This is a genomic window from Pseudomonas sp. MT92 (assembly GCF_058792515.1).
The window spans coordinates 179,337-236,144 of record NZ_JBXAFA010000007.1; the positions used below are offsets into that span (position 1 = coordinate 179,337).

General features: G+C 59.4%; 53 protein-coding genes and 1 pseudogene (1 of these 54 cut by a window edge). 13 read left to right on the forward strand and 41 right to left on the reverse strand.

The window, feature by feature from the left end:
• Window positions 1-99: 99 nt before the first annotated feature.
• Together AC1Q6D_RS15245 and AC1Q6D_RS15250 are read right to left on the reverse strand one after the other, a co-directional pair.
• Window positions 100-396: a BolA family protein gene (locus AC1Q6D_RS15245; protein ID WP_047527075.1), complete on the reverse strand. Its 297-nt coding sequence runs from the start codon at window positions 394-396 to the stop codon at window positions 100-102.
• A 12-nt stretch (window positions 397-408) separates the two neighbouring features.
• Window positions 409-933, reverse strand: a complete 525-nt coding sequence (locus AC1Q6D_RS15250; protein WP_103405727.1) for a DUF2059 domain-containing protein — start codon at window positions 931-933, stop codon at window positions 409-411.
• Window positions 934-1,126: 193 nt separating this feature from the next.
• On the opposite strand from AC1Q6D_RS15250, the gene AC1Q6D_RS15255 reads away from it, so the two are divergent.
• Window positions 1,127-2,521, forward strand: coding sequence for a class II fumarate hydratase (locus AC1Q6D_RS15255; protein ID WP_103405728.1), 1,395 nt, complete (start codon window positions 1,127-1,129; stop codon window positions 2,519-2,521).
• Between the two features lie 110 nt (window positions 2,522-2,631).
• On the opposite strand, the gene AC1Q6D_RS15260 is transcribed toward AC1Q6D_RS15255, so the two are convergent.
• The 3 genes from AC1Q6D_RS15260 to pap all read right to left on the reverse strand — a co-directional run bounded on the left by AC1Q6D_RS15260 (window position 2,632) and on the right by pap (window position 6,536).
• Window positions 2,632-3,591: a DMT family transporter gene (locus AC1Q6D_RS15260; RefSeq protein WP_103405729.1), complete on the reverse strand. Its 960-nt coding sequence runs from the start codon at window positions 3,589-3,591 to the stop codon at window positions 2,632-2,634.
• Window positions 3,592-3,725: 134 nt separating this feature from the next.
• Entirely contained in the window at window positions 3,726-4,910 is a 1,185-nt protein-coding gene (locus AC1Q6D_RS15265; protein ID WP_103405730.1) for a thiolase family protein, read from the reverse strand.
• 102 nt (window positions 4,911-5,012) lie between these two features.
• A complete protein-coding gene (pap, locus tag AC1Q6D_RS15270) occupies window positions 5,013-6,536 on the reverse strand; it encodes a polyphosphate:AMP phosphotransferase (RefSeq protein ID WP_103405731.1) in 1,524 nt (507 codons plus the stop codon).
• Between the two features lie 211 nt (window positions 6,537-6,747).
• On the opposite strand from pap, the gene mnmC reads away from it, so the two are divergent.
• From mnmC to AC1Q6D_RS15295, 5 genes are all read left to right on the forward strand, one after another.
• Entirely contained in the window at window positions 6,748-8,733 is a 1,986-nt protein-coding gene (gene mnmC, locus AC1Q6D_RS15275) for a bifunctional tRNA (5-methylaminomethyl-2-thiouridine)(34)-methyltransferase MnmC2/FAD-dependent 5-carboxymethylaminomethyl-2-thiouridine(34) oxidoreductase MnmC1 (RefSeq protein WP_103405732.1), read from the forward strand.
• A gap of 168 nt (window positions 8,734-8,901) precedes the next feature.
• On the forward strand, window positions 8,902-10,674 hold the full coding sequence (locus AC1Q6D_RS15280; protein ID WP_103405733.1) for an N-acetylglutaminylglutamine amidotransferase: 1,773 nt from the start codon (window positions 8,902-8,904) through the stop codon (window positions 10,672-10,674).
• 3 nt (window positions 10,675-10,677) lie between these two features.
• Entirely contained in the window at window positions 10,678-12,426 is a 1,749-nt protein-coding gene (ngg, locus tag AC1Q6D_RS15285) for an N-acetylglutaminylglutamine synthetase (protein ID WP_103405734.1), read from the forward strand.
• An 89-nt stretch (window positions 12,427-12,515) separates the two neighbouring features.
• Window positions 12,516-13,706: an osmoprotectant NAGGN system M42 family peptidase gene (locus AC1Q6D_RS15290; RefSeq protein ID WP_047527064.1), complete on the forward strand. Its 1,191-nt coding sequence runs from the start codon at window positions 12,516-12,518 to the stop codon at window positions 13,704-13,706.
• A gap of 180 nt (window positions 13,707-13,886) precedes the next feature.
• On the forward strand, window positions 13,887-14,114 hold the full coding sequence (locus tag AC1Q6D_RS15295; protein ID WP_003199186.1) for a YheU family protein: 228 nt from the start codon (window positions 13,887-13,889) through the stop codon (window positions 14,112-14,114).
• On the opposite strand, the gene csrA is transcribed toward AC1Q6D_RS15295, so the two are convergent.
• The 3 genes from csrA to AC1Q6D_RS15310 form a co-directional block, all read right to left on the reverse strand.
• Window positions 14,103-14,294 (reverse strand): carbon storage regulator CsrA, encoded by a 192-nt coding sequence (gene csrA / locus AC1Q6D_RS15300; protein WP_047527050.1) that lies wholly within the window; start codon window positions 14,292-14,294, stop codon window positions 14,103-14,105. The genes AC1Q6D_RS15295 and csrA overlap by 12 nt on opposite strands.
• Before the next feature lie 146 nt (window positions 14,295-14,440).
• The gene (locus AC1Q6D_RS15305; protein ID WP_047527048.1) at window positions 14,441-14,773 is read right to left on the reverse strand and encodes a YnfA family protein; all 333 of its coding nucleotides are present in this window, start codon (window positions 14,771-14,773) and stop codon (window positions 14,441-14,443) included.
• Window positions 14,774-14,837: 64 nt separating this feature from the next.
• Window positions 14,838-15,653, reverse strand: a complete 816-nt coding sequence (locus AC1Q6D_RS15310) for an SDR family oxidoreductase (protein ID WP_103405735.1) — start codon at window positions 15,651-15,653, stop codon at window positions 14,838-14,840.
• Between the two features lie 286 nt (window positions 15,654-15,939).
• Between AC1Q6D_RS15310 and AC1Q6D_RS15315 the strand changes: the two genes are divergently transcribed.
• Window positions 15,940-16,092 carry a DUF3309 family protein gene (locus AC1Q6D_RS15315; protein WP_032833547.1) on the forward strand — a complete coding sequence of 51 codons (153 nt, stop codon included), beginning with the start codon at window positions 15,940-15,942 and terminating at the stop codon, window positions 16,090-16,092.
• Window positions 16,093-16,240: 148 nt separating this feature from the next.
• On the opposite strand, the gene AC1Q6D_RS15320 is transcribed toward AC1Q6D_RS15315, so the two are convergent.
• The 10 genes from AC1Q6D_RS15320 to AC1Q6D_RS15365 all read right to left on the reverse strand — a co-directional run bounded on the left by AC1Q6D_RS15320 (window position 16,241) and on the right by AC1Q6D_RS15365 (window position 25,714).
• The gene (locus tag AC1Q6D_RS15320; protein ID WP_103405737.1) at window positions 16,241-18,334 is read right to left on the reverse strand and encodes an LTA synthase family protein; all 2,094 of its coding nucleotides are present in this window, start codon (window positions 18,332-18,334) and stop codon (window positions 16,241-16,243) included.
• Window positions 18,335-18,627: 293 nt separating this feature from the next.
• Window positions 18,628-19,233, reverse strand: a complete 606-nt coding sequence (locus AC1Q6D_RS15325; protein WP_103405738.1) for an START domain-containing protein — start codon at window positions 19,231-19,233, stop codon at window positions 18,628-18,630.
• A gap of 41 nt (window positions 19,234-19,274) precedes the next feature.
• A complete protein-coding gene (locus tag AC1Q6D_RS15330; RefSeq protein WP_103405739.1) occupies window positions 19,275-19,529 on the reverse strand; it encodes a YkgJ family cysteine cluster protein in 255 nt (84 codons plus the stop codon).
• Between the two features lie 164 nt (window positions 19,530-19,693).
• Window positions 19,694-20,161: a translation initiation factor 2 gene (locus AC1Q6D_RS15335; protein WP_103405740.1), complete on the reverse strand. Its 468-nt coding sequence runs from the start codon at window positions 20,159-20,161 to the stop codon at window positions 19,694-19,696.
• A gap of 99 nt (window positions 20,162-20,260) precedes the next feature.
• On the reverse strand, window positions 20,261-21,700 hold the full coding sequence (locus tag AC1Q6D_RS15340) for an aminotransferase-like domain-containing protein (RefSeq protein WP_047527036.1): 1,440 nt from the start codon (window positions 21,698-21,700) through the stop codon (window positions 20,261-20,263).
• Window positions 21,701-21,900: 200 nt separating this feature from the next.
• Complete coding sequence (locus tag AC1Q6D_RS15345; protein WP_103405741.1) at window positions 21,901-22,713, reverse strand: OmpA family protein; 813 nt, start codon at window positions 22,711-22,713, stop codon at window positions 21,901-21,903.
• Window positions 22,710-23,066: a DUF4398 domain-containing protein gene (locus tag AC1Q6D_RS15350; protein ID WP_047527033.1), complete on the reverse strand. Its 357-nt coding sequence runs from the start codon at window positions 23,064-23,066 to the stop codon at window positions 22,710-22,712. Before AC1Q6D_RS15350 ends, AC1Q6D_RS15345 begins: the two co-directional genes overlap by 4 nt.
• Window positions 23,067-23,075: 9 nt before the next feature.
• Complete coding sequence (locus AC1Q6D_RS15355) at window positions 23,076-23,912, reverse strand: substrate-binding periplasmic protein (RefSeq protein WP_103405742.1); 837 nt, start codon at window positions 23,910-23,912, stop codon at window positions 23,076-23,078.
• A 122-nt stretch (window positions 23,913-24,034) separates the two neighbouring features.
• Entirely contained in the window at window positions 24,035-24,964 is a 930-nt protein-coding gene (locus AC1Q6D_RS15360; protein WP_103405743.1) for an electron transfer flavoprotein subunit alpha/FixB family protein, read from the reverse strand.
• Window positions 24,965-25,714: an electron transfer flavoprotein subunit beta/FixA family protein gene (locus AC1Q6D_RS15365; RefSeq protein WP_007987229.1), complete on the reverse strand. Its 750-nt coding sequence runs from the start codon at window positions 25,712-25,714 to the stop codon at window positions 24,965-24,967.
• A 548-nt stretch (window positions 25,715-26,262) separates the two neighbouring features.
• On the opposite strand from AC1Q6D_RS15365, the gene AC1Q6D_RS15370 reads away from it, so the two are divergent.
• Window positions 26,263-27,927 carry an electron transfer flavoprotein-ubiquinone oxidoreductase gene (locus tag AC1Q6D_RS15370; protein ID WP_103405744.1) on the forward strand — a complete coding sequence of 555 codons (1,665 nt, stop codon included), beginning with the start codon at window positions 26,263-26,265 and terminating at the stop codon, window positions 27,925-27,927.
• A 114-nt stretch (window positions 27,928-28,041) separates the two neighbouring features.
• Here AC1Q6D_RS15370 and AC1Q6D_RS15375 read toward each other — a convergent pair whose 3' ends face one another.
• From AC1Q6D_RS15375 to AC1Q6D_RS15400, 6 genes are all read right to left on the reverse strand, one after another.
• A complete protein-coding gene (locus tag AC1Q6D_RS15375) occupies window positions 28,042-28,845 on the reverse strand; it encodes an IclR family transcriptional regulator (protein ID WP_103405745.1) in 804 nt (267 codons plus the stop codon).
• A gap of 60 nt (window positions 28,846-28,905) precedes the next feature.
• On the reverse strand, window positions 28,906-30,216 hold the full coding sequence (locus AC1Q6D_RS15380; RefSeq protein ID WP_103405746.1) for an MFS transporter: 1,311 nt from the start codon (window positions 30,214-30,216) through the stop codon (window positions 28,906-28,908).
• A gap of 164 nt (window positions 30,217-30,380) precedes the next feature.
• Window positions 30,381-31,529 carry a galactonate dehydratase gene (gene dgoD / locus AC1Q6D_RS15385; protein ID WP_047527021.1) on the reverse strand — a complete coding sequence of 383 codons (1,149 nt, stop codon included), beginning with the start codon at window positions 31,527-31,529 and terminating at the stop codon, window positions 30,381-30,383.
• Window positions 31,530-31,576: 47 nt separating this feature from the next.
• Window positions 31,577-32,197: a 2-dehydro-3-deoxy-6-phosphogalactonate aldolase gene (locus AC1Q6D_RS15390; protein WP_103405747.1), complete on the reverse strand. Its 621-nt coding sequence runs from the start codon at window positions 32,195-32,197 to the stop codon at window positions 31,577-31,579.
• Between the two features lie 20 nt (window positions 32,198-32,217).
• Window positions 32,218-33,210, reverse strand: a complete 993-nt coding sequence (locus AC1Q6D_RS15395; protein ID WP_103405748.1) for a 2-dehydro-3-deoxygalactonokinase — start codon at window positions 33,208-33,210, stop codon at window positions 32,218-32,220.
• A 259-nt stretch (window positions 33,211-33,469) separates the two neighbouring features.
• The gene (locus AC1Q6D_RS15400) at window positions 33,470-33,952 is read right to left on the reverse strand and encodes a GNAT family N-acetyltransferase (protein ID WP_056855912.1); all 483 of its coding nucleotides are present in this window, start codon (window positions 33,950-33,952) and stop codon (window positions 33,470-33,472) included.
• Window positions 33,953-34,161: 209 nt separating this feature from the next.
• Here AC1Q6D_RS15400 and AC1Q6D_RS15405 point away from each other — a divergent pair, with 209 nt between their 5' ends.
• The gene (locus AC1Q6D_RS15405) at window positions 34,162-35,367 is read left to right on the forward strand and encodes an MFS transporter (RefSeq protein WP_103405749.1); all 1,206 of its coding nucleotides are present in this window, start codon (window positions 34,162-34,164) and stop codon (window positions 35,365-35,367) included.
• 80 nt (window positions 35,368-35,447) lie between these two features.
• Window positions 35,448-35,771, forward strand: a complete 324-nt coding sequence (locus tag AC1Q6D_RS15410) for a hypothetical protein (protein WP_103405750.1) — start codon at window positions 35,448-35,450, stop codon at window positions 35,769-35,771.
• Between the two features lie 99 nt (window positions 35,772-35,870).
• On the opposite strand, the gene AC1Q6D_RS15415 is transcribed toward AC1Q6D_RS15410, so the two are convergent.
• The 17 genes and pseudogenes from AC1Q6D_RS15415 to AC1Q6D_RS15495 form a co-directional block, all read right to left on the reverse strand.
• Complete coding sequence (locus tag AC1Q6D_RS15415) at window positions 35,871-36,800, reverse strand: PfkB family carbohydrate kinase (protein ID WP_103405751.1); 930 nt, start codon at window positions 36,798-36,800, stop codon at window positions 35,871-35,873.
• Window positions 36,793-38,259 carry a purine-cytosine permease family protein gene (locus tag AC1Q6D_RS15420; protein ID WP_103405752.1) on the reverse strand — a complete coding sequence of 489 codons (1,467 nt, stop codon included), beginning with the start codon at window positions 38,257-38,259 and terminating at the stop codon, window positions 36,793-36,795. Before AC1Q6D_RS15420 ends, AC1Q6D_RS15415 begins: the two co-directional genes overlap by 8 nt.
• A 220-nt stretch (window positions 38,260-38,479) precedes the next feature.
• On the reverse strand, window positions 38,480-39,478 hold the full coding sequence (locus AC1Q6D_RS15425; protein WP_103405753.1) for an ADP-ribosylglycohydrolase family protein: 999 nt from the start codon (window positions 39,476-39,478) through the stop codon (window positions 38,480-38,482).
• Entirely contained in the window at window positions 39,475-40,188 is a 714-nt protein-coding gene (locus AC1Q6D_RS15430) for a GntR family transcriptional regulator (protein WP_103405754.1), read from the reverse strand. The genes AC1Q6D_RS15425 and AC1Q6D_RS15430 overlap by 4 nt, the downstream gene beginning before the upstream one ends.
• 197 nt (window positions 40,189-40,385) lie before the next feature.
• Window positions 40,386-41,354 (reverse strand): L-arabinose ABC transporter permease AraH, encoded by a 969-nt coding sequence (gene araH, locus AC1Q6D_RS15435; RefSeq protein ID WP_047538387.1) that lies wholly within the window; start codon window positions 41,352-41,354, stop codon window positions 40,386-40,388.
• A gap of 12 nt (window positions 41,355-41,366) precedes the next feature.
• Entirely contained in the window at window positions 41,367-42,926 is a 1,560-nt protein-coding gene (araG, locus tag AC1Q6D_RS15440) for an L-arabinose ABC transporter ATP-binding protein AraG (protein WP_103406435.1), read from the reverse strand.
• A gap of 64 nt (window positions 42,927-42,990) precedes the next feature.
• The gene (locus AC1Q6D_RS15445) at window positions 42,991-43,995 is read right to left on the reverse strand and encodes a substrate-binding domain-containing protein (protein ID WP_103406434.1); all 1,005 of its coding nucleotides are present in this window, start codon (window positions 43,993-43,995) and stop codon (window positions 42,991-42,993) included.
• Window positions 43,996-44,140: 145 nt separating this feature from the next.
• The gene (locus AC1Q6D_RS15450; protein ID WP_103406433.1) at window positions 44,141-44,959 is read right to left on the reverse strand and encodes an SDR family oxidoreductase; all 819 of its coding nucleotides are present in this window, start codon (window positions 44,957-44,959) and stop codon (window positions 44,141-44,143) included.
• 273 nt (window positions 44,960-45,232) lie between these two features.
• Window positions 45,233-46,108, reverse strand: a complete 876-nt coding sequence (locus AC1Q6D_RS15455; RefSeq protein ID WP_103406432.1) for an SMP-30/gluconolactonase/LRE family protein — start codon at window positions 46,106-46,108, stop codon at window positions 45,233-45,235.
• A gap of 68 nt (window positions 46,109-46,176) precedes the next feature.
• Window positions 46,177-46,893: a FadR/GntR family transcriptional regulator gene (locus tag AC1Q6D_RS15460; RefSeq protein WP_103406431.1), complete on the reverse strand. Its 717-nt coding sequence runs from the start codon at window positions 46,891-46,893 to the stop codon at window positions 46,177-46,179.
• 123 nt (window positions 46,894-47,016) lie between these two features.
• Entirely contained in the window at window positions 47,017-47,577 is a 561-nt protein-coding gene (locus AC1Q6D_RS15465) for a DUF1285 domain-containing protein (protein ID WP_103406430.1), read from the reverse strand.
• A gap of 16 nt (window positions 47,578-47,593) precedes the next feature.
• Window positions 47,594-48,202, reverse strand: coding sequence for a DUF4823 domain-containing protein (locus AC1Q6D_RS15470; RefSeq protein WP_103406429.1), 609 nt, complete (start codon window positions 48,200-48,202; stop codon window positions 47,594-47,596).
• A 172-nt stretch (window positions 48,203-48,374) separates the two neighbouring features.
• Window positions 48,375-49,343 carry a GTP 3',8-cyclase MoaA gene (locus AC1Q6D_RS15475; RefSeq protein ID WP_103406428.1) on the reverse strand — a complete coding sequence of 323 codons (969 nt, stop codon included), beginning with the start codon at window positions 49,341-49,343 and terminating at the stop codon, window positions 48,375-48,377.
• Between the two features lie 138 nt (window positions 49,344-49,481).
• On the reverse strand, window positions 49,482-50,120 hold the full coding sequence (locus tag AC1Q6D_RS15480) for a TetR/AcrR family transcriptional regulator (RefSeq protein WP_047526990.1): 639 nt from the start codon (window positions 50,118-50,120) through the stop codon (window positions 49,482-49,484).
• Between the two features lie 342 nt (window positions 50,121-50,462).
• On the reverse strand, window positions 50,463-51,248 hold the full coding sequence (locus AC1Q6D_RS15485; RefSeq protein ID WP_103406427.1) for a TatD family hydrolase: 786 nt from the start codon (window positions 51,246-51,248) through the stop codon (window positions 50,463-50,465).
• Window positions 51,249-51,410: 162 nt separating this feature from the next.
• Window positions 51,411-52,397, reverse strand: a complete 987-nt coding sequence (locus AC1Q6D_RS15490) for a DNA polymerase III subunit delta' (RefSeq protein WP_090467780.1) — start codon at window positions 52,395-52,397, stop codon at window positions 51,411-51,413.
• A pseudogene (locus AC1Q6D_RS15495) lies at window positions 52,390-52,728 on the reverse strand (dTMP kinase); the annotation flags it as partial. The pseudogene AC1Q6D_RS15495 and the gene AC1Q6D_RS15490, both read right to left, overlap by 8 nt.
• Before the next feature lie 113 nt (window positions 52,729-52,841).
• On the opposite strand from AC1Q6D_RS15495, the gene AC1Q6D_RS15500 reads away from it, so the two are divergent.
• From AC1Q6D_RS15500 to AC1Q6D_RS15510, 3 genes are all read left to right on the forward strand, one after another.
• Complete coding sequence (locus AC1Q6D_RS15500; RefSeq protein ID WP_103406441.1) at window positions 52,842-53,678, forward strand: deoxynucleotide monophosphate kinase family protein; 837 nt, start codon at window positions 52,842-52,844, stop codon at window positions 53,676-53,678.
• Window positions 53,679-53,827: 149 nt separating this feature from the next.
• Window positions 53,828-56,017: a hypothetical protein gene (locus AC1Q6D_RS15505; protein ID WP_492618475.1), complete on the forward strand. Its 2,190-nt coding sequence runs from the start codon at window positions 53,828-53,830 to the stop codon at window positions 56,015-56,017.
• Window positions 56,014-56,808, forward strand: the 5' portion of a protein-coding gene (locus AC1Q6D_RS15510) for a tyrosine-type recombinase/integrase (protein WP_256590392.1). Its footprint extends 1,377 nt past the window's final position; the window shows 795 of its 2,172 coding nt (coding positions 1-795); its start codon is at window positions 56,014-56,016; the stop codon falls past the right edge of the window. Before AC1Q6D_RS15505 ends, AC1Q6D_RS15510 begins: the two co-directional genes overlap by 4 nt.

Here is a 56,808-nt window from a genome sequence, read left to right on the forward strand (position 1 = left end):
AGGTGGGGGGGGGGGGGGGGGGGGGGGGGGGGGGGGGGGGGGGGGGGGGGGGGGGTCCCCCCCCCCCCCCCCCCCACAACAGCCCATCAGCCCATCACTTTAATGACTGCCACCTGCACAAGTCGGCGAAGCCGGAGCCGCGTCGATCTGTGCCCACTCTTCTGGCGTGTAGGTATGCAGCGCCAACGCATGGAACTCGCCCATCAACTCGCCCAGCGTGGCATAGACCTTCTGGTGACGCTTGACGCGATTGAGCCCGGCAAACTGCTCACTGACCACGACAGCCTTGTAATGGGTCTGCAACCCGCGGCTGTGCATATGGCTTTCATCCAGCACCTGCAGATGCTGGGGCTGCAGCAGGCCCAGCGTCGATTCGATGCGTTGTTGCATGGTCATACCAGACTCCGCTTAAGGCTTTTTCTTGGCTGGAGCGGTCGCGTCTTTCGGCGTCAGCTCGGCGGTCATGTCAGCCAGCAGCTTGTTGACCACCGGCACTGCGCTTTCCAGCTTGGCTTGAGTCATCTGGGCCGATTGCTGGGTCAGCTGCGGCATTTTTTCCAGGACTTTCTTGCCCAGTGGCGACTGGTAGAACGCTACCAGGTCCTTGAGTTCGGACTCGGTGAAGTTGCTGGTGTAGAGCTTGACCATGTCCGGCTTGAGCTTGTTCCAGCCGATGGCCTGGTCCAGGGCGGCGTTAGCCTTGGCCTGGTAGGTTTCGAGTACGGCTTTTTTCGATTCCGGGGCTTTGGTTTGCTCGAAGCGTTGAGCGAACATCTGCTGAACTTGCATGTACACCGGAGTGCCCAATTTGTCAGCGTGCGCCAGGGTCAGGAAGGCCTCGGCACTGGCGTTGTGGCTGGCGGTATCGGCAAAAACCTGGCCGCTGGCGCAAACCAGTGCAACCGCGGTACAGATGGCACGAAGACGAGTCATCGAGTTTCCTTTTCTAGCAGGCGAGGTAAAACCCCAAGGACGACCATTCTGCGCCTAAAAAAGTGTGTCACTCAACCCCCAAGCCTTGTCGCGCCTGATTTAGAGGGGTTCAATGGGCACAATCCAGACTGATGGAACCACGGCCGTCGATCACGGCCTAAACTGCGCAATCGAACTGACAGGAGTGTGACCGATGAGCCGTATCGAAACCGACAGCCTTGGCCAGGTTGAAGTCCCGGATGAAGCCTACTGGGGCGCTCAGACGCAACGCTCACTGGTTAACTTTGCCATTGGCACCGAACGCATGCCGCTGGCCGTGCTCCATGGCCTGGCGCTGATCAAGAAAGCGGCCGCCCGGGTCAACGACCGCAATGGCGATTTGCCCGCCAACATCGCCCGATTGATCGAACAAGCAGCCGATGAAGTGCTCGACGGCAGCCATGACGATCAGTTTCCCCTGGTGGTCTGGCAAACCGGTAGCGGTACCCAGAGCAACATGAACGTCAACGAAGTGATCGCCGGGCGCGCCAACGAGCTGGCCGGCAACCCGCGCGGCGGAAAGTCGCCTGTGCACCCCAACGATCACGTCAATCGCTCCCAGAGCTCCAACGACTGCTTCCCCACCGCCATGCACATTGCTGCGGCCCAGGCCGTGCAACATCATCTGCTGCCGGCGATCAACGAATTGTCGGGCGGCCTGGCCGAGCTGGCAGCGCGCCACATGAAGCTGGTCAAGACCGGCCGCACGCACATGATGGACGCGACGCCGATTACCTTCGGCCAGGAAATCTCGGCATTCATCGCGCAACTGGATTACGCCGAACGAGCGATCCGCAGCGCGCTGCCGGCGGTTTGCGAACTGGCCCAGGGCGGTACCGCGGTAGGTACCGGGTTGAATTCGCCCCACGGTTTCGGTGAGGCCATCGCAGCAGAGCTGGCCGCGCTTTCCGGCCTGCCGTTCGTCACCGCGCCCAACAAATTCGCCGCGCTGGCCGGCCACGAGCCGCTGACCACGCTGTCCGGCGCGTTGAAAACCCTCGCCGTGACGCTGATGAAAATCGCCAACGACTTGCGCCTGCTGGGTTCGGGGCCACGTGCCGGATTGGCCGAGGTAAAACTGCCGGCCAACGAACCGGGGAGCTCGATCATGCCCGGCAAGGTCAACCCGACCCAATGCGAAGCATTGTCGATGCTGGCCTGTCAGGTGCTGGGCAACGACGTCACCATCGGTTTCGCCGCGAGTCAGGGGCATTTGCAACTGAACGTGTTCAAACCGGTGATCATCCACAATTTGCTGCAATCGATCCGTCTGTTGGGCGACGGCTGCAGCAACTTCCAGCAGCATTGCATCGCCGGGCTGGAGCCGGATGCCGAGAAAATGGCGGAACACCTGGAACAGGGGTTGATGCTGGTGACCGCGCTGAACCCGCACATCGGCTACGACAAATCGGCGGAAATTGCCAAGAAAGCCTACGCGCAAGGGCTGACCCTGCGTGAGGCAGCCATTGAGCTGGGGTATCTGACCGATGAACAGTTCGACGCGTGGGTGCGGCCGGAGAACATGCTGGAGGCTGGCGCCAAGGGCTGAGCCTTATAGCGCCTGAGAGTCCGAAATCGCGGGCAAGCCCGCCCCCACATTGAACAGTGCACGCGGTCAAATGTGGGGGCAAGCTTGCCCGCGATGAACGATAACGCGAATCAGCTTGCTGCCATCCGCACTTTCCGTGCCTTGAGTCCCGCAATCAGAGAAGGCCCCAACGCCACCAACGCCGACCCCAGCACCACCAGCACCGCCCCGCCATAGCCCAGGCCATTGATCGTCTCGGCATGCACGTACTCGGGCCACCACAAGGCCGCCAGGGCCACGGCACCGAAGGTCACCAGAGGTGTAATCGCCAGGGTCGCACTGACCCGGGATGCTTCCCAATGGGCCAACGCTTCGGCAAAGGCGCCGTAGGCAATCAGAGTGTTCATGCAGCAGGCCAGCAGCAGCCAGCCTTGCAGTGGGTTCAATTGCAGCGCTTCGAGCGGATGCACCCACGGCGTCAGCAATAATCCGCAGAACAGGTAGATCACCATCATCACCTGCAACGAATTCCACACCGTGAGCAACTGCTTCTGCCCCAGCGCATAAAAGGTCCAGACCGTGGACGCCAGCAGCACCATCAGCACGCCGGCGGTGTAATCGGTCAAGGAGGTCAGCAGCTCACTCAAGCGTTGATTGAAAAACAGGGCGAACCCGACCAGCAGCACCAGCAAGCCAATCCCCTGCCCCAGGCTGAAGCGCTCCTTGAACACGAACACACTGGCGATCAGCAACATGATCGGCCCCATCTGCACAACCAGTTGCGCGGTGCCGGGGCTGAGCAGGTTCAGGCCCATCAAATACAACACGTAGTTGCCCACCAGACCGAGCACCGCCATCAACACCAGCCAGCCACCGCGCGGGCCGAGCGCTCGGCGACTGGGCAAACGCCGGGTCGCCGCCAGGTAGATGAACAGGCAGCCACCGGACACCATCAGGCGAAACCAGGTCACCGTGACCGGGTCCATCACCAGCAATACCTGCTTGAGCTTGATCGGCAGGATTCCCCACAGCAACGCGGTCAACAAGGCCAGGAACAGACCGTAAACCCAGCGACCTGATGAAATGTGCATGTGATCCCCAGCGCGAACGTTCAAGAACCCTCATTCTAGGCGCACCCTCGTGTGACACACAGGGACAGTTTGCGTCTGGCCGCTAATGAAACTGTGCAGGTCGCATCATGTATTTGACGGCCAGCCCAAGCTGTTTAACGCACGGCCTCGAACAATCCGGTAGCCCCCATTCCGCCGCCCACGCACATGGTGACAATGCCGTAACGCAGGTGACGTCGCTGCAACTCGCGAACGAGGTGACCCACCTGACGCGATCCGGTCATACCGAAGGGATGGCCGATGGAAATCGAGCCGCCATTGACGTTGTATTTGTCGTTATCGATTTCCAGGCGATCACGCGCGTACAGGCACTGCGAGGCGAACGCTTCATTGAGCTCCCACAGGTCGATGTCGGCGATCCGCAAGCCTTTTGCCTTGAGCAGCTTGGGCACCGAAAACACCGGGCCAATGCCCATTTCATCCGGCGCGCATCCGGCCACGGCAAAACCCCGGAAGAACGCTTTCGGCTTGAGCCCCAGTTCAAGGGCCTTTTCCAGGCTCATTACCAGCGTCATGGACGCTCCGTCGGACAACTGTGAAGAGTTGCCGGCCGTCACCGAGCCGTCCTCGGCAAACACCGGGTTCAGAGAAGCCAGACTTTGCAGCGAGGTGTCGGGTCGGTTGCAGTCATCACGATCTACCACCCCCTCAACGATCTGCACCTGCCCTGTGGCTTTGTCTTCAACGCGGTATTTCACCGCCATCGGCACGATTTCATCGTCGAACAGCCCGGCGACCTGGGCCTGAGCCGTACGTTGCTGGCTTTGCAGGGCATAAAGGTCCTGCTCTTCGCGGCTGACGCTGTAACGGCGAGCGACGATTTCCGCAGTCTGGCCCATCGGAAAATAGATACCCGGCACCTGCTCCTTGAGCAGCGGATTGATCAGGTTGTCCGTGTTGACGCTTTTCATGGTCAGGCTGATCGACTCGACGCCACCGGCCACGATGATATCGCTGCAGCCCGAAGCGATCTGGTTGGCGGCGATGGCGATCGCCTGCAAGCCCGACGAACAGAAGCGGTTGAGGGTCATGCCGGCGGTGCCGATACCCAGTTGCGACAGCACGGCGACATTGCGACCGATGTTGTAGCCCTGGGCACCTTCGTTGGAACCGGCGCCGACGATGCAGTCCTCGACGCTGGCCGGGTCGATACCCGTGCGTTTCAACAAGGCGTTGACACAGTGAGCCGCCATGTCGTCGGGACGGGTCATGTTGAATTTGCCGCGAAAGGATTTGGCCAGGCCAGTCCGCACGCTGTCGACGATCACCACTTCACGCATGGCATACCTCATTGTTGTTGTCGGTTGAGAGTGAGCCGAGCATAAGCTCACTCAATTACCGACCGCGACAATCATTCACCTCGCGTATGCGTAACCATCGGTTCATTTCTTGCCTTTCTGTGCCTTGCGTTCATGTCTGTCGGACTTTTCGAATGCTTGCTCCAGTGCCAGGTTGATGGTGCGCAAGACCTTCACTCGCGCCCAGCGCTTGTCATTGGCTTCCACCAGGGTCCAGGGCGAAATCTCGGTACTGGTGCGGTCGACCATGTCGCCGACGGCGCCGCGGTAGTCATCCCATTTATCGCGATTGCGCCAGTCATCCTCGGTGATCTTGAAGCGCTTGAAGGGGATATTCTCGCGCGCCTGGAAACGCTCCATTTGTGTTTGCTTATCGATGGCCAACCAGAACTTGACCACGATCACGCCGGCATCGGCGATCTGCTCTTCGAAATCGTTGATTTCGCTGTAGGCGCGCAACCAGTCGGCCGGGCTGCAGAAGCCTTCGATGCGCTCCACCAGCACCCGGCCATACCAGGAGCGGTCGAACACGGTGAACTTTCCCCGGGCCGGAAGATGCCGCCAGAAACGCCAGAGATACGGCTGTGCCCTCTCCTCTTCGGTCGGCGCGGCAATTGGCACGATGTCGTACTGGCGCGGATCGAGCGCCGCGGCAACCCGGCGGATCGCCCCGCCCTTGCCCGCCGCGTCATTGCCTTCGAACACCGCTACCAGTGCATGGCGCCGCATGCGCTTGTCACGCATCAGCCCGGAAAACCGCGCCTGTTCGGTGATCAATTGCTCTTCGTAATCTTCTTTTTCCAGGTGCAACGTCAGGTCAAGGCTATCGAGCAAGTTCACCTGATCGACACTGACGGGCAATGGCGCGGCACTGACTTTGGCGGGGTGGATCGTCGGCCGGCTCAGGGCGCCTTGCAGGCCTTCGAGCAAAATCCTGCCCACCGCCAGGCTGCGATAGCGCGGATCCATCCCGGCGATCACATGCCATGGCGCGTAATCACGGCTGGTGCGGCGCAGAACGCGCTCGCCATATTTCACAAACTTGTCGTAAGTCTGCGATTGCTGCCAGTCCAGTGGACTGATGCGCCAGCTGTGCAGCGGGTCATCGGCCAAGGCCTTGAGACGATCCTTCATTTGCTTCTTGGAGAGGTGGAACCAGAACTTGAAGATCAAGGCGCCTTCATCGCACAGCATCTTCTCCAGACGCTCGGCACCATTGATGCCTTGATCCAGTCGAGCGTTCTTGAACGCGCCATGCACCCGCCCCTGCAGCATCTGGCTGTACCAGTTGCCAAAGAAGACCCCCATGCGCCCCTTGGCCGGGAGCATCCGCCAGTATCGCCAGGCCGGTGGTCGCGCCAGTTCTTCGTCGGTTTGCTGATCGAAGGTGCGAACCTCGATCAGGCGCGGGTCCATCCATTCGTTGAGTAATTTGACCGTCTCGCCCTTGCCGGCGCCTTCAATACCGTTGATTAAAATGATCACCGGAAAACGCTTTTGCTGCTGCAACTCGAATTGCGCTTCGAGCAAGGCTTCACGCAGGGCCGGCACTTCAGTGTCATAGGTTTCTTTGTCGATCACGTGATCGATTTCAGCAGATTCGAACATGAATGGCTCCCTTCCAGATGTGATCAAGACTAGCGGATTGGACTAGAGGCCAACCGAGAATTTCCGCGCGATCCATTTTTGTGGTGAGGGGGCTTGCCCCTCGCCACAAAACAGCGATTTTCCCTGACAGCTGTAACGCGGCAATTGCCATGGATCAAGCACCCCGCCCACGATCGGCTAGAATGGCCGCCTTGCCGTTGCCGAGCCTGCCATGAAACCTGTAATGCCCCACGCCCAACTCGACTGGGACGACCAAGGTCGCCCGTATTCGCGAGTGTTCGACGATGTGTATTTCTCCGACAAGTCGGGGCTGGACGAAACCCGCTATGTGTTCATCGAACAGAACCGCCTGGCGGAACGCTTCGCCGCGTTGCCCCAGGGCGGTCGCCTGGTGATTGGCGAGACCGGTTTCGGCACCGGGCTGAATTTTTTGTGTGCCTGGCAGGTGTTCGAGCAACACGCGGCGACTGATGCCCGATTGCATTTTGTCAGTGTCGAAAAATACCCCTTGAGCCCGGCCGATCTGCAACGGGCCCTGGCACTGTGGCCAGAGCTCAAACCCCTTGCCGATCAATTGCTGGGGCAATACGTTGCGATCCATCAAGGGTTCCAGCGCCTGACACTGGCCAATGGCCGGGTGACCCTGACGCTGCTCATCGGCGATGCACTGGAGCAGTTGCCGCAACTGGACGCCCGGATCGACGCCTGGTTTCTCGATGGCTTTGCTCCGGCGAAAAACCCCGACATGTGGACCGCTGAACTGTTCGCCGAACTGGCACGCCTGGCTGCCCCGGGCTCGACCATCAGCACCTTCACCAGCACCGGTTGGGTCCGCCGCCTGCTCAATGCCGCCGGCTTTAAAATGAAACGCACACCCGGCATCGGCCACAAGTGGGAAATTCTGCGCGGCGAGTTCCTTGGCTGGCCCCACGAGGTTGCCGCTCCGGCGCCGGACAAGCCATGGTTTGCCCGACCTGCCGCGCTGACCGGTGAACGCCGCGCCCTGGTGATCGGTGCCGGGCTGGCCGGTTGCGCCAGTGCCGCCAGTCTCGCTGCACGGGGCTGGCAGGTGAGCGTGCTGGAGCGACACAAGGATGTCGCACAGGAGGCTTCGGGCAACCCGCAAGGTGTGCTTTACCTCAAGCTATCGGCCCATGGCACGACGCTGTCGCAAATGATCGTCAGTGGTTTCGGCTACACCCGGCGCCAGCTCGAACACTTGCAGAGAAACACCGACTGGGACGATTGCGGCGTGCTGCAACTGGCGTTCAACGCCAAGGAAGCCGAGCGTCAGTTACAACTGGCCGAGGCCTTTCCCGCGGACCTGCTGCACCTGCTGGATCAGCCCCAGGCCCAAGCCCTGGCCGGTATCGGTCTGGCGCAGGGCGGCCTGTACTACCCGGAAGGTGGCTGGGTCCATCCGCCGGCGCTGTGCCAATGGCAGATGACGCATCCGCAGATTCAATTGCTCGCGCATCACGATGCCCTGCAATTGCGCAGGGTCGATGGCGAGTGGCAGGCCTGGGACGGCGAGCAGTTGCTTGCCTGTGCACCGGTGGTGGTGCTGGCCGGCGCTGCCGAGATCCAGCGCTTCCCCCAAACCGCCGGATTGCCGCTCAAGCGCATTCGCGGACAAATCACTCGCCTGCTGCAAACCCCGCAAAGCCAGGCCCTGAACACGGTGGTCTGTGCCGAAGGCTATGTTGCCCCGGCGCGTCTGGGCGAACACACCCTGGGCGCCAGTTTCGATTTCAAGAGTGACGACCTGACGCCGACCACAGCCGAGCACTTGGGCAATCTGACCATGCTCGAAGAGATCTCCCACGATCTGGTCACGCGTCTGCAGATCGACAAACTGGACCCCGAAAGCCTCCAGGGTCGCGCCGCCTTTCGCTGCACCAGCCCCGACTATCTGCCGATCGTCGGCCCCCTGGCAGACAGCGATGCATTTACCCAGGCCTATGCCGCGCTGAGCAAGGACGCCCGACAGGTGCCGGACGTCGAATGCCCGTGGCTGGACGGCTTGTACATCAATAGCGGCCACGGCTCGCGCGGCTTGATCACCGCACCGCTGTCCGGGGAACTGCTGGCGGCCTGGCTGGATGATGAACCCCTGCCACTGCCCAGAAGCGTGGCTGAAGCCTGTCATCCCAATCGGTTTGCCTTGCGCCGCCTGATTCGCCGAACCAACGCCTGACGCAGCCCCTTGCGGTCGGATGACGTTCAGCCAAACGGCGGCCCATCCGGCCCTTATAACTTATCGGTCTAAAACTCCGGGGATTCAGCCGGGTCAGTTTTTGAGTACCCGCCATTCTGGCGCGGTAATCGAATGACCCTCCCCAACGGAAAAACCGGTAAGGAATTTATGTGCGGATTAGCTGGCGAGTTACGTTTTGACAATCAACCTGCAGACCTCGCAGCGGTTGAACGAATCACCCATCACCTGGCGCCTCGCGGCCCCGACGCCTGGGGTTTTCACAGTCAAGGGCCGATAGCCCTGGGCCATCGCCGCCTGAAAATCATGGACCTGTCGAACGGTTCGGCGCAGCCGATGATCGATCATCAACTGGGCCTGTCCCTGGCCTTCAACGGCGCGATCTACAACTTCCCCGAACTGCGTATCGAACTGGAAAGCCTCGGCTACGCCTTCTATTCCGGTGGCGACACCGAAGTGCTGCTCAAGGGTTTTCACGCCTGGGGCGAGGCATTGCTGCCCAAACTCAACGGCATGTTTGCCTTCGCCATTTGGGAGCGCGACTCCCGACGCCTGTTCATCGCCCGTGACCGGCTCGGGGTGAAACCGCTGTACCTGTCGCGCACCGGCCAGCGCCTGCGCTTTGCCTCGTCCCTGCCGGCGTTGCTCAAGGGCGGCGACATCAACCCGATCCTCGATCCGGTCGCGCTCAATCACTATCTGAACTTCCACGCCGTGGTACCGGCACCGCGAACCTTGCTGGCGGGCATCGAAAAACTGCCGCCGGCCACCTGGATGCGTGTCGAAGCCAATGGCAGCACCGAGCAGAAAACCTGGTGGACCCTGCCCTACGGCCCACACGCCGATGAGATGAATCTGACGCTCGAAGACTGGACCGACCGGGTGCTCGACAGCACGCGTGACGCCGTGGCGATCCGTCAGCGTGCGGCGGTAGACGTTGGCGTGTTGCTGTCCGGCGGTGTCGATTCGAGCCTGCTGGTCGGTCTGTTGCGTGAAGTCGGCGTGGAAAACCTGTCCACGTTCTCCATCGGTTTCCAGGACGCCGGCGGTGAGCGTGGCGACGAGTTCCAGTATTCGGATCTGATCGCCAAACACTACGGCACTCGCCACCATCAACTGCGTATCGACGAAAAAGAAATCATCGAGCAGTTGCCCGCCGCGTTCCGCGCCATGAGCGAACCGATGGTCAGTCATGACTGCATCGCCTTCTATCTGCTGTCACGGGAAGTGGCCAGGCACTGCAAAGTGGTGCAAAGCGGCCAGGGCGCCGACGAACTGTTCGCCGGCTATCACTGGTACCCGCGGGTGGACGGCGCACGCGACCCGTATGCCGCCTATCGCGAGGCGTTTTTCGATCGCAGCTACGACGAATACGCCGCCACTGTTCAGCCCAAATGGCTGACGGCCAACGACGCTGCAGGCGACTTCGTGAAGGAACATTTCGCACAGCCCGGTGCGGACGCAGCAGTGGACAAAGCCCTGCGCCTGGACAGCACGGTGATGCTGGTGGATGACCCGGTCAAACGCGTCGACAACATGACCATGGCCTGGGGCCTGGAAGCGCGAACGCCGTTTCTCGACTATCGCCTGGTGGAGTTGTCGGCCCGGGTGCCGGGTCAATACAAATTGCCGGATGGCGGCAAGCAAGTGTTGAAGGAAGCCGCGCGCCGGGTGATTCCGAGCGAGGTGATCGACCGCAAGAAAGGTTACTTCCCGGTACCGGGTCTCAAGCATTTGCAAGGCGACACGCTGAACTGGGTCCGCGAACTGCTGCTCGATCCCAGTCAGGATCGCGGTCTGTTCAAGCCCGCCATGCTCGACCGCCTGCTGACCGATCCGCAGGGGCAGTTGACCCCGCTGCGCGGTTCCAAGCTGTGGCAACTGGCGGCTTTGAACCTGTGGCTCAGCGAACAAGGAATCTGATCGATGAAACCTCACGCCACGGCCATCAACCAACGCTTGTTGCGCGGCCAGACACCCTCGTACGAACGCTTGCAGGCGCGCCTGGCCGAAGACGGCAGCCAGTTGGGGGCCGCGCCAATTGCCGTCCATTGCGGCTGGGGCCGGTTACTGATCGGCCACACCTTCGCCGATGCGGCCAGCCTTGCCCAAGAGTTACTCAACGAGCAGCCCGGCGAACGCGATATCGCCCTGTACGTCGCCGCGCCGCAACAAGTGCTGGGACTGGAACCGACCCAGTTATTTCTCGATCCCTCCGACACCTTGCGCCTGTGGTTCAGCGATTACCGTCAGGCCACCCGGGTATTTCGCGGCTTTCGCATCCGCCGCGCCCAAAGTGAAGCGGACTGGAACGCGATCAATCAGCTGTATCAGGCGCGGGGCATGCTGCCGATCGATGCCACGTTGCTGACGCCACGGGGCTCGGGCGGGCCGGTGTACTGGCTGGCCGAAGACGAGGACAGCGGCGCGGTGATTGGCAGCGTCATGGGGCTGAATCATCACAAGGCCTTCAATGATCCGGAAAACGGCAGCAGCCTCTGGTGCCTGGCGGTCGATCCGCATTGCTCGCGACCGGGGGTCGGCGAAGTGCTGGTACGGCACCTGATCGAACACTTCATGAGTCGCGGCCTGAGCTACCTCGACCTGTCGGTGCTGCACGACAATCGGCAGGCGAAGAACCTCTACGCCAAGCTCGGTTTTCGCAACCTCTCGACGTTCGCCATCAAGCGCAAGAACGGGATCAACCAGCCGTTGTTCCTCGGCCCGGGCCCCGAGGCGCCGTTCAATCCCTATGCGCGGATCATCGTCGAGGAAGCCCATCGGCGCGGCATTGATGTGCAAGTCGATGACGCCGATGCCGGGATGTTCACTCTCAGTCATGGCGGGCGCCGGGTGCGTTGTCGCGAGTCCCTCAGCGATCTGACCAGCGCCATCAGCATGAGCCTGTGCCAGGACAAAAGCCTGACCCACAAAACACTCAAGAACGCGGGCCTGAACCTGCCGGCGCAGCAACTGGCCGGCAATGCCGATGACAACCTGGCGTTTCTCGACGAGCACCATCGGGTGGTAGTCAAACCCCTGAACGGTGAACAGGGGCAAGGTGTGGCGGTGGATTTGCAGACCATTGAAGACGTCCAGCACGCCATCGAAGCCGCTCGCCGCTTCGACAGTCACGTGCTGCTGGAAAGCTTCCACGAAGGCCTTGATCTAAGGATTCTGGTAATCGGCTTTGAAGTGGTCGCCGCCGCGATTCGTCGACCGGCCGAAGTGGTTGGCGATGGCCAGCATTCCATCGGCGCGTTGATCGAAGCCCAGAGCCGACGCCGACAGGCCGCCACGGACGGTGAAAGCAAAATCCCGCTGGATGCGGAAACCCAACGCACCTTGCAGGCCGCCGGCTACGATTACAGCAGCATTCTGCCGGCGGGCGAGCACTTGTTCGTAAGGCGTACGGCGAATCTTCACACCGGCGGGATTCTCGAAGACGTCACCGCGATCCTGCACCCGACACTGGCGGATGCCGCCGTGCGTGCCGCGCGGGCGCTGGATATTCCCGTGGTCGGCCTCGACCTGATGGTGAGTGCCGCCGATCAACCGGAGTATGTCTTCATCGAAGCCAATGAGCGGGCCGGACTGGCCAACCATGAGCCACAGCCGACGGCTGAACGCTTTGTGGATCTGTTGTTTCCCCATAGTCAGCCGATCGTTTCCTAGCCACGTAGTGCCTGGGCGGCCGCCTTCGCTGGAAACAAAATTCCTCCTCATCGAAACCATCGATGTGCTCAACCCCATCAGGAGTTTCCATGACCATCAAATACCCGGAACCCGATCTGACCTACCTGCAAAAAGTCCTGCTGGAAATGCTCGCCATTCCCAGCCCTACCGGGTTCACCGACACCATCGTGCGCTATGTCGCCGAACGCCTTGAAGAGCTGGGCATTCCCTTCGAAATGACCCGCCGCGGCACCATTCGCGCCACGCTCAAGGGCAAGAAGAACAGCCCGGATCGCGCCGTTTCCGCGCACCTGGACACCATTGGCGCGGCCGTGCGCGCCGTCAAGGACAACGGCCGACTGACCCTGGCTCCTGTGGGATGCTGGTCGAGCCGGTTCGCCGAAGGCAGTCGCGTCAGCCTGTTTACCGACAACGGAGTAATCCGAGGCAGCGTATTGCCGTTGATGGCGTCGGGACATGCGTTCAACACGGCGGTGGATGAAATGCCGATCAGTTGGGATCACATCGAATTGCGCCTGGATGCCTACTGCACCACCCGCGCCGATTGCGATTCGCTGGGCATCAGTGTCGGCGATTTCGTCGCCTTCGACCCGCTGCCGGAGTTCACCGAAAGCGGCCACATCAGCGCTCGCCACCTCGACGACAAGGCCGGTGTGGCGGCGCTGCTGGCGGCGTTGAAAGCGATCGTCGACAGCGGTGAGGAATTGCTGATCGACTGTCATCCACTGTTCACCATCACCGAGGAAACCGGCAGCGGCGCGGCGGCGGCACTGCCTTGGGACGTCAGCGAGTTCGTCGGCATCGACATCGCGCCGGTCGCCCCCGGCCAGCACTCCAGCGAACATGCAGTGAGTGTGGCGATGCAGGATTCCGGCGGGCCGTATGACTATCACTTGTCACGGCATCTGCTGCGCCTGGCCAGTGACAACGAGTTGCCGGTACGCCGCGATCTGTTCCGTTACTACTTCAGCGATGCTCACTCGGCCGTGACCGCCGGCCATGACATCCGCACCGCCCTGCTCGCTTTCGGCTGCGACGCCACCCACGGCTACGAACGCACCCACATCGACAGCCTCGCGGCCCTCAGTCGCCTGCTCGGCGCCTATATCCTCAGCCCGCCGGTGTTCGCCAGCGATGCGCAACCGGCCAAGGGTTCGCTGGACCGCTTCAGTCACCAGATCGAACACGAAACGCAGATGGAAAGCGACACGCGAGTGCCGTCCGTGGATAGCCTCCTGGGCCAACGCAACAATAGCTAAGCCGGTATTCCGCTGACCGGTCTACCGTCATCGCCAGCAGGCTGGCTCCCGCTGGGTTCTGCACTTAACTGTGGGAGCCAGCCTGCTGACGATGGCGCCTGACCCGACAACGCAGGACCGAGGCTAGCCCCGGCCCGTGATTCGCCGTAGCATCGCGCCATTGATTTAACCGAGGTGCCTATGCTGATCCCCCACGACCAACTGGAAGTCGACACCCTGACCCGCCTGATCGAAGATTTCGTAACCCGTGACGGTACCGACAACGGTGATGACACCCCGCTTGAAACCCGTGTGCTGCGGGTGCGTCAGGCGTTGACCAAGGGGCAGGCATTGATTGTCTTCGACCCGGAAAGCGAGCAATGCCAGCTGATGCTCAAGCACGACGTACCCAAGCACCTATTCGACTGATTTTTTGGGCCGGGGCAGTTTGCGCTGGATGCGCTCGTAGATTTCGCATCGGTACACTTTGACGTTGCGCGGAGCCTCTACGCCGAAGCGCACTTCGCCGCCGTTGATGCCAACGACGCGTATCGAAATGCTGTCACCGATGGAAATCAACTCGCCTACAACACGGCTGAGTACAAGCATGGCCTTCGTCCTTCAGGGTTACCGGACCCTGAAGATGCCCGGCGCACTGCCGCCCTTCAAGGCAACAGCGGCAATCCAGATCGAACTTACAAGCACAGACCCACAGCACTGAAAGAAACGTCTGACAAATCGATCAGGCACTTCCTTCACGACGCGGTAAAGCGCGGACCGAACAGAATGACGCTGGCCCCGATCACACACAATGCCACGCCAATCCAGTCCGAACCGAGTGGACGAATCCGCTCGACCACCGCCAGCCAGCCAATCGATGCAATGATGTAAATGCCACCGTAGGCGGCATAGGCGCGACCGGCGTAGACCGCTTCGACACGGGTCAGCAACACCGCGAACAAGGTCAGGCTGAGCAGCGCCGGCACGATCCACCAAGCGCTTTTGCCCTGGCGCAACCACATCCAGAAGGCAAAACAGCCAGCGATTTCAAACAGCGCGGCGAGGAAAAACCACAGATAGTTGAGCATGCGAACGCCTCGCGAGGATGACCGATGGCGGCCACCCTAACGAGGCTGTTCCGTGCGGGCAAGTTCAACCTGCGGTTTGTTTGGCCTTGGCGCGCATCTTGTCGGCCATCAGGGTCATTTCGTTGTAGAGCAGTTGCGGGTTTTTCTGCTTGAGCGCCCAGGCCATGCGCCCTTGCTCGTGGGGCAGGATCATGAACTCGCCGGCGGCGACCTGCTGGTAGATGTAGTCAGCGATGTCTGCCGCGCTGATCGGCGAGCTTTCCAGCAGTTTGCCGACCTGGGCTTTCATGGCCGGGGTCGGGCCGCGGAACGAGTCCAGCAGATTGGTCTGGAAGAACGACGGGCAAACCACGTGCACGCCGACTTCCTGCTGGGCCAATTCAATCAGCAGACTTTCGGACAGCGCCACCACGCCAGCCTTGGCCACGTTGTAGTTGCTCATGGCCGGACCTTGCATCAACGCGGCCATCGACGCGATGTTGATGATTTTGCCCTTGCTTTGCTCCAGCAGCGGCAGGAAGGCCTTGCACCCCTTGACCACGCCCATCAGGTTGATCGCGATTTGCCAGTCCCAGTCTTCCAGGGACAGTTCACTGAAGAACCCACCGGACGCCACGCCGGCGTTGTTGACGATGACATCGATACCACCCAGTTTCACTTCGCAGGCCTGGGCGAAGGCGGTCAACTGGCTGTAATCGCGCACATCGCAGCGCTGGATGAAACCGTCGCCGCCGGCTTCGCGAACCAATTTCAGGGTTTCCAGCAGGCCCGGTTCGCTGACGTCCGACAAGGCCAGCTGCCAGCCTTCGCGCGCCCAGCGCAGTGCGATTTCGCGACCCAGGCCAGAGCCCGCACCAGTGATCATCATGCGATTTTGCATAGCAAACAGCCTTGTTGTCCGGGGGAAGATGCAGCGAGTGTAGCGAAGGATATTGCCCGACCCACGCTCCATCAGATTGCTGAATGCCCCGAGCAAACCGCAGGCGCGTCCCACCCAACTAAAACAATTAACCCCGAAACAGCGCATTGTTCGAAAAACATCGAAAAAACTTGGAATTTTATAGCGTGCGCGGCAGTCGGATTTTTTAAGCAGCTCGAATTAATTGCATTCCCGCTGACCGTTAACCATCAGGTCATTCCTGAATACATCCAACAAGGAAACAGTCATGGGCACAATTCTTATCGTCATTCTGATCTTGTTACTGATCGGTGGCTTGCCGGTCTTCCCGCACTCCAGAAGTTGGGGTTATGGCCCATCGGGCATCATCGGCGTCGTGCTGGTCGTGCTGTTGATCCTGCTCTTGCTCGGCAGAATATGAAGATCTGACCGGCAAAAAAATGTAGGAGCGAGCTTGCTCGCGGTGGACTTGATAACGACGCATTTATCCAGAAAATGCGCGTTATCGTTAACGTCCATCGCGAACAAGCTCGCTCCTACAAGTGCTTGTTTCTCTATTGCCGCTTTACTTAGTCCGGCTTGCCGTCAACCACACCGGCGGTGTTGTCGAGCAGGCTCTTGGTGGCCGTCTGCAGGAACGACTCAAGCTTCAGCTTCAATGCCGCTTCATCGGACGACTCCGGAATCAACTCACCTTTAGGGTTCGCGCCCAGCTCGTACCGGTAGAGTTTCGGCGACATTTCCTTCGGCAGTACCAACACGCGATCGGCGGTGAGCAAGGCGACGGTCTGATCGCTGCCTGATGGCTTGATCACGCCAAAACCCTTGTCGCCTTCCGGCAGGTTGAGCAGGTCGCGCCCCCAGCACTGATGGCGCACTTCACCACCCAGTCGACCCATGATGGTTGGCACTATGTCAATTTGAGTCCCGACGGTGTGGTCACGCTGGCCGAATTTTTCCTGAATGCCCGGTGCAATCATCAGCATCGGAACGTTGAAACGCCCCAGATCCATTTCGGTGATCTGCTGTTCGTTGCCAAAACCGTGGTCACCGACGATCACAAACAGGGTTTCGTTGAAGTACGGCTCCTTGCGTGCCTTCTCGAAGAACTGACCCAGCGCCCAGTCGGAGTAACGCATGGCGGTCAAGTGCTCATTCAGGTTGCCGCGATCGGTCACTCGCTCGACAGGCAATGGCGACGGCAAGGCGTAAGGTGTGTGGTTGGACAGGGTTTGCAGCAAGGCATAGAACGGTTTTTTATCCTTGCCATCACGAGCCTTCAGCTCTTCCAGGCCACGGTTGAACATGTCCTGGTCAGACACACCCCAGGTCGGGTCGGAGAACACCGGGTTAACGAAGTCGTTACGCCCGATGAAGTTGGTCATGCCCTGGTTGCTGAAGAAACCTGACTGGTTATCCCAGGCGAAGTCACCATTGTAGACATACACGTCATCGTAATGACGGGCACTGAGCAATTGCGGCAGGCCAGACAGTTTGTGACTGCCTTCCGGGGTTTGCATCAGGTATTCGAAACCCGGCAGGTTCGGGAAGCACGCCATGGTGGCGAACATACCCTGGTGGGTGTGGGTGCCGTTGGAGAAGAAACGGTCGAACAACAGACCCTCCTTCGACAGCTTGTCGAGGTATGGCGTGATGTTGCCCGGTGCACCCAATGCCCCCACCGAGTGGCCGGCCATGCTTTCCATCAGGATCACGACGACGTTCTTGATCGGCAGGGTCTTGTCTGCCGGAGGCGTATAATCGCGACGTACGGCAGCGGTATCGCCATCCACCAGTTTTTCGTCCTTCATCACCAGCATGTCACGCACGGTCTGCTGTGCCTCGGGTTGTGGCAATGTCGCTTTCCAAATGTTGCTGCGCTCGTCGGACATCCGGCTCTTGGCGGCGGCAATCAGTTGCAGGGTACCGTTAAGGCCCAACTGGTTGGCGAAGTTCGAGTCGGTGGTGTAGACGTCACCCCAACGCAGCGGTGGGCCTTGACGCAAGGTGCCACGGGCGGCGACCACGCAGATCAGCAGGCAGACCACGAACACGGCGAAGCGCGTGTACCACGGGGCAACCTGACGCGTACCAATGCTGCCGCCGCTGAAGGGGCCACGAGGACGGGTCGCACGATCAGCGCCCTTGAATGCCAGGCTGAGGATCCAGGTGCCTACGGCCCAGGCCAGCAGGTAGCGAACGACCGGAAAACCGTACCAGAGCATGCTCATCACGGTTTTCGGATCTTCTTTTACATACTGGAAAACCAGGCCGTTGAGGCGCTGGTGGAACTCACGGTAGAAATCCATCTCCATGAGGCCCAGGAACAGCGCAATGCTCGAAGCAACCGTCAACCAGAAGCGGAACAGCCCGCGCGCCGCCATGGTACGGACGCTAAACAATGCGAGCAGCAACGGAACGCTGAGGTAAACCACCAGGCGCAAATCGAAACGCAGGCCGTTGGCGAATGCTTCGAGAAATGTCGAGGCGGGTGTGGAGAGGATCATCTCGCGGTTGTAGACCAGCAGCGCGACGCGCAGTGCGGAAAACATCACCATCATGACCAAAGCACACAGCAGTGTATAAGCCAGATGCGATTTGACGGTCGGTTGCAGCAGGCGATTTGAAGCTCGCTGCTGATTCAGGGCGTCCGGGATTGCCATGTCGTATTAGGACCCATTGGAAGTTGAAGTTTCAAAAATACAGCTGCGCCCTGCCCTCTGCTGGCCAGATCCTGGCCCGGGGTTTGCGCGATGCGCAAATGTTGCACGATCAACCGCAGCATTGCCATTGATAAGTGTTCGTCGATGCAGACGCGCGCGAATTGTCTTGGAGGCGTTGTGAAAATTTCGTGCAACGCATATCTGGAAACAAAATAAAGCCCTGCCCTGCAAATACGGCAACGCCCCGAACCGATCGGGGCGTTGCTCAAGCCTTGCTCAACAGCGCAATGCGATTACTTCTCGGCGCGTGCCTTGAGGTTTTTCAAGGTATTGAACGGCGCATCGACCACAAACTTGTTGGCCACCATCGACGGGACACTGCCACCTGGCTCGGTGTGCACCTGGTAGGTCACTTCGATCTGATCGCCCTTGGGGACGAACTTCCAGAATCCATCGACCTTGGCGACCCGGACAAAGCCTTTTTCTTCAGGCAGGTATTTCGGCACACCTTCGAGCTTGCGGGTCAGGCTGCCATCGGCACCTTCGATAATGGTGACGTGCATCACCGAATCACGCGGGGTGACTGGCCAAGGCGTATTGAACTGGGTGTAGGTCCAGAGCTGATTGCCTTCCTGCTTGAGCAACTTCTGGGTCTTGCATTCGTGAATCCAGGCGCAGGCGCCGGGGACGTCATCCTGTAGTGCGCGCAGTTTGGCCATGGTGGTCTTCATCAGGGTGACGCCCTGGTAGGCCTTGTAGTCGGAACCTGGCACTTCACTCAGGGATACCTTGATGCCGTCTTCGTTCTTGGCAACTTTCCAGTCTTCGGCCTGAGCGACCGAGGTGGCCAATACAGCCGTCAAACCACACAGCAGAGCAATACGATGCAGCGAACCCATAGTCTTATTCCTTATTGTTGAAGTTCCGTTCGTTGTACACATCACGCAGCCGTCATTTGCTCCCACCAGCCGATCAGCCTGATCGCGTCTTCACGGCTATTGCCGCACACCTCGATATCAGCCTCGAACGCCGAACAGACTGACGGGCGCTCTGGCTGGCCGAAAATAGTGCACAGGTTTTCGGCAGACAATTGCAGGCATCGTTCCCCCGCGGCTTTGCCGTTGGGCATACCGGGGATGGGCGAGCTGATGGATGGGGCAATGCAACAGGCGCCACAGCCTTCACGGCATTTCATGACGACAAGCTCCTCGCGACGGGCAATGTGTTAAAGGACGTGGCACAGAGTAACCGCTAAAACAGTTGTTTTAAATTGGCGAACCACGGGTTTTTGTCTGCAATCGGGCGTGACCGGGCAGTCTCCGACAAAGCGTCTGGTTGGCGGGTCATGAGCGGGAAGAATTAATGCTTGAATTCGAATTCCAGCGCCGCGCCTTCAACTTCACGACGCTCTTCATTACGCCGCTGCAGCTGCATTTCGTTGCTGATCAACCTTCCGTTGAGCTGGAACTGGCTGCTTTTGTCACCGAACATTTGCGGCAGTACCGGGTCTCGCCTCGGTAATGGCACGGTGCCCACCGGCTTCAGCTCCTCGACCATGCCCTTGGGCAAACTCAAATCCAGGTCAGCTGAAGGCAGCGGGATTTTCGCCACCTCGCTGGCCGGTTTCGACTTGGCCGCAATCGGAGGACGCTTTTTGACCGGCGCGGCTTTCTTTTTGACCGGGGCGGTTTTCGTGGCTGGAGCGGTTTTTTTCGAGGTTGTGCTTGCTGCCGGTTTTTCCTGAACAGAAGCGGCCATCACGGAGAGCGGCTGAGCGCTCAATAACAGGCAAATCATCAGCCAGGTGGCGGGAAAAATCGGTTTCATGGACCCAACGGCGCAACTGCGCTAACGACAGAGGGGCCATATGCTCGCTTGTTGCAATCAACATGACAAGCGCGGACAGGCATTACCTGCCCGCCTCCATCACAGACCGCCGGCCATTTCCTGGCAGAGCTGGGTGGCGAGCATGCCAAGGGTCATCAAGGCACGTTCGGCTTCACGATTCCAGGGGATGCCGCAGTTCAAGCGAATGCAATGATTGAATTGCTCGGTATTACTGAAAATCAGCCCCGGCGCGATGCTGATGCCCTGCTGCAGCGCCCGCACATGCAATTCCTGGGTATTGACCCGACCCGGCAGGCTCACCCACAAAATGAAACCGCCGGTTGGCCGCGTCATCTGGGTGCCTTCGGGGAAATACTGCTGCACGGCCAGCTGGAAGGCGCTGAGGTTCTTGCGGTATTCCTGACGGATGTAACGCAAATGACGGTCGTATCCACCGTTTTCCAAGTAGGCCGCAATACCCATTTGCGTGACGCTGCAGGCGGAATGGGTGCTGAACGTCTGCAAACGCTGGATTTCCTGCTGGTACTTGCCAGCAATCATCCAGCCGATCCGTACACCCGGCGACAGGGTCTTGGAGAAACTCGAACAATAGATCACCCGGTCCAGGCGGTCATAGGCCTTGAGCGCTTTGGTGCGCCCCTGCTCGAACATCAACTCGCCGTAAATATCGTCCTCGACAATCTGGATATCGAAGTCAGATGCCAGGCGCAGCAGTTGTTTCTGCCGCTCCTCGGGCATGGTGCCACCCAGCGGGTTGCTTAAACGAGTGGTCAGCACCAAGGCCTTGATCGACCACTGGTTGGCCGCCAACTGCAAGGCTTCGAGGCTCATGCCGGTGGATGGGTCGCTGGGAATTTCGATGACCTTGAGGCCCAGCAGATCAGCCAATTGCAGCAAACCATAATAGGTCGGCGACTCGGCTGCGATCAGGTCACCCGGTCGGGTCAGCACTCGCAGGGACATTTGCAAGGCATCGACACAGCCGTGGGTGATCACCACTTCCGACGGATCGACCACCACGCCCGCATCACGCATGCGAATCGCCACTTGCCGGCGCAACGGTTCAAAACCCGGGCTGAACATATAGCTGAACGCACGCGGACTGTGAAAACGGGTGACTTTGGCCAGTTGCTGATGCAGTGCCCGCACCGGCAAATAATCGACGCTCGGTACTGCGGCGCCCAACGGAAAGACGCCTTCGCGGCGGGATTCGACCAGCACCTGTTGGATGATGCTGCTGCGAGTGACCAGCCCAGGACGCTCAACCCTGGCGATATCCGGTGTCGGTGCGGTCAGGGCCGGGGTCTGGTGCACGTAGTAGCCCGATTGCGGCCGGGCACGGATCAGCCCCTGATCCTCGAGGTTGGCATAGGCCTGTAGCACGGTCGCATGGCTGACATTGAGCTGCGAGCTCATCTTGCGCACCGAAGGCACACGCTCGCCGGGTTGATAGACACCACGACGGATATCTTCGGCCAGTTGCTGAGCAATACGTTGGTAGAGCAGGAGATTGGTCATGACGCAGCACTCGATTTCACGGGCATTTTATTCTTGTGTGAAACAATACCGGAACAGTTTAGAAGTGTACGGGGACAGTTGCCACAATAGTCGACAGTACAGTGCAGTGTCAGCAAGAACTGTACTGTTCTGAGCACAATTTGGCAGGCGAAAAAAAACCCGGCGCTGACTGGCAGGCCGGGTTTCCAGTGACGCAACCCTTAGCGGGCGGCGCCCATCTGGCCTTTTTCATCGGAGAACACAATTTCCACCCGACGGTTCTGGGCACGACCCCGCTCGGAAGCGTTAGCGTCCACAGGGTATTCATCACCGTAGCCTTCAACCTGAATACGTTTGTCGTCGATCCCAAGATCCGTCAAAACGTCCGCCACCGATTGCGCACGGTCGCGGGACAGCTTGAGGTTTTCCTGTTTGCCGCCGGTGCTGTCGGTGTAGCCTTCGATCCGCACCACACGCTTGGGATTGAGCTGCAGGAACTGGACGACTTTCAGCACGACGCGGTTCGCCGAGTTTTTCAATTCTGCTTCGCCGGTGTCGAACAGCACGTCGCCCAGGGTCATGACCAAACCTCGGTCGGTCTGGGTGGTGGCCGTCGCAACAATCTGCTCTTCGATCCATTTGCCCTGCTGCTGCACGCTGAGCAGTTTGGATTCACGCAAGGCCAGTTGCAGGCGCTGCCGCTCCAGTTCGAGCTTTGCCGCGCGCTCTTCGTTAAGCACCTGATCGGTGTGTTCCCGAGCGATCTCGCTGTAACGCTGGCTCAGATAAGCGTAATGCACCACGTCCGACCCGCTGCCCCAGTAGCTGGACAAACGATCGGCGCGCGCCAGGGACTCACCGGCGCGGATCACGTCCTTGGGTGCGATACGCAGCACGTTGGAATCTTCCTTGACCTTCTGGAAGTTGGCGCCCGCCTCCTGCAATGCCGCTTCGCTGTGCTGGCCGGCGCAGCCATAAAGGCTCGCGCAACCCGCCAGGATCAGACCACCGAGGGCCTTGATTTTGAGGCTCATTGGGAGTCCCCCACTTGCTTGCGCAGACGGGCGATGCGGGTATTGAGCACGCTCAACTGCTCCTCGCTCTTGAGGGTCAGGACCCGGGCCTCAGCCAGACGCGCGTCCAGCTCGGCCTGTTCGGCCCGCATGCGTGCGTTTCTGAAGGATTGGTCGGCCATGTTGCCCTTGGCCCGGTTGAACTTGTCTTCGGCCAGTTTCATTTCAGGCACTTCGTCGGCGGTGGCGCCAACAGCCTTGGCTTGTTCGAGTGCCTGTGCAGTCAGGCGCATTTGTTCATTCGGCGCAGGATCGGCTGCACAACCCGCCAGAGCCAGAACGGCCAGGGCAGCGAAAAGAGGTCGAATACTCACTAAAAATCCCTACTGTTTTGGGCTACTGACAGGTGGGGTCTGCCGTTGAGAAAGCTGAGCATTCCAACGCTCGATATTGCGCAACAGCACGGCCTCCGTCAGTCCGGACGCGGGCAATTCTGTCATCTTTTTGGCCAACTGTCCGCGCAACCACGGATCGTTGCAGGCGGAGTCATGGGAAATGGCCAGAAACAATCCCGGCTTGTCTACCGGTTGCACGCGAGCCACCAGATCATTGGACATGCCCAATGTCTGCGCCATCGCCACGCCCGAGTAGCGTCCGGCCAGGACATACTCCACCTCGCCCAACAGCAGTTTCTGGAAGGCCTGGGTCAGGTTGGACGTACGCGTAAGGGTCAATTGCTGCTCGGCGAAAGTGGCGAATGCCGGGGTCAGTCGGGACTTTTCCGACAAGGCGCCAGTATGCCCCGGCAGGTCCTGCACCTTGCTATAGACCAGTGACGAATCCTTGCGGGTCCAGACCAGATAATCGTTTTCCAGCAACGGCGGGTGAATGTAATCCAGGGTTTCCAGTTCGCTGACCGTCAACGAGGCATCAGCCAGCATGTCCATGCGCCCACTGCGCACTTCGTCCAGGGCCTGGGAGCGTTTTCCGGCGTACAACAGTTCAACCTTGATCCCTAACTGCCCCGCCACTTGCTGCAGTAAATCGGCACTGGCGCCGATCAGATGCCTGGGATCCTGCGGGTCTTGCCACAGGAAAGGTGGCGCATCCGGACTGCCGGTCACCACCAGGCGATCGCACTTGCCGGCTGCAGTGGACAGCGCTGGAAATATGGTCAACCCAAGAAGTAATGACCAGCCGTATAGGCGACGCAAATCCATGGCGAACCACTCCCGTTGAGACCGTTTATAACCTGTAGGCGCGAGCCGGCTCGCTCCTACAGAAAAAAAGCAAAAAAAAGCCCGACCAGAAGGCCGGGCTCTTTATAAGTGAAGCAGCCGGATTAGACCAGCTTCTCCAGCTCAGGGATGGCTTCGAACAAGTCCGCCACCAGGCCGTAATCGGCCACCTGGAAGATCGGCGCTTCTTCATCCTTGTTGATCGCAACGATCACTTTGGAGTCTTTCATGCCGGCCAGGTGCTGGATCGCGCCGGAGATACCGACGGCAATGTACAGCTGTGGAGCAACGATCTTGCCGGTCTGACCGACCTGCATGTCGTTGGGTACGAAACCTGCGTCGACCGCGGCGCGGGAAGCACCGACGGCAGCGCCCAGCTTGTCGGCCAGGGCGTACAGGTGTTTGAAGTTGTCACCGTTCTGCATGCCGCGGCCGCCGGAAACGACGATCTTGGCAGCGGTCAGTTCCGGACGATCGGACTTGGCCAGTTCTTCGCCGACGAAGCTGGAGATGCCAGCGTCGTGGGCAGCAGCAACGGCTTCAACGGCAGCCGAACCACCTTCAGCGGCAACCGGGTCGAAACCGGTGGCACGCACGGTGATCACCTTCACTGACGCGTTCGACTGAACGGTAGCGATGGCGTTACCGGCATAGATCGGACGCTTGAAGGTGTCAGCGCTTTCGACCGAGATGATCTCGGAAATCTGGTCAACGTCCAGCGCAGCGGCGACGCGCGGCAGGATGTTTTTGCCGTTGGAAGTGGCGGCAGCCAGGATGTGGCTGTAACCCTTGCCCAGCTCGGCAACCAGAGGCGCAACGTTTTCCGGCAACTGGTGAGCGTAGGCAGCGTTGTCGGCCACCAGCACTTTGGCCACGCCAGCGACTTTCGCGGCGGCTTCAGCCACGGCGCCAGCGCCCTGGCCTGCAACCAGCACGTGGATGTCGCCGCCGATTTTGGCAGCGGCAGCCACGGTGTTCAGCGTGGCCGGGGCCAGCACTTTGTTGTCGTGTTCAGCAATAACCAAGATAGTCATTTAGATTACCTTCGCTTCGTTTTTCAGTTTCTCGACCAGTTCAGCCACCGACTTGACCTTGATACCCGCGCTACGTGCAGCAGGCGCTTCGACTTTCACGGTCTTGTTGGTGGAGGCGGTGGAAACGCCCAAAGCGTCCGGAGTCAGCACTTCGAGAGGCTTCTTCTTGGCTTTCATGATGTTTGGCAGGGACGCGTAGCGCGGCTCGTTCAAACGCAGGTCGGTGGTGACGATGGCCGGCAGTTTCAGGGAAACGGTCTGCGCGCCGCCATCGATTTCGCGGGTCACGGCGACGCTGTCGCCGCTGATTTCGACTTTCGAAGCGAACGTGCCCTGACCGTAACCGCTCAATGCGGCAAGCATCTGGCCAGTCTGGTTGTTGTCGCTGTCGATGGCTTGTTTGCCAAGGATCACCAGCTGAGGCTGTTCCTTGTCGACAACAGCCTTCAGCAGTTTGGCAACGGCCAGGGAAGTCAGATCTTCGGCGGATTCGACGAGGATGGCGCGGTCAGCACCCAGAGCCAGCGCAGTGCGCAGTTGCTCTTGAGCGGTGGACGGGCCGACGGAGACGACGACGATTTCAGTCGCGACGCCTTTCTCTTTCAGGCGTACCGCTTCTTCCACTGCGATTTCGCAGAACGGGTTCATCGACATCTTGACGTTGGCAAGATCGACGCCGGAATTGTCCGCCTTGACGCGGACCTTGACGTTGTAATCCACAACGCGTTTGACAGCTACAAGAACCTTCATGGATTCCTCGTTACTCTCCGGTGAAAAGGAAGTCGCCTAGGCGAACCTGGCGGTTGATGCTCATCGGGCGCAAGGGCACCTCTAAAAACGCCGGCAAACGTGTCAAGTGACCATCGCTCATGATGTTGATGACCGTTCGTCAGTCGTGACTCACGAGTCATTCATTATCACGGCGTGTAAACTGCGCGCCAAACCTGCGCGGCTCATCACTTTCCAGTGCCATCGCCCTGTCTTTAGAGGTGCTCTTGAAACCAACAGTCAGCCTACGGCGAGCGCAAAACCGCCCGTATCTTGACCGGAACACCTATTCCGGTCAATACGGCAAAATAGCCGTTCATAAGCCGCGTGACTTTGATTTCTCTGGCTTTGAGCCAATTCAAACAAACGTTTGTATTGGACGCTGAGAGTGGTGTAGATATAATGCGCCACCCAAAGAGAAAGGTGGTTACTCGATTGTCCTCTCCCGGCGTTGCGCAGGGATTCAGGGATGCGACACCCAACCTCCCAATTAGAAAAAAAACTGTTGAGCCTTGAGTAGGAGATAACCTGTGGAACGCGAATACATGGAATTCGACGTCGTCATCGTCGGTGCCGGCCCCGCTGGTCTTTCCGCTGCCTGCCGATTGAAGCAGAAGGCCGCCGAAGCCGGTAAGGAAATCAGCGTCTGCGTGGTCGAAAAAGGCTCCGAGGTCGGTGCTCACATCTTGTCTGGTGCCGTGTTCGAACCACGGGCCCTGAACGAATTGTTCCCGGACTGGAAAGCACTCGGCGCGCCGCTGAACACGCCGGTCACCCGCGATGACATCTTCGTACTGAAAAACGCCGAAAGCGCGCAGAAAGTCCCTGACTTCTTTGTGCCCAAGACCATGCACAACGAAGGCAACTACATCATCTCCCTGGGCAACCTGTGCCGCTGGCTGGCCCAGCAGGCCGAGAACCTGGGCGTGGAAATCTACCCGGGCTTCGCCGCCCAGGAAGCCCTGTTCGACGAGAACGGCGTGGTTCGCGGGATCATCACGGGCGATCTGGGCGTTGACCGCGAAGGTCACCCGAAGGAAGGCCTGTACACCCCAGGCATGGAACTGCGTGGCAAGTACACGCTGTTCGCCGAAGGTTGCCGCGGCCACATCGGCAAGCAGCTGATCAAACGTTTCAACCTCGACAGCGATGCAGACGCCCAGCACTACGGCATCGGTCTGAAAGAAATCTGGGAAGTCGACCCGGCCAAGCATCAGCCAGGCCTGGTGGTCCACACCGCCGGTTGGCCGATGGACATCATGGGCACCGAGAACACCGGTGGCTCGTTCCTCTATCACCTGGAAAACAACCAGGTGGTGGTCGGCCTGATCGTCGACCTGTCCTACAGCAACACTTACCTGTCGCCGTTCGACGAGTTCCAGCGCCTCAAGCATCACCCGGTGCTCAAGCAATACCTGGAAGGCGGCAAGCGCATCAGCTACGGCGCGCGCGCCATTTGCAAGGGCGGCCTGAATTCGCTGCCGAAAATGGTCTTCAAGGGCGGCGCGCTGATCGGTTGCGACCTCGGCACCCTGAACTTCGCCAAGATCAAAGGCAGCCACACCGCGATGAAGTCCGGCATGCTGGCCGCCGAATCCGTGGCCGACGCGCTGTTCGCTGATCTGGACGGCACTGCAGAACTGACCAGTTACGTCGATGCGTTCAAGAAGAGCTGGCTCTACGACGAACTGTTCGCCAGCCGCAACTTCGGCCCGGCGATCCACAAGTTCGGCGCTATCGTCGGTGGCGGTTTCAACTGGCTCGACCAGAACATCTTCGGCGGCAAACTGCCGTTCACCCTGCACGACACCAAGCCGGACTACGCGTGCCTCAAGCTTGCGGCCGACTGCAAGAAGATCGACTACCCGAAACCGGACGGCAAGATCAGCTTCGACAAACTCAGCTCGGTGTTCATCTCCGGTACCAACCATGAAGAAGAACAGCCGTGCCACCTGAAGCTGACCGATCCGAGCATCCCGATCAACAAGAACCTGCCGCTGTACGATGAGCCAGCCCAGCGTTACTGCCCGGCCGGCGTGTACGAAGTGATTACCAAGGAAGATGGCGAGAAGCGCTTCCAGATCAACGCCCAGAACTGCGTTCACTGCAAGACTTGCGACATCAAGGACCCTTCGCAGAACATCACCTGGGTGACGCCGGAAGGCGCTGGCGGCCCGACTTACCCGAACATGTAAGCCGAACGCCTGAACAACGAGGCTCCCGAATGGGGGCCTTTTTGTTGCCTGCGATTTTACTGACGGCACAAAAAACCACTGTGGGAGCGAGCTCGCTCCCACAGTGGTTTGCATTCAAACCTTGAGACCCAGCTCCGCCGACAACCGCGCCGTGACCCCTTTGATCAGGGGAATCAACTCGGCCATTTTTTCCAGCGGCATATACGGCACGGTACTGGCGATGCTGATGCCGGCGACGATGCGCTTGCTGGCATCACGAATCGGTGCCGCCACGCAACGGATCGACGGTTCGTTGTCCTCCAGGTCGAACGCATAACCTCCGGCCACATACTCGATCATGCGCTGCTGAAATTGCTCCCAGGACTGCTCCGGGTGCTGCGGCCAGAACTGATTTTTCCCACCCGCTGGCAGGCTGACTTCGTACAACCGTTGCCACTCTTGCGGGGTGTCGTCGAGCATCAGCGCCTTACCGATGCCGGTACGCGCCAACGGCATGCGATGACCGACCCGCGAGCGCATTTCCGGGCCGTTGCGTCCCGGATTCTTGTGCAGGTACAGCACTTCGTCGCCTTCTCGGATCGCCAGGTGAATGGTGTCACCGGTCAACGCCGACAACTCATCCAGATACGGCCCGGCCAGGGTGACCAACGGCAGTTCTTCGCGCGCCTGAAACCCCAATTCGATCAGCTTCGGCCCCAGCAGGTAACCGACTTGCGGCACCACCCGCAGATAACGTTCGTCGACCAGGCAACTGGCCAGTCGATGAGTGGTGCTGCGCGTGGTTCCGATCAACCGGGCGATCTCCTTGAGATCACGGGCGCCACTGGCCACGGCCTGAACCACACCCAAACCTCGAAGCAGTGTCTGGGTGCCGGTCGGCGCGGCGTCCTTGGCGATTTTTGGGGCGTCTTCCTGCATATCCAGCCTTTACCGTTGAGCGAGTGAACGGGCGGCATTATGGTCGCCCTCCTGCTGCGACTACAACTTGATACGCTCGACCTTGCCCACCAGCAAAATGTAGGAAAGTGCACCCAGCAATGCCAGAACCGAGATGTAGGTGATCGCCGGGGCAAAGGACTCACCGCTGGCAAGGAAACCGATGACGATTGGCGTGGCAATGGCCGACAAGTTGCCGATGAAGTTGAACACGCCACCGGTCAGTCCCAGCAAACGTGCCGGTGCCAGCGTGGAAACCAGCGACCAGGTGATCGAAGCCAGACCATTGCCGAAGAACGCCAGGGCGAGGAAGGCAATCACCAGCGGCGTCGACTCGACGAAGTTGGCGCCGATGATCGAAGTGGAAATCAGCAGGCCACTGATGATCGGCAATTTGCGAGCGAAACCGACCGTGTACCCGCGCCGGATCAGGAAATCCGAAAAGAATCCGGAACACAGCACACCGACGAACGCCGCGAGAAACGGCAGCGATGCCAGCAAGCCGGATTTGATGAAGTCCATCCCACGGTATTTCACCAGGTAGGTCGGGAACCACGTCAGGAAAAACCACAGCGTCGAGTTGAGGCAAAACTGGCCGAGGTAGATGCCCCAGAGTTTGCGCTTGCTCAGGACGATCCCCAGGTCGGCCCAGCTGAATTTGGCCTTCACCTTCGCTTGCTCGGCCTGGATGTCCACCAGCCCTCCGCCTTCGCGGATCAAGTCGATTTCGGCCTCGTTGGCGCCTTTGAAGTCACGCGGTTCGCGATACACCGCGTACCAGATCACGGCCCAGAGAATGCCTACCGCGCCGGTGGTGACAAACACCATGTGCCAGCCGAATTCGTGCTGAAGCCAGGCCAGTAACGGCGTCAGGAATGCCAGGCCGACAAACTGCCCAGAAGTATAGAAACCGATGGCCGTGGCGCGCTCGCGTTCCGGGAACCACGTCGTCACCACGCGGCTGTTGATCGGATAGGCCGGCGCTTCCAGGGCACCGACGGCCATGCGCAAGACGAACAACGCGATGAAGCTGCCGGCGAAGCCAAGCATCACCGTGGCAATCGACCATAGCAGCAAGGCAGCGGTGTAGAGAATGCGTGGCGGAACACGGTCCACCAGCCAGCCACCGGGGATCTGCATGGCGGCGTAGGTCCAGCCGAAGGCCGAGAAAATCAGGCCGACGTGAATCGGGTCGATGCCCAGTTCGCTGGTCAGCGCCGGGGCTGCGATCGACAGGTTGCTGCGGTCCAGGTAATTGATCACTACCGTGATGAACAGCAGGACCATGATGAAAAAACGCTTGCGGCTGGGCGTCACCAACGTCGCCTGCCCGGTAAGGGTTTGCGGTTGCATGAGGAGTGCCTCTTCTTATGTTTATTGAGGACGATTGGAAAATTTGCACTGTCTCTGTGGGGGCGGGCTTGTCCGCGATGGCGGCGGCACATCCGGCATTGATGTGACCGACAGGACGCTATCGCGGGCAAGCCCGCTCCCACAGGCTATGTGTCAGGAGAAACTCACCACTCGGCAAAACTGCCATCGGCATGGCGCCAGATCGGGTTGCGCCAACGGTGCCCGATGGCTGCGCGTTCGATCACGTACTCCTCGTTGATCTCGATACCCAGGCCCGGGCCGTTGGGGATTTTCACGAAGCCTTTGTCGTAGTCGAACACCCGCGGATCCTTGACGTAATCCAGCAGGTCGTTGCTCTCGTTGTAATGGATGCCCAGGCTCTGTTCCTGAATGAACGCGTTGTAGCAGGCCGCGTCCAGTTGCAGGCAAGCGGCCAGCGCAATCGGGCCCAGCGGACAATGCAGCGCCAGCGCCACGTCGTAGGCTTCGGCCATGTTGGCGATCTTGCGGGTTTCGGTGATGCCACCGGCGTGGGACGCATCAGGCTGAATGATGTCGACGTAGCCTTCGCTGAGCACGCGTTTGAAATCCCAACGGGAAAATAACCGTTCGCCCAGGGCAATCGGCGTGCTGGTCAGAGGCGCCAGCTCCTTCAGCGCTTCATAGTTTTCACTGAGCACTGGCTCTTCGATGAACATCAGTTTGTAGGGGTCGAGCTCTTTCATGAGCACCTTGGCCATGGGCTTGTGCACCCGGCCATGGAAGTCGACGCCTATGCCGACGTTCGGGCCCACCGCGTCACGCACGGCAGCGACATTGGCCAGGGCCAGGTCGACTTTCTCGAAGGTGTCGAGGAACTGCAGCTCTTCGGTGCCGTTCATTTTCACCGCGGTGAAACCGCGCCCCACCGCTTCTTTCGCTGCCCGCGCGGTATCCGCCGGACGGTCGCCGCCGATCCACGAATAGACACGAATCTTGTCGCGCACCTGGCCGCCCAGCAGATCACTGACCGACACACCCAACGCCTTGCCCTTGATGTCCCACAACGCCTGGTCGATGCCGGCCAGTGCGCTCATGTGGATCGCGCCGCCACGGTAGAAGCCGCCGCGATAGAGCACGGTCCAGATGTCTTCGATGTTGCGTGGGTCTTTGCCGATCAGGTAGTCGGACAATTCCTCGACGGCGGCCGCCACGGTGTGGGCACGGCCTTCGACCACGGGCTCGCCCCAACCGGTGACGCCCTCGTCGGTTTCGACCTTGAGGAAGCACCAGCGCGGCGGAACGATGAAGGTGGTCAGTTTGGTGATTTTCATCTTCTTGTCTCTCTTGTTCAGATGCAGCGCACGCAGCGCCAAAAGTCTTAGCGAAGGGATTTCCAGGCAGCGACGTAGGCCTTGGCATTGGCCGCCACTTGCCCAGGGGTCATGCCTGGCTTGAACAACCCGGAGCCGAGGCCGAAGCCTTTGACACCGGCATCGATGAACACCTGCATGTTGTCCGGGGTGATGCCACCGACCGGTGCCAGAATCGTTCCTGCCGGCAACACCGCGAGCCATGCCTTGACGACCGCCGGCCCCATCTGTTCGGCCGGAAACATCTTCAGGATGTCCGCCCCTTCGGCCAGTGCCGCAAAGGCTTCGGTCGGCGTGGCGACACCCGGTGACAGGTACAGCCCCGCAGCCTTCGCGGCGCGCAATACCTTGGGATCGCTGTGGGGCATCACGATCACCTGACCGCCCGCCGCTTTCACTTGCTCGACCTGTTCCGGTGTCAGCACCGTGCCGGCACCGATCAGGCAATCAGCGGGCAAGGTGCTGCGCAGGATACGGATGCTTTCGTACGGCTCCGGGGAGTTGAGCGGCACCTCGATGACGCGAAATCCGGCTGTGTACAGGACTTCGCCGACGGCCGCCGCTTCTTGCGGACGCAAGCCGCGCAGGATCGCGATCAGACCGTTTTGCGCCAGTGCTTGTTTGAGCATGTTCAGAGCTCCAGTCAGGTTTAACGGGATGGGTTGGGCGTGATCAGTCCGGCGGCCAGCGCCAGTTGCCACAGCCCGCGTTCGGTGGCCTGTTCGACCAGCGCCACCCGGGCAAAGCCGTAAGCGTCCAGGGCCCGGCTGTAACGCGTACAGAGTTGGGCGTTGCCGATGAGGATGATCGATGGCAGGTGCACACTGTTGCGCCGATGTCGCAGGACGCTGGCGAGGGCCGACAGTTCATGGCCGATCAACAGGCCGGACAGGTAGTCCGGTTGTGCGGTGGCGCTCAGCGCCCCCGTCAGCCCGAGGCTGCGAGCGCTGAACATGGTCGAGAGCACACCGGTTTCACCGTCCGCCGACAATGCCACCTGCACGCCGCGATCAAACGCTTCGTCATCGAACGACCCGCCGCGTTGCTGGGTACGCCCCAGAATGCTGTGTTCGCTGAGCACGGCGAAGACTTCGCCGGTCATGAACGTGTCGAAATGGACGATGCAGCCGTCGGCCACTTCCACCCATTTCGAATGACTGCCCGGCAGGCCGATCAACAGATCGGCGCCCGCCTCGTTCGACAGGGTTTGCAGCACGCCGAGCACTTGGGTTTCTTCGCCGCGCATCACGTTGGGCAAGCGCGAGCGCTGGATCACACCCGGCACGATGTGCACGTCGACACCACGAAGACTGCGTACGGTTTGCAAGGCGGTGCCGAGGGTGGCGACGTTTGCCGGCGTATCGCGGTAGGCCGCTTCACACCAGCCCTGGGCGCTGCCGACCATGCCACAGGCAATCACCGGCAGGCCGGGCTGTTCGTCAAGCCAGTCGCCGCATGCCTGGTCAAAGGCCAATTCAAAACCGTCGGTGCATTCCCGGCCGGCAATGACGCGCGGCGCCTTGGGCAGCTGCATGATCCCCGACGACAGCGAACGCTGTTCGAGCACTTGGCCACCTTCGGCCAGTTTGTAAGCACGTAATGAGGTTGTCCCCCAATCGAGCGCGATCAATTGCGCCAGCATCGCTTCACCTGTTTTGGTTTTTGGCAGTGAGTGAGCTGGACTATAAACCCTGATGGCGCAAAATCTCAATATATAAATATCAATCCCACATATTGAGATTAGACAAAAAAAGATCGCAGCTTCGCAAGCTCCTCGGAATGCATTCCCCTGTAGGAGCTAGCTGGCTAGCGATGGTCGTCAACGATAACGCGTGAAGCCTGACACCCTGCAGTGCTTCCCATTTCTTCGCGAGCAGGCTCGCTCCTACAGGGTTGGGCGCTTAATTACCTTCGGCGAACTCGCGAAGCACTTTGCCGTCCATGCGGTAGCGAACCCACTCCTCCTGTGGCTGCGCGCCCAGGGATTTGTAGAAATCGATGGCTGGGGTGTTCCACTCCAGAACGCTCCATTCGAAGCGCCCGCAATCGTTGGCACAGGCTATTTTCGCCAAATGCCGCAGCAGGGTTTTGCCGGCACCGCCCCCCCGCTGCTCCGGGGTGATGTAGAGGTCTTCGAGGTACAGGCAGTTGCTGCCCAGCCATGTGGAATAGCTGAAAAAGAACACCGCGAAACCGATCGGCAACCCGTCGCGCAGGCAAATCAGACCATGGGCGGTCGCACCTTCGCTGAACAAGCTGCGCTCGATGTCGGCGACGCTGGCAATGACTTCGTGGCGGGCACGTTCGTAGTCGGCCAATTCCGTGATAAACGCGAGGATTTGTGGCGCGTCACTGGGGGTTGCCGGGCGGATTTCGATCGTCATGGACGCGCCTTGTCAAAAGTTGAAAACGCCATACTAAGGCGGCACGCGATTTGTGGCGAGGGAGCTTGCTCCCCCGCCACAGAACACCGTCGCCACAGGTTGTTACTCCGGCTACGGCTAACCCTTGCATCGCGAACCTCGCACCCAAGATAGACGCCTTGCGTGATAGATAGATGACCTGCCAATTTATCGGGTGAAGGAACCACGTCATGTCTACCGCAACACCGCCTGTCTCCAGCAAGTTGTTCGGCCTGTTTTGCCTGGCCAGCTACCTGCTGTCGCTGTCTTACGGTTCGACCTTTTTGCTGTCGCTGTTGATCGGCTCTCGCGGTGGCAATGAGCAGGATGCCGGCAGCGTGATTTCGGCAGCGATGCTCAGCACTTTCGCCGCCGTAATCGTCTCCGGTCACTTGTCCGACTGGCTCGGCGCGGCCCGTTCGGTGGCGCTGTTCGGCCTGTTGCTGGTCGCCGCCAGCCTTGGTTTTGCCCTGACGCCAGGCTTCGGCCATCTGCTGCTGATTTTCGGGTTGTTGCTGGGGTTGGGTTGGGGCGTGTTCTACACCCTCGGGCCGATCATCGTCGCCAGCCTGGTGACGCCGGCGCAGCGAGCCAAGTATTTCGCCCTCCTGTCGGGCAGCATGATGACCGGCATCGGCAGCGGTCCGTTGCTCGGTCGCGCCGCGAGCGCCCTCGGCTATCCGGTAACGGCGGCGTTTTACCTGTCGGCGCTGGCGAGTCTCGTGGGGGTACTGCTGTTCTGGCGTCTGGACCGACACCTGAAAACGGCCGCGGCGCAATCGACCGTCGTATCGCGGATTTCCTGGCACGCCGCGGCCCGGGTGCTGTCGTCCAGAGCGGTGTTCCCGATCATCATGGTCGGCCTCGGTGGCTGCGTGTTCGGCGGATTGTCGAGCTTTCAAACCAGCTACGCGGCGCAGCGCTCGCTCGACTATTCGTTGTTCTTTCTCGGCTTCATGAGCGCGGCGATCAGCGGCCGCCTGCTGGTCGCCGGATTCGTGGTCAAGCGCGATCCACTGCGAGCGTCATGCCTGCTTTCGGGACTGATGCTGGCCTCGATCCTGATGTTCGGGTTCGTGGTCGACAACGGCTTCAACTACGTGCTCGCCGCCGTGGTGCTCGGGGTCGGTTACGGCCTGACCTATTCAGTGATCAACGGCCTGGCCGCCAATGAGACGCCGAGCGGCACCACCGCGCAATCCTTGTTGCTGTTCAGCCTGTCGTACTTCATCGGCGTATTCGGCTTTCCATTGCTGGCCGGGAACATCATCGTCGAACACGGCATGGCCACGCTGCTGCTCACCGTAATGGCGGTTGCATCGCTCAATTGGTTGATTACCGTTGGGCGCCTGCTCTGGCGTCGACTGAGCATGGCCAAGGCGTTGCAGCGCGCCTGAGCCGTCCGTCGCCCATCAGGCACCCATCGAGATCCGGGGCGGACTAATCAGGTAGGACTCTATTTATTGGAGACAACACCATGAGCCTGTCCCGGTTGACCGCCCTCGCCCTTGCTGCGCTGCTGTCCTCTAGCGCCTTCGCCGGGACCACCGGCCCCACCAACCCTGTGGAGAAACCCAAGGCCCCGGCCATCCAGAGCGCCCCTGGCATCAACACCGACGGTGCGGGAATCGACAACCGTTTGCCGCCTTCCACGGGGACCGATCCACGCACCCAGGGCAACGACCCCGGGCGCCAGCGCGGATTCGACTTGCCGGACACCGAAACACCCGATAGCACCGGCGGCGGCCTGGGCTCAAGCACCAGCGGTAACTCGGGCAAAGCCGGCGGAATCAGCCAATAGCGGCCACCCCTGAAAGCAGGATCGCTGTCCAGCTTTCGGGGTGCAGATCAGCTATCGCGAATCGCCTTCAGGAGCCGGCTTGCCAACGATGGCGGCAGATCAACGGCTAGAGCCAACGCCCATCAACGCATCCACTTCAGCCGCCCCTGGCGAAGTCGCAGGCCCCCAGCGTGTCACCGCCAAAGCCGCCGCCGCATTCGCCCGCCGTGCTGCATCAAACGCCGACAATCCCTGGGCCAGCCCCGCCACGAACACCCCGGCATGGGCATCGCCCGCGCCATTGCTGTCCACCGCGTCGACCTTGAAGCCCGGCACATGCCGACGCTCAGAACCCTGGCTGATCCAGCAGCCTTGCGGCCCATCGCGCACGACCATCAACACCGTGGCCGGTAGATGCGCCGCCAGGCGCGTCAGCGCGTCGGAGATGTCCGACGCCCCCGTGAACCTCAGCGCCTCGGCCGCATTGCTGGTCCATACGTCGATGCGTGGCAACAACGCCTGCATCAGCGGCGCATCCGGCGAATCCACCAACGGCCCCGGATCGAATACCACCTTGATTGCGCTCGGCAACGCCAGCACCCAGTCCACCAGCGCCTGGGCCTTGCCGACGTGCAGCAGGCTGTAGCCACTGACGTAGACATAGTCCGCCGCCTCGACCGACACGCTTGCCAGGTCTTCGGCCGTCAGTTCGCCTTCCGCACCGATGTAGGAGACAAAACTGCGCTCGGCCGAAGCGTCGGTGATAGCGACACACAATCCGGTATCGCGCTCGGCGCGCTGAGCGATGCCGATCTGGATGCCCTCCTTGTTCATCGCCTCGCGCGCCAGGTCACCGAAGCGCCCGGTGCCATGCCGGCCCAGGTAGACCACCGGCAATCCGTTGCGACGGGCGGCGGCCATCACATTGAAGCCGCCACCCGCTTCGAAACGGGCCGATTGCGCCAGCACGTCGCCACCTGCTTGCGGCAATTTATCCACGGCCATGACCAGATCAATGATGACTTGGCCGGTGTGCAACAACTTAGGCATGGGCATTCTCGATCAATGTGGCGCGACGATCCTTCGCCCCGCCGAGTACCCGATAAATCCCACCAGCGACCACGAAGGTCACGATCCAGCCGAGGCCGTTATGGCCCAGCCACGAATCGGACAGAAAGCCTTTGAACCAGACGTTTTCCGCGGTAGTGCCAATGGTGGTGAAACTGAAACCGAGCACAATGGCGATGGCCCAGGCACCGAAGGCTCGCCATTCGACGCCGCCGCGATACCAGTAGGCGCTGCTCGGGCTGACATCCAGCAAGTCCTTGGGGCTGTAGTAGTGACGATGGATCAGGTCGACCACGAAAATCCCGACCCACGCGGTGATCGGCACTGCCAACAGGGAAATGAAGGTGATGAACGGACCATAGAAACTGTCGGCGATCAGCATGAAGTAGATCGAACCGGCGAAGATCGCGACGATGTCGACCACCACGGCATAGACGCGCTTGACCTTCAAACCGAGGGTCAGCGTGGTCAGGCCGGCGGAATACACCGAGAGGTTATTCGACAGCAGCAGCCCGCCGAATGCGGTGACCAGGTACGGCACGGCCATCCAGGTCGGCAGCATGTCGCGGATCGCGATGATCGGATCGGTAGCCTGGGCCAGGTCGTTATTGCCGACCGACAGCAGGCCGCCGAGGGTAATCAACAGCACCAGCGGAATGCCCGCGCCGAAGGCCGCCGACGCCACCAGGCGCACAGCCTTGACGCTGCGGTGCTGGTAGCGCGACATGTCGGCCCCTGCATTGGCCCAACCGATCCCGGTGCCCGCCGCCATGGTGCCGACGCCGATGATCATGGCGCTCAGTGGCGCAGGCGTGGCGTTGAATACCGCGCTCCAGTCGATGGTGGCGCAGAGGAAACCGCCCACCAGAATGTTCAGCGCGCCGAACACGTAGGTCGCCCACTTCTGGATTACCAGCAGCGTGGCGTGGCCGAGGCCGGACACTGACAGGGTCAGCAACACGAAAATCGCGATGAACAGCAGCGTCAACAGCGGTGCGCTTTTCGCTTCCACCGGCGAGCCGAACAGAATCGAACACAATGACAACAGGACGAACGCGGCGGTGGTGGTGTTGACCGTTTCCCAACCCAGGCGCGACATCAGTGAGACCAGGGTCGGGCCGATGTTGCCGCGTACGCCGAAGATCGCGCGCGACAGGGTCAGGCTCGGTGCCCGGCCTCGACGACCGGCGATGGAAATGATCCCGACCACCGCGAAGGAGCCGGCGGCTCCGAGGATCGCAACGATGATCGCCTGCCAGATCGCCAGGCCGCGAAACGCTACGAGGGTCGCGCCCAAAGGCAGGCCGAGGATGGAAATGTTGGCGGCGAACCAGACCCAGAACAGCTGCAAGGGATGACCGTTGCACTCGGCTTCCGGCACCGGTTCGATACCACGGGTTTCCAGTTGTCCGGCATTTTGCCCGGCGGTTGATGAACTCATGAGAAATGCTCCTGCTGCCTTTGTTGTGGTTGTGGGCAATACGGAAGTCGACACAACGTCTCGGCGTTCCTGGCCGTGCTCGTGCGATCCATTGCGGGTGATCAAATCCAATGTGCGGCGCGACTGTCGCGAGCAGGCTCGCTCCCACAGGGTCACTGCGATCCTGAAGTTACACGCTGTACCTGTGGGAGCGGGCTTGCCCGCGATGGCGTCAGCGCAATCAACGCAAAGCCAATAGCCCCTGCACCAGTGGCTTCAGCTCCAGATCATTGACAGCCTTGACCGTGTCGATCAACGCGACAGGCCACGTCTCAAGGCCCAGGTTTGCCCCGAGCATCGCGCCGAGAATCGCTGCGATGGTGTCGGTGTCGCCCCCCAGGCTGGCGGCCATGCACAGCGCTTCGAAGGCATTCATCTCGCCGATGGCCACTTGCTGCGCCAGGGCAAACGCTACCACCACCGATTCCTGTGATGCCACCGAAGTGCCAATCACGTCGTACAGCAGGTCGGCCAACAACGCCTTGTCGCTGTCGATGCTGATGCTGCGCGCCCAACTGATGCGCGAGGCAATGCGTCCGCCGGCAACCCAATGGCCATGGCTTTCCGCTTGCTGGGCGACTTGCTGGCCAAGGTTCAGCGCTTCCCCCAAATCCATGCCGTTGATCCCGGCCGAAACCACCGCCGCCACCGCCGCCGCGCTCGAAATACCCAGCGTGGTGTTGTGGGTCACCTGGCAGGCCTGGACCACGGCATCGATAAAACGCGCGGGATCTGCGACGTCGGCCGCGATACCGACCGGGGTGATGCGCATCGCCGCACCGTTGGTGGTGCCGTAACGCCCCGCCTCTTCCGGCGAATGACCGGCCAGGATCATTTCAATTGCACGTTTGGTCGATGGCCCGAGCAAATCCTGGGAGCCCCTGGCCTGCATTTGGGCTTCCCATTCGATCAAGCGCCGGGCGAGCAACGCCGGTTCGATCCAGCCCTTGCCGTCGATCAGCAACTGGCCGACCAGGATCGCCTGTTCGGTGTCGTCAGTGATCGAGCCCCTGGGCATGTTGGGGGCAATCGGTTGCAAGGGGCCGGCGTCTTGCAGGTCGGTGATTTCGCCGAAGCGCGCCTTGATTTCGGGGCGGCTCAGGGATTGGGTCGGCATGCCCAGCGCATCACCCAGGGCCAAGCCATAGAATGCGCCAAGCGCACGGTTGAGCGCCGTCATTGCGCCGTTCCAAACTGCAGGTGAAGACGAAAGTGCACAGGGTCGAGCAAGCTTTCCACCTGTTCCATGAAACGGTTTTGCCGGTCGTACGTGGTGCGCAAGGCTTTCAGGAATACCGTACCGACCGGGCGACCCAGCAGTTCGGCGTCTTCGGCGTTCAGCGGTTCGGCACCGATCCATTGATCGCCGCGTTCACCGATATAGCCATAGGCCGCCAGGGTGATGGTCAGGGAATTATCGATCAGACCGACACGCGGCAGGCTTTCCAGACCTCCGGTGGCGGGCATCAAGGAGCGTTCGAGGGAGACCAGCGTGCCGTCGTTGGAACGGCGGCGTCGGTCGAGCGTAATGAACTGGTCGATGCCGAAGCGCGACAGCAGGTCAGGACGGGTCACCGCCTCCAACCGCAGCACTTCGGTGTTGACCAGCGCGCCGCTGTCGGCCAGGGCCTGGGCCCAGCCGTTGCGCTGGTCGAGCACCACACCGTCGAAGGTGACGATGGAGCCGACCCCGCTTTGCGTCGCAATGTAGTTGCGCCGTTTCAACTCGGCCAGGGCTTCACGCAAAGTACCTCGGCTGACTTTGAATTCTTGAGCCAACTGATGCTCGCCCGGCAGATGAAAGCCGTCCTCCATGAGGCCGCTTTCAATGCGCCGGATGAGTTCGTCGACCACCCGTTGTTTCTTGTCGAATCGTACCTGTCTAATCATGTACAAATTGATACCCGAAACGGGTTGGGGCGGGCAAGGGATATTTAAGGGAGGTGACAGAAGGATGCGATCGTTCGCGAGAGCGGGAGTGAGTCAGTCATGCAGCCATCGCGGGCAAGCCACGCTCCCACAGATTACGCAAAAACCTGTGGGAGCCTGGCTTGCCCGCGATGGCGCTCGTGGGAGCAGCGAAAATCTCAGCGCTGTTTCAAACGGTCAATCACCACCGCCAACAGCAGGATCGAACCCCGAATCACATACTGGTAAAACGTATCGATGTTCTTTAGGTTCATCGCATTCTCGATGATCGCCAGAATCAACACCCCGGCAATCACGTGCCGGATCATGCCGATCCCGCCACTCAACGAAACCCCGCCCAGCACGCATGCCGAGATCACCGTCAGCTCGAAGCCCTGGCCGATCATCGGCTGACCCGAGGTCATGCGCGAAGCCAGAATCACACCGGCCAACGCGCCGATCAGGCCATGCACGGCGAAGATAATGATCTTGGTCCGGTCAACGTTGACCCCGGCCAGCAGCGCCGCTTCCTGGTTACCGCCGATGGCCATGGTGTTGCGGCCATAGGTGGTGTAGTTGAGCAACCAACCGAAGAACAGGAAGCAGACGATGGTAATCAGAATCGGCACTGGTACACCGAACAGTTGGCCATTGCCGAACACGAAGAAGGACTCCTGGGACACGCCCACCGCTTTGCCGTTGGCGAAGATGTAGGCCAGGCCGCGCACGATCTGCATGGTGGCCAGCGTCGTGATCAACGCATTGACCCGCAGCTTGGCGATCACGATCCCGTTGATCAGCCCGACGATCAGCCCCATGACCAATGCCGCACAGACACCGAGAAACACGCTGTTGGTGTCGCGCATCACTACGGCCGCGACTACCCCGGCACAGGCGATCACCGAGCCCACCGACAAGTCGAAATGCCCGGACGCCAGGCAATACAACATGGTGCAGGCGGCAATCCCGGTGGTCGAAATCGCCAGGCCCAGGCCACGCATGTTCAGCGGCGAAAGGAAATTGTCGATCAGCAAGGTGCAGAGCACGAAGATCCCCACCGCCGCCAGCAGCATCACCCAGTCATCAAGAAAGCGTCGCAGGTCCAGAGGCTTGCGCACGGTCGGCAGGGTTTCGTTTTGGGTTGTCATCATAGTCACCTCTCAGTTCGCCACGCCGTCAGCGCGTTGGCGCGGCAAAGCCAGTTGCAGCAAGTTGGATTCGTTGGCCTGTTCGCGGCTCAGTTCGCCGCGCATGGCGCCTTCGCACAGCACCAGGATGCGGTCGGAAATGCCCATCACTTCCATCAGGTCGCTGGACACCACGATCACCGAAATACCGTCGGCGGCCAGGTTATGGATGATCTGGTAGATCTCGGCCTTGGCGCCGATGTCGATACCGCGAGTGGGCTCGTCGAGCAGCAACACTTTCATTGGCATCGACAACCAGCGACCGAGAATGGCCTTCTGCTGGTTGCCGCCGGATAGAAACTTGATCTGTTGTCCGGCATGCGGCGTTTTTACTTTCAGTGCCTTGATCTGCTTGTCGGCGTTGCCCTTTTCCCACAGCCCGCGCAACAGGCAGCCAAACGTGGAATGGGCGCCGCGCGCACTGATGTTGATGTTTTCGGCAACGCTGGAGAGCGGCATGATGCCCTCCTTCTTGCGATCCTCCGGGCACAGCAGAATCCCGGCGGCGATGGCGTCGCGGGGTGAACGCAACTTCAATTCGTGGCCGCGCAGTTCAAGGCGTCCGGCGGTGTTTCGCGCAAGCCCGCTGAGCATGCGGAACAGCTCGGTACGGCCGGCGCCCACCAGACCGAACAGCCCGAGAATCTCGCCTTTGTGTGCCTCGAAACTCACCGGTTCGCGCAAGCCCGGCCCGAGCAGGCCGTCGACTTTAAGTGCCACCGCGCCACGCTGGCGGGGACGGTAATCGTAGATGTCCTGGATGTCGCGACCGACCATGCACGTGACCAATTGATCGTGGGTCAGCTCGCTCATGTCCTCGAAGGTGCGTACGTAGCGACCATCCTTGAACACCGTCACCGCGTTGCAGATACGGAACACTTCTTCCATGCGATGGGAGACGTACAGCACCACTTTGCCCTCGTCGCGCAGGCGAGCGATGATCGCCATCAAGCGATCGATCTCCCGCGCCGACAGGCTGCTGGTCGGCTCATCGAAGGCAATCACATGGGCGCCACGGGACAAAGCCTTGGCGATTTCCACCAGTTGCCGTTGCCCGAGGGACAGGCGTCCGACTTTTTCCTGGGGGTCGATCTCATCGGCCAGTCCCTTGAGGCAGGCCAGCGCTTGCTGGCGCAGGGTACGGCGATTGATCAAGCCGAAACTGGCTGGCAAATGCCCAAGGAACAGGTTTTCCGCCACGGTCATTTCCGGCACCAGGTGCAGTTCCTGGTGGATCACCGCCACCCCGCTGCCGATGCTGTCGGCGGTGGACTTGAAGACCATTGCCTGATTGCCGATCTGCAAGTCGCCGCTGCTCGGGGTATAGGCGCCACCGAGGATTTTCAGCAGGGTCGACTTGCCGGCGCCGTTCTCGCCCATCAGGGCATGAACCTGCCCCGGATGGGCGACGAAGCTGATGCCATCCAGCGCCTTCACGCCGGGAAAGGTTTTGCCAATCCCGTTGAAGCGCAAGCTGCCACTGCCACTCAAGGAACGGCCGGTGCGTTGTTGTATTTGTGTTTGCGCGTGCATAACCACCTCATGACACAGATCAGGCAACCCCGTTGCCGGGGCTGCCGATGAAATCAACCCGCCCTCAGTTCCACAGACCGATCTTTTCCAGCTCCTGCTTGAAGTTGTCGCGGGTGATCAGCGTCACGTCATCCATGGCCGTGTATTTCGCCGGCTCTTTGCCGGTGGTGACCCACTCGTACATCATGCTGGCGGTGTTGTAGCCCTCGATGTGCGGGCTTGGCAGCATCGAGCCATAGAAGCCACTGTCGGGTTTCTTCAATTCACCGATGGCATCGGTGCCGTTGATGCCGATGCCGATCACATTCTTCGCCGCGAAGCCGGCAGCTTCCGTGGCGCGCACGCCGCCGAGCACGGTGTTGTCGTTCATGCCGCCAATGATCAGGTTCTTCGCCGCGCCCGGCAGCTTCACCAGCGCCGAGTTGGTGGCGTCCATGCTGCCCGGCACGTCGAGGGTTTTCAGCGCCGAGAACAGGATGTGATCCTTCGGCATGCCGGCGTCTTCCAGCGCCTTGACCGAACCGTCGGTGCGTTTCTTGCCGGTGTCGAGTTCGTTGTAGGTGTTGATCACCGCGTAGGTGTCTTTCCAGTCCCAACCGCGCTTTTTCGCTTCGGTGGCCATGGCGCCCCCCTGCTTCTGGCCGACTTCGAACGCCGCCATGCCAAGGTACGGAACCTCTTCCATGAATTTGCCATTGGCATCGACGAAGCGGTCATCGACGGCGATCACTTTCAAGCCGTTGAGCTTGGCCTTGGCCATGATCGCAGGGCCGAGGGACACATCGGGCGGGCAGATCACAAAGCCCTTGGCGCCGTTGGCGGCCAGGCTGTCGATGGCCGACAGGGTCTTCTCGCCATCAGGCACGGCAATCTTGATCAGGGTGAAGCCCTTCTCCTTACCGGCCTTTTCGGCGAAGGCCCATTCGGTCTGGAACCACGGCTCTTCCGCTTGTTTGACCAGAAACCCGATTTTCACTTCCTCGGCCGCCAGCAGCGTACTGCTCAGGCTGACCGCAGTGACCGCCAGAGCGGCACAGCACAGGGAACGGATTGCACGACGACGATTCATAGGTTTTGACTCCTTGTTATTTTTGTTGAGCATTCTTCGAAAGCGTTCTTTTCAATCAATGGCGCGGTGAAACCTTATCGCTAAATAGTCATATCGTATGATGATTGAATTTCAGGCGCAGTACTGCGCCTGAAATCCTCAGGATTCAGTCGTGGTACATGACCGAGCGCCCACCATCGATGGTGATGCACGACGCGTTGATGAACGGCGCTTCATCGCTGGCCAGGAACACCGCTGTCATGGCGACTTCTATCGGCTGACCGATTCGTTTTGGCGGGTGCAGATCAAAGGCGCGCTGACGCTCGGCGTAAGGATCGGCAAAGCCGTTCCAGTAGTCGACGTTCAATTGGGTTTCGATGTAGCCCGGTGCAATGGCATTGACGCGAATACCCTTGGGCGCATATTCGATGCCCAGGGCACGGGTCAGGCCGAGCAAGCCGTGCTTGGCCACCGGGTACGGGAAGCAGCCGGGAATGATGTGGCTGGAATGGGTCGAGGCAATGTTGATAATGCTGCCGATGCCCTGCTCGATCATCTGCGGCAAAACGGCCTTGCAGCCGAACCAGGCGCCGTCGAGGTCGATGGCAAAGCAGCGACGCCAGTCTTCTTCGCTCATTTGCAGTGGGTCGCGGAACACATTGACCCCGGCACAGTTGACCAGCACGTCGATCCGGCCGTGACGTTCCACCGCCAGCCTGGCCATGGCGTGCAGATCCTGCTGGTGCGAGACATCGGCCTTGATCGCCACCACATCGGCACCTTTTTCCCGCCAGTGCGCCGCAACCTTTTCGACTTTATCCCCCTGAATATCGCTGATGATCAGCCTGGCTTGCTGAGATGCGAAGCTGGCGACGATCGCTTCGCCAATACCCTGAGCCGCGCCGGTGAGCAACACGACTTTGTTTTTCAAGCGCTCGCCCTTCGGCGGTTCGGGAACCGGGGGCAAGGAAAGAGGTTCAGCCATGGATCAAGACTCCTGTTCGAAAGCACGACGAAAACCGGGCATCCGTGGATGTCCGGTCAAAAGGCGTTGAGGCAAGAACAGGCACGCAAAAAACGTTTCAGCTTTGAAACGCTCTGAAGCACTGACTCCGCACGGGAAGACGGTGGAATATCGCTGCATCACTTCACCTGTTTTGTTTTTCTTAAGTGTGAGTGCATGTAACTGGTGAGGCCGACTATAAACCTGGCCCAGGGCAAATCTCAATATATATATTTATATCCCATATTTTGGGATTTATCCCGCAAAACGAGTGCAATGCTTTCCGGGGACGTCCACACGAATCGACAACACGGCCCCGTCCAGCGAATGCCCGAGCGGGCTCGCGGCACTGGTGATGTACAGGGTTTTAAGATCGGTATCGCCGAACACGCAACTGGTGGGGCGGCTGACTGGCAGTTCAATCACCCGATCGACTTTCCCGTCCGGGCTGAGCCTGAGCAGGCAGCTGCCGTCCCACCGGGCGTTCCAGATAAAACCTTGCGCATCCATCGCCGATCCGTCCGGACCGCCTCGCCCATGGGCTGCAAACCACGTCTGCGCCGGTTCGAGGTTGCCGTCGGTGCGGATGAAATGTTGATACAGCGTGCCATCGAGGCTGTCGCCGAAATACAGGGTGGTGACGTCATCGCTCCACAACAACGTGTTGGGAATGCCCAAACCGCGAAGCAGGGGCGTCACCCGGGCGTCGCGGTCAATGCGAAACAGCCCGCCGGTACGCCGCACGATGGGCAGGTCTTCGCCTTGTTCGCCGATATTGTTTTGCATGGTGCCGAGCCAAAGCCGACCGAGGGCATCGCAACGCGCTTCGTTGGCGCGGTTGCCCGGTTGCGGGTCGGCGACGCAGAGCAACGTCAGCCGCGGCTCCAGGCCGGGCGAATCCAGATCAAGTCGATAGACGCCACTGCTCAAGGTCACCAGCGCATCGCCGCGCTCACACGGAATGAACGCCGACACGTGCTCCGGCATTTGCCAGATCTGCACGTTGGCGCCGATCAGCCGCAGCGCTTGCTTGCCGGCGATGTCCACCCAGTACAGTGCCTGGGTCGGCGCATCCCAGAATGGGCCCTCACCGAGTTGCGCCCGGTGTCCGGTCACCGCAGTCCACGTCATGAAACCTCCTGCTTTCTTATTCTTTTCAGGTCAGAGCCGGTTTGCCGGCGCCCACAGGTTCTTCGTTTTCAGCTGGCTTTTTTGTCAGCCATGACCTGCGGGTAGTAGCGCTTGATCGCCAGGCCAGCGTTGTCGATCAGGGTCATGCAGGCCCAGACACCCCGCGCGGCATCGCGGGCGGCGATGGCTTGGGCCATGTCTTTATGAATGGGCAAGGTGCGACGCAGTTCATCAGGGTCGGCGGCAGACACTTCGAAACACACCGCCAGCAAGGCACAGAGGGCCGGCACCATTTGCTCGATGAATTGATTGTGGCTCGCGGCGAGGATGCACTCATGGAAGAGCTGGTCGGCGCGGTTGTAGTCGATGCCACTGTCCACGGCGCGTTCGAGCGCGTTGCAAGCCAGTAAAATCGCCTCGACCTGCTCGCCCGTCGCCCGCTCGCAGGCCCAGCGCACGGCCATGGGTTCGATGGTGCGGCGCAGGTCGAGCAAGTCATCGACGAAGTTTTCCGGCAAGCCGCTGCGCGACAGCCAGCCTACGACTTGCGGATCGAACAGGTTCCAGCGCCGTACTGGCAACACACGGGTGCCGACCTTCGGCCCGACTTCGAGCAGGCCTTTGGCGACCAGGGTTTTGATGGCTTCGCGGATGACGGTACGACTGACGCCGAGCTGCTCGCCGAGGTCAGCTTCGACCTTGATGGTTTCGCCGGGCTTCACTTGGCCGGTCGCGATCCAGCAACCCAGCCAATCGACGGTCGACGCATGAAAACTGCTGGACATGGATATCCCCAAAGCCATTCGCTAAGGTGGCCACGCTAATCATCATATGATTGACTGTCAAATTGATTTTTTGAACACACGCAAACCCTTTTGAGAGCGAGCTTGCTCCCATAGGGTTATGTGTCAGGGCTCAAGACCGATTCGAAAAAACTCCCCCCCACTCCACACGCCCAACCACCGCTGCCCCTCGATCTCGCGACTGACTGCCAGCTCAACCAGTTGGTAAAACACATTGCGATGGATCAGCGCTTCAAGGTTCGTGCGCACATGCACGTAAGGCGCCGGTTCCTGGGTGAGTGGATCGACCACCACACGAATCGGGTGTTCAGCACCGGCGTCGGTGGTTTCGTCGACGTTGGTGGTGAAGCGCAGGACCTGCGCCTCGCCCTCGCCTTCCACGTCCACGGCAATGGCCACGAAGGGCGCGTCATCAACCTTGATGCCGACCTTCTCGACCGGCGTGATGAGGAAATAATCATCGCCATCGCGGCGAATGATGGTGGAGAAGAGTTTGACCATCGGCTTGCGCCCGATCGGCGTCCCCAGGTAATACCAGGTGCCGTCGCGGGCGATGCGCATGTCGATGTCGCCGCAGAAGTCAGGATTCCACAGGTGGACCGGCGGCAAGCCTTTGGTTTTGGGGATTTGCCCCAACAGGTCGTTGGCTTTTTGCGGGCCACTCATGGCGATCTCCTTTGATTTACTGGTCGCTGAGCCCCAGCAGACTACGAGCGTATTGCTCCAGCGGCGGGCCCATCAGGTCTTCCGGCTTTTTGTCGTGGAACGTCAGTAAACCGCCACGACTCTTGATACGTGCAGTATCAATCAAATACTGGGGGCTGGTCTCGATCAACATGATCTGAATCACGCCGCTGTCGATTCCGAGGCGATCCAGCGCCTCTTGATCCAGCCATTCATCCGAGTTGCCAATGCGGTCATCCGACTTGGCGAAACGGGTGTAGAGCAGGTAATGGGCGCCAACGGCACGGGCTTCGCTCATGGCCTGATCCAGACCTTCCGGCGTGCGAGCGCGGCGTACCATCGGGAAGTATTCGACAAAGCCATCAAAGGCGACTTCGGCGATCACGTTAGGTCGTGGGTAGACGGCACTGCCCGGCGGTACGAATGCGCCCTGGGCAATATAGACGAATGAGTCCGGCTGAATGCGCAGGTTATTCACGCGGCGGCTGTCGCTGTGGTCCAGCAGACCGGCGTCGCTCATGTGGTAACGAGTCCCTTCGGCCATATCGCTGACATTCATGCAGCCGCCAAGCGCCAAAACGGCCAGCAGCAAAACCAGGCTACGCATCCTATCCTCCAGAGGCCGGTGTCGGAAAACCGGCGAATGGCCATGGGATGCAGCTTTTGCGCCACCTCACGGACATCGTCACCTGATCCAACGCAATCGCGGGCAAGCCACGCTCCCACAAGGTTTTACGCAGATGCTTGTGGGAGCGTGGCTTGCCCGCGATGAAGCCGGTTCAGCCGCCGATAATCTTCATGACGGTCGCACCACCGGAAAACGCCACTTCCTGCTTGTCGCCCAAGGCTTTCACCAAAAGCCGCTGGAGCGCCGGCAGCGCTTGATGACGTGGTTTGTCCAACAGATCGCCGACGTAGTGACGATTGCTCGAGGACAAACAGCCATGCAACCAGCCGGTGGAGGACAGGCGCAGCCTGGAACAGGTGCGACAGAACGGCACGCTTTCGTTGGCGATTACACCGAAATGGCCCATCCCCGGAATCTCGTAACGCACGGCCGTGGCATCGAGTGGCGCATCGGCCTGGAGATATTCGTAGCGTTCGCCGATCAGGTTCAACAACTGCTGAAGGCTGACAAACTGCTGCAGGAAGGCATTGGAGTCGCTGGCCAGGTGGCCCATTCGCATCAGTTCGATAAAGCGCAGCTCATAGCCACGCTCGAGGCAGTACTCAAGCAGTGGCATCACCTGGTCAAGGTTCTGGCCACGCAACGGCACCATGTTGACCTTGATCTTCATGCCAGCGGCGCTGGCCTGGTCCATGCCGTCGAGCACGGTCGTCAGATCGCCGCCACGGGCAATGCCGCGAAAGGCGCTGGCGTCGAGCGTATCGAGGGAAACGTTGATGCGGCGAATGCCGGCATTGACCAGCAACGGCAGCTTTTTCGCCAGCAGTTGACCATTTGTAGTCAGGCTGATGTCTTCCAGGCCCATCTGGCCGACGGCGGTCATGAAGGCTTCGAGTTTGGGGCTGACCAGCGGCTCGCCGCCGGTGATGCGCAAGCGTTCGATGCCTGCCGCTTCAATCAGATAAGCCACGCCGCGCGCCATGGCTTCGGCCGACAGTTCATCCTGCGCAGCCACCAGCCGCTTGCCGTTAGGCACGCAGTAGGTACAAGCGTAATTGCAGGCTGAGGTCAGACTGATTCGCAAATTACGAAAACGCCTGCCTTGACGGTCAACGATCATGGATCACTCCGGCGGAAGAAAATCGAACCGCTAAAACTTGACTCACAAATCAAGTTTTAGCAAGCCCTATGCCTGAGTATATTCCTGCGGTATCGCACCATGTAACGAATTCATGGCGTCATAAGGCAACTGAATGGCTCAGCTGCTCGGGGCGTCGGTGTCGCGCTTGCGCTTGTTGCCCATGCGAACGCCGATGTCCATCAGGAACTGGAAGAAGCCTTCCTGATCTTCCAGCACATTGCTCCAGAACGGCGAGTGATACAGGGCCACGGCACCGTGCACCAGCGCCCAGGATGCGCAGTAATGGAAGTAAGGCGGCACGTCTTCCAGCTTGCCTTCGCTGATCCGGCCCTTGATCAGCAAGGTCAGGCGTTCGAAATTCGAGGCGCGGATCTTGTGCAACTCCTCGATCATCTCCGGAACCTGGTTGCCCTTGACCACCTTTTCTTCCAGGCGATCGAACAGCCGATAGCGTTGCGGGTCACGCATGCGGAATTCGAAATAGGCGCGCGACAGGGCTTCCTTGTCCTTGTCGACGTCGGCCGAATGCAGCAGTTCATTCAGATCGCGCTCGTAGTCGAGCATCAACCGCAGATAAATCTCGGCCTTGGATTTGAAATGCTTATAGATCGTGCCTTTGCCGATACCGACGGCATCAGCAATCATCTCGACGGTGACACTGTCTTCACCTTGTTCGAGGAACAGCTTGAGCGCGGTATCGAGAATTTCCTGCTCGCGGCGGCGAAACTCACGGACCTTACGAGGTTCTTTATGCATAAGAAAAGGTCTGTAGGGGTCAAAATTCGAAGCCGCGTATTATGCCTAACTTACGCAAAAATGCACGGATCATCCGACCATGTCTGTGTTTCCTGATGAATTCGGACAGGGTCTGCGCCTGATGAGAACGCTTCCGAAGCGGGCGTATTCCAAAATTGTTTAAAAACTGTGTCCGGTAAACTGGACTCGGCGCAATAGTGATCAATACTTGAACTGTCGGCGGGGCATCTCCCCCAAGTGTCACGCCGATATTGGTACCAACGGACCGCGTGCCATTGTTTTACTCCTAATGGTCTTAACCCGGATTCACCCCCCAGAACCCGGGTTTTTTTTGCCTGCGATTTAACCTTTTACGTGCGCCAGAGGAAACAGTCGCTTGAAGTTCGCGGTGGTCTGCTCGGCAAATCGCTCATAGGGCTCACCGCGCAGCATGGCCAGAAACTCTGCCACTTCTCGCACATACTGCGGCAGGTTCGGCTTGCCACGATAGGGAATCGGCGCCAGGTACGGCGAGTCGGTTTCGACCAGCAACCGATCGGCCGGGACTTTGCTGGCCACATCACGCAACGCATCGGCATTGCGGAAAGTGACAATACCGGACAGGGAAATGTAATAACCCATGTCCAGGGCTGCCTTGGCCATGTCCCAGTCTTCGGTGAAGCAATGCAGAACGCCCGCTTGGGGCAGCGCCGCTTCACGCAGCAAGTCGAGGGTGTCTGCACGGGCACCACGGGTATGGATGATCACCGGTTTGCCGGTTTGTTGCGCCGCTTGCAGGTGCAGTCGAAAAGACGCCTGCTGCAATTCGGCGGCTTCGGGTTCGTAGTGGTAGTCCAGACCGGTTTCACCAATCGCCACTACGCGCGGGTGATTGAGTTCCTGCAACAGCCAGTCCAGCGCAGGCGCCGCTCCTGGCTGCACATCCAGCGGATGCACGCCAACCGAGCAGTCGACGTCGTCATAACGCTCGGCCAGCGCTTTGACATCAGCCGCGTTATCGACGCTGACGCCGATACACAGAAAGTGCCCAACCCCGCGTTGACGAGCGGCATCCAGAGCTGCGTCCAGGGATCCGTTGTGGGCTGCCAGGTCAAGGCGATCAAGGTGGCAATGGGAATCTACGAGCATAAAGAGGGCTGCAACTTACATCGTATGAGTGGGAAGGCCGGACTCGAGGACTCCGGCCAGATGGATTTCGATTCGACTGCGGGCAGTGTTTTCACCATGGTTGAACTGTACGCCAACCCCGGTGGCCTGGTAACACCTTACCGCTGACAGGTAGCGTCCAGGTTACCTCTGGGCAGGCAGGGACGCCCACTGCACCAGCAGCGCCTCCAGCAGCAGCACCCGGTTGAGGTTGGCCTTGCTCAGTACTTTCTGGCGCTGGGCAAGGATCCAGTCCTGGATATTCAGGACTTTGTCCTGCGCGGTCTTCTGCGCCAGGTATTGAATCACCTTGCGCATATCCGGCAGCCCCAGCCCCTCTTCGTCCTGGGTCAGCTGATAGCGCAGGATCAGGCTCGACCAATCGCAGAACCAGTCAAACAACAGTAATAACGGGATCGCATTCCAGCCTTCGGCCAGTTGGGTCGGCGATTGCTGCTGCTTGAGCAGCTTCTTCACGCCATCGACCACTTGCGCACGTTGTTCGCGCACACCTTGAGCCTGCAGATTGACCGCGGCCAATGGCGAACCGGCCGCCAGGGTCAGCAATTCAATACGCTCTTCTTGCGAGCAATCCGGCAGCGCTTTCGCCAGCCAGGCCAGGCTCATGGCTTCACTCGGTAGCGGGCAAGCCTGCTGCACGCAGCGACTCTTGATGGTCGGCAGCAAACGGCTCGGCTGGTGGCTGACCAGCAGCAATACAGTGTCGCCAGACGGCTCTTCAAGGCTTTTGAGCAAGGCGTTGGCAGCGTTGATGTTCATTGATTCGACGGGCTCGATCAGCACCACTTTACGCCCGCCCAGCTGCGCGGTCTGGACCACGAAGCTGACCAGGTCACGCACCTGATCGACTTTGATGGCCTTGTCGGCCTCTTCCGGTTCGAGGATGTAGTTGTCGGGGTGACTGCCGGCCTTGAGCAACAGACAGGATTTGCATTCACCGCAAGCGCCCTGCGCGGTGGGACGCTGGCACAACAGACTGGCCATCAGGCGCTCGGCCAGCGCTCGCTTGCCGATCCCGGCCGGACCGTGCAACAGATAGGCGTGGGCGTGGTGCGTACGACCGGCCAACTGGTGCCAGAGGCTGTCCTGCCACGGATAGGCTTCAGCCACGGGTCAGCTCCAGCAGACGCGGCAGCAAGGCATCGAGGGACTGCTGAACCTGCGCCAGCGGCTGCGCGGCGTCGACCAACACATAACGTTCCGGCTCCGCTGCAGCGCGCTTGAGGAAGGCACTGCGCACCGCATCGAAAAAGGTTCGGCCTTCGAGCTCGAAGCGATCGAGACGACCCCGCGCACTGGCACGGGCCAGGCCCACTTCCACCGGCAGGTCGAAAATCAGTGTCAGGTCGGGACGCAGATCGCCCTGCACGAAGGTTTCCAGTGTCGCGATACGCTCCAGCGACAAGCCGCGGCCACCGCCCTGATAGGCGTAGGTCGAATCTTGTTGCTGAAGACTTGAAAATGTTACGCTCATGGTATACTTCTTAAAAGTAAGAAATGTAACGCTAGAAAATTCACAAAAAACCTTACAAATCAATGACCGAGCGGCGCTTGATGAAAAAAATAATTGGCCTAGCTGCAAAGGCTCGATCAGGAAAAGACACCGCAGCAGCCATTTTACTGGCTCATCCAGAGGTTGCCGCCTTCGCTTTGGCCGACCCTCTGAAGGCTGGTTGCAAGGCTCTCTTCGGCCTCACCGATTCTCAAGCGTGGGATGATACCGCGAAAGAGAAGCAGCTGGATGCCTGGGGAATGTCACCTCGCGAATTCTTCCAGCACATCGGAACGGAGTGGTTCCGCGACTACGATCCTTTGCATTGGTTGAAGCGAGCTGATCGTGAAATCAACAGCTCACTACCCTCCCCCCGCCAGCTGACACCCCAAGAAGCTTCGGACCCTGAGACCCCTTTCGTTCTCGCCACCCAATCTTTTTTTGGCCTGACTGACGACCAAATCTGGACCACCGAAGGCCGTGATATGGACGATGTGTTCTGGAAGCTGTCGCCGAACTCGATGATCCATCTGGTCAAATGCATGACCATGCGCGACTTCCTCGACTTCCAGAATCAACGTGAAGCCCACCTCCAAAACACCAAAGCTGCGCCAAGCAATCAATTCATAAAACCAAAAATTGATCTTGAAAATAAAGACATCACCATTATCAAAGACATCCGCTTTGAAAATGAAGCTGAGTATATAAGAAACTTAGGCGGCGAAATCTGGCACATCACCAGAGACAATACCGAGCAAGTTAAAAAACATTCTTCAGAAGCCGGAATAAAAGTTCAAACCGGCGATATTCTTATCGAAAACAATGGTACGCTAGAAGAATATAAAAGCGCTGTTCATCAAGCATTTTCACGCCTGAAAAAAAAGCTAACAGCTCAATGAAAAACACTCAACTTATGAACCACCGACGAATCGGCACAACATCGACACGAAACGCTAAAAAATCAAGCGAAGTCAAAAATTAAAATACTATAGCCACATATTCACACCTATATAACTACAACGGCAGGAAGACGACTTTGACATCATTCGTGACCGCTATCGAGAGTCCATACGAACTCGCCAGCACTACAGACTCGCAGCCAGTGCCTTGCGAATACCAGGGTCACGAATTCTGGAACAGGGAGTCGCACCTGTGCCTGTCGCTCCATGTTATTTTTTTAAAGTACGCGGCAACTCACCGCCGGATCTCGGGGTATGGGCTGAGGCAGGCCATTATTCTTTTTTTCGATTTTGCTGTTGAGCACAATGCTCGACACCCCGAGCAATTACAGCTTCATAAGCTGACGGATATTACAGCTGAAATTTTCAACAATTTTCAGACCTGGCTTCTAAACAAAAACGAGAGGAAGAACAATGCCGTTAAACTGAAGGGAGCAATCGCACAAATCTCTAAGAAGACTGACGTCATTCCTAATATCTCTCTACCCGGGATTTCTGCCCCCATCAAGAAAAAGACCGAACCTCTAATCGGTCAAACTTACACTGATCTGGTTGGGGCTCTTTCAGCCCATGTCGACACAATGTACGACAAACTTAAATTCAGAAAGAAAGTTATGGAGGCCGAGCCCTACACCATGGAGGAGGTATTGGAGAAATACGCGGCGGAGTACACCCGTTCTAATATCTTCGAGTGGGCCCAGAACCGCATTGATAACAAGCAGAAAGTTCACTCACAAAACACAGAGTACAAGCTCAAGCACTCGACCGATCCCGAGCTGCTTGCCCTGCTCGACTATCCCGACTTCTACCAGCGGTTCAAGCAAATCTACAACGATCGGCCCGACTGCTATCGTTTTGAGAAACCCGGGGACCCGTTCCTTCTCAGTTTGTGGTACTGGGATCCAGATGAAGCTCGCGCGATAAAAACGCTGTTGGTGAACGGCTATCCCATGGACGTTGCCTTTGAAACGCTTGGGACGACGAACTCTTCAAAACCTCTGATCTCCAAAAAAGACTGCAAAACCATTGTCCAGCTGATGCTGTTTCGTTGGAACCGGTTGGGCGATGCGAAGTTGATCAAGTACCCGGTGAAGCCATGGGATGACCTTCTGGGATTGTACTTCCCGACCATGGTGGATATGTCGTGCATCATTATGTTCATCATGCTCCAAAGCAATTGGAACAAAGAGACCGTCCTCGCCGTTGACGAGGATAACTTCGAGCATCCGCTGACAGGTGCGATGTCGGAAGCCCAGATCATCATCCAGTCAGAGAAGAACCGTTCGCAGGGTACAAACAAGCCCTACTACGCGCCAAAGGCGATCGTCGCGGTCAGCAGCAAGACGGATCGGTATTCGAGCTACAATCTCATCCAGCTCGCTGATCAGCTTGCCGAACCACTCAAGGGATACGCATTCGATGTGATTCCTTTCGGTCAAGAAAATCTCGTCTACAACCCGTTGTTTTTGTGCCTCAGGTACTACGGCTCTTGGGCCAGTAAGGGCGGCCGTCACACGTCCGCGACGAATCGGAAGGCATTCCTGCGAGGCGTGAAAGACTTCCTTACTGCGTACCCGGTTTATGAGAACGGCGCCCGGCTGACCACGGCAAAACACATCACGAAACGTCTGCGGCCGACTTGGATGCTCGTTCAAAGGGACAAGCACGGGTCGGGCCTGGGTCTGCTTTCAATGCTGATGAGCCACGTCGGTAGCATTGTTACGGATGTGCACTACGACAGCTCGGGAGCGGCAGTCCAAGATCGTTACAATCGCCTGCGTTCCGAGCTTGAAGCGATCATGGATCTTTTGCGCCGACGTGAATACAAGGGCCTTCTGGGCAAGCGCGAGGAGCGCCAGGTCGAGCTTCCGCTGAAGATTTTTCACATCCCAGGTATGGAGAAACCGTTGTGGGGCTGCTCGAACCAGCTAAAGCCAACATGGTACGGCGCTCGGACCTACATCAAACAGGGAGAGCGCTGCTACTCCATCAAAAACTGCCTCTTCTGCGAGCAGTGCAATTTGTACGAAGACTCCCTGCCCTATCTGATCCAGCGCCGAATTCACGTGGTGGAACTGATCGAGGATCAGCCTGACAACGAGTCGGATTACAGCAGCTCGCTTGAATCGGAACTCTCCATCCTGGATTCCATTTTGGATAACTGGGAGGACCCTGATGCCCTGAAGGAAGCGGTTCGCTATCAGCGCCGTAATGACTCGCTGCTCCCGCACGACTTGGATTTCCTGCAACTGATTTTAGAAGAAGAGGACATGAAATGAGCACCAATAAGAAGCCTCGAAAAACATCCAACGACGACGAACAAGTCGAGCTTGATTTCCTTGATGCCGAACACACCGCTGATCGCGAAGATGACCGGGGCGGGCGGGCGGATGACTTCGACGCCGATGATGACGACGACAACGACGATTTAGTCGATGAGATGGAATCTGAATTTCAAAACGATGTAGAAGAGGCTGCGGAAGCCGAGTTGGAGGCGTTGCTGGAGGAAACAGGTGGGCACGTTAAGCAACGCGTCGGCAACCTGACCACAAAGCTCGAACTTTATCCTGGTGGAGCATTCCCGATCTCGCAGTACTCACTGTATGTAGAGGACACCTGGACGCTGTTTAAAAACCGATATGGGACAGCCAAGAAACTGAACTTTGATGGTATGGCGCCGCCTTTGAAGGAGCTGAAAAAGGCCATCTCTTACTATGTCCTTCCTGATTTCGCTCCATTCGGAACAATCCGAAGCTATGTGACCAGCTACTGTATTGCAAGTCTTTTTTGGTTAATTGAGAGGTATCTCCTAGAGCCCAATTTCCTTGACGGTACTCCAGAGTCGATTGCATTGATCAATCACAGGATGATCAACAAAGCTCTGGATGATGCAAAAAACGGCGGAGGGGTTGCTCGCCACTATCACTCCCTCTTCTACATGGTTCGACTCTGGAATTCGCTTAGCACGCAAGGCCTCATGCCGCCGGGCCTTGCCCTGAATGTCGACATCCGCAAAGTTGACAGCATTGAACGTCGCAGAGATGTGATCCAGCATTTCGCCGGGAGCATG

What these genes read in the sequence shown, in the direction of transcription:
- AC1Q6D_RS15465 (WP_103406430.1), bottom strand. Translation starts at nt 47,577, where the DNA reads ATGAGTGGCCCGCAAAAAGCCAACGACCTGTTGGGGCAAATCCCCAAA.
- AC1Q6D_RS15290 (WP_047527064.1), top strand. Translation starts at nt 12,516, where the DNA reads ATGACCATCAAATACCCGGAACCCGATCTGACCTACCTGCAAAAAGTC.
- AC1Q6D_RS15305 (WP_047527048.1), bottom strand. Translation starts at nt 14,773, where the DNA reads ATGCTCAACTATCTGTGGTTTTTCCTCGCCGCGCTGTTTGAAATCGCT.
- AC1Q6D_RS15415 (WP_103405751.1), bottom strand. Translation starts at nt 36,800, where the DNA reads ATGCCTAAGTTGTTGCACACCGGCCAAGTCATCATTGATCTGGTCATG.
- AC1Q6D_RS15455 (WP_103406432.1), bottom strand. Translation starts at nt 46,108, where the DNA reads ATGACGTGGACTGCGGTGACCGGACACCGGGCGCAACTCGGTGAGGGC.
- AC1Q6D_RS15375 (WP_103405745.1), bottom strand. Translation starts at nt 28,845, where the DNA reads ATGCAGGAAGACGCCCCAAAAATCGCCAAGGACGCCGCGCCGACCGGC.
- araG (WP_103406435.1), bottom strand. Translation starts at nt 42,926, where the DNA reads ATGCACGCGCAAACACAAATACAACAACGCACCGGCCGTTCCTTGAGT.
- AC1Q6D_RS15325 (WP_103405738.1), bottom strand. Translation starts at nt 19,233, where the DNA reads ATGGGTTCGCTGCATCGTATTGCTCTGCTGTGTGGTTTGACGGCTGTA.
- AC1Q6D_RS15410 (WP_103405750.1), top strand. Translation starts at nt 35,448, where the DNA reads ATGAGCCTGTCCCGGTTGACCGCCCTCGCCCTTGCTGCGCTGCTGTCC.
- araH (WP_047538387.1), bottom strand. Translation starts at nt 41,354, where the DNA reads ATGACAACCCAAAACGAAACCCTGCCGACCGTGCGCAAGCCTCTGGAC.
- AC1Q6D_RS15245 (WP_047527075.1), bottom strand. Translation starts at nt 396, where the DNA reads ATGACCATGCAACAACGCATCGAATCGACGCTGGGCCTGCTGCAGCCC.
- AC1Q6D_RS15360 (WP_103405743.1), bottom strand. Translation starts at nt 24,964, where the DNA reads ATGACTATCTTGGTTATTGCTGAACACGACAACAAAGTGCTGGCCCCG.
- AC1Q6D_RS15260 (WP_103405729.1), bottom strand. Translation starts at nt 3,591, where the DNA reads ATGCACATTTCATCAGGTCGCTGGGTTTACGGTCTGTTCCTGGCCTTG.
- AC1Q6D_RS15265 (WP_103405730.1), bottom strand. Translation starts at nt 4,910, where the DNA reads ATGCGTGAAGTGGTGATCGTCGACAGCGTGCGGACTGGCCTGGCCAAA.
- csrA (WP_047527050.1), bottom strand. Translation starts at nt 14,294, where the DNA reads ATGCTTGTACTCAGCCGTGTTGTAGGCGAGTTGATTTCCATCGGTGAC.
- AC1Q6D_RS15255 (WP_103405728.1), top strand. Translation starts at nt 1,127, where the DNA reads ATGAGCCGTATCGAAACCGACAGCCTTGGCCAGGTTGAAGTCCCGGAT.
- pap (WP_103405731.1), bottom strand. Translation starts at nt 6,536, where the DNA reads ATGTTCGAATCTGCTGAAATCGATCACGTGATCGACAAAGAAACCTAT.
- AC1Q6D_RS15400 (WP_056855912.1), bottom strand. Translation starts at nt 33,952, where the DNA reads ATGACGATCGAAATCCGCCCGGCAACCCCCAGTGACGCGCCACAAATC.
- AC1Q6D_RS15500 (WP_103406441.1), top strand. Translation starts at nt 52,842, where the DNA reads ATGAAAAAAATAATTGGCCTAGCTGCAAAGGCTCGATCAGGAAAAGAC.
- AC1Q6D_RS15445 (WP_103406434.1), bottom strand. Translation starts at nt 43,995, where the DNA reads ATGAATCGTCGTCGTGCAATCCGTTCCCTGTGCTGTGCCGCTCTGGCG.
- AC1Q6D_RS15425 (WP_103405753.1), bottom strand. Translation starts at nt 39,478, where the DNA reads ATGACGGCGCTCAACCGTGCGCTTGGCGCATTCTATGGCTTGGCCCTG.
- AC1Q6D_RS15475 (WP_103406428.1), bottom strand. Translation starts at nt 49,343, where the DNA reads ATGATCGTTGACCGTCAAGGCAGGCGTTTTCGTAATTTGCGAATCAGT.
- AC1Q6D_RS15485 (WP_103406427.1), bottom strand. Translation starts at nt 51,248, where the DNA reads ATGCTCGTAGATTCCCATTGCCACCTTGATCGCCTTGACCTGGCAGCC.
- AC1Q6D_RS15280 (WP_103405733.1), top strand. Translation starts at nt 8,902, where the DNA reads ATGTGCGGATTAGCTGGCGAGTTACGTTTTGACAATCAACCTGCAGAC.
- AC1Q6D_RS15315 (WP_032833547.1), top strand. Translation starts at nt 15,940, where the DNA reads ATGGGCACAATTCTTATCGTCATTCTGATCTTGTTACTGATCGGTGGC.
- AC1Q6D_RS15420 (WP_103405752.1), bottom strand. Translation starts at nt 38,259, where the DNA reads ATGAGTTCATCAACCGCCGGGCAAAATGCCGGACAACTGGAAACCCGT.
- AC1Q6D_RS15365 (WP_007987229.1), bottom strand. Translation starts at nt 25,714, where the DNA reads ATGAAGGTTCTTGTAGCTGTCAAACGCGTTGTGGATTACAACGTCAAG.
- AC1Q6D_RS15345 (WP_103405741.1), bottom strand. Translation starts at nt 22,713, where the DNA reads ATGAGCCTCAAAATCAAGGCCCTCGGTGGTCTGATCCTGGCGGGTTGC.
- AC1Q6D_RS15470 (WP_103406429.1), bottom strand. Translation starts at nt 48,202, where the DNA reads ATGCGTAGCCTGGTTTTGCTGCTGGCCGTTTTGGCGCTTGGCGGCTGC.
- AC1Q6D_RS15430 (WP_103405754.1), bottom strand. Translation starts at nt 40,188, where the DNA reads ATGATTAGACAGGTACGATTCGACAAGAAACAACGGGTGGTCGACGAA.
- AC1Q6D_RS15450 (WP_103406433.1), bottom strand. Translation starts at nt 44,959, where the DNA reads ATGGCTGAACCTCTTTCCTTGCCCCCGGTTCCCGAACCGCCGAAGGGC.
- AC1Q6D_RS15310 (WP_103405735.1), bottom strand. Translation starts at nt 15,653, where the DNA reads ATGCAAAATCGCATGATGATCACTGGTGCGGGCTCTGGCCTGGGTCGC.
- AC1Q6D_RS15390 (WP_103405747.1), bottom strand. Translation starts at nt 32,197, where the DNA reads ATGCTCAAACAAGCACTGGCGCAAAACGGTCTGATCGCGATCCTGCGC.
- AC1Q6D_RS15295 (WP_003199186.1), top strand. Translation starts at nt 13,887, where the DNA reads ATGCTGATCCCCCACGACCAACTGGAAGTCGACACCCTGACCCGCCTG.
- AC1Q6D_RS15380 (WP_103405746.1), bottom strand. Translation starts at nt 30,216, where the DNA reads ATGCAACCGCAAACCCTTACCGGGCAGGCGACGTTGGTGACGCCCAGC.
- AC1Q6D_RS15480 (WP_047526990.1), bottom strand. Translation starts at nt 50,120, where the DNA reads ATGCATAAAGAACCTCGTAAGGTCCGTGAGTTTCGCCGCCGCGAGCAG.
- AC1Q6D_RS15355 (WP_103405742.1), bottom strand. Translation starts at nt 23,912, where the DNA reads ATGGATTTGCGTCGCCTATACGGCTGGTCATTACTTCTTGGGTTGACC.
- AC1Q6D_RS15340 (WP_047527036.1), bottom strand. Translation starts at nt 21,700, where the DNA reads ATGACCAATCTCCTGCTCTACCAACGTATTGCTCAGCAACTGGCCGAA.
- AC1Q6D_RS15405 (WP_103405749.1), top strand. Translation starts at nt 34,162, where the DNA reads ATGTCTACCGCAACACCGCCTGTCTCCAGCAAGTTGTTCGGCCTGTTT.
- AC1Q6D_RS15250 (WP_103405727.1), bottom strand. Translation starts at nt 933, where the DNA reads ATGACTCGTCTTCGTGCCATCTGTACCGCGGTTGCACTGGTTTGCGCC.
- AC1Q6D_RS15320 (WP_103405737.1), bottom strand. Translation starts at nt 18,334, where the DNA reads ATGGCAATCCCGGACGCCCTGAATCAGCAGCGAGCTTCAAATCGCCTG.
- ngg (WP_103405734.1), top strand. Translation starts at nt 10,678, where the DNA reads ATGAAACCTCACGCCACGGCCATCAACCAACGCTTGTTGCGCGGCCAG.
- mnmC (WP_103405732.1), top strand. Translation starts at nt 6,748, where the DNA reads ATGAAACCTGTAATGCCCCACGCCCAACTCGACTGGGACGACCAAGGT.
- AC1Q6D_RS15335 (WP_103405740.1), bottom strand. Translation starts at nt 20,161, where the DNA reads ATGAAACCGATTTTTCCCGCCACCTGGCTGATGATTTGCCTGTTATTG.
- dgoD (WP_047527021.1), bottom strand. Translation starts at nt 31,529, where the DNA reads ATGAAAATCACCAAACTGACCACCTTCATCGTTCCGCCGCGCTGGTGC.
- AC1Q6D_RS15395 (WP_103405748.1), bottom strand. Translation starts at nt 33,210, where the DNA reads ATGCTGGCGCAATTGATCGCGCTCGATTGGGGGACAACCTCATTACGT.
- AC1Q6D_RS15330 (WP_103405739.1), bottom strand. Translation starts at nt 19,529, where the DNA reads ATGAAATGCCGTGAAGGCTGTGGCGCCTGTTGCATTGCCCCATCCATC.
- AC1Q6D_RS15460 (WP_103406431.1), bottom strand. Translation starts at nt 46,893, where the DNA reads ATGTCCAGCAGTTTTCATGCGTCGACCGTCGATTGGCTGGGTTGCTGG.